60 protein-coding genes, 7 pseudogenes and 1 riboswitch (1 of these 68 cut by a window edge) are annotated in these 57,553 nt (G+C 42.5%); of the genes and pseudogenes, 59 read left to right on the forward strand and 8 right to left on the reverse strand.

Going from position 1 to position 57,553, the window contains the following annotated elements:
* From LI074_RS09165 to LI074_RS09200, 8 genes are all read left to right on the forward strand, one after another.
* The coding region (locus LI074_RS09165) for a zinc ribbon domain-containing protein (RefSeq protein ID WP_147348304.1) at positions 1–251 on the forward strand (251 nt) is incomplete at its 5' end.
* Positions 252–483: 232 nt separating this feature from the next.
* A riboswitch (PreQ1 riboswitch) is annotated at positions 484–528 on the forward strand.
* Between the two features lie 112 nt (positions 529–640).
* Complete coding sequence (locus LI074_RS09170) at positions 641–1,630, forward strand: nucleoside hydrolase (protein WP_055059817.1); 990 nt, start codon at positions 641–643, stop codon at positions 1,628–1,630.
* Positions 1,627–2,184 (forward strand): ECF transporter S component, encoded by a 558-nt coding sequence (locus tag LI074_RS09175; protein WP_008706068.1) that lies wholly within the window; start codon positions 1,627–1,629, stop codon positions 2,182–2,184. Before LI074_RS09170 ends, LI074_RS09175 begins: the two co-directional genes overlap by 4 nt.
* Positions 2,184–2,834 carry an SDR family NAD(P)-dependent oxidoreductase gene (locus LI074_RS09180; RefSeq protein WP_055059818.1) on the forward strand — a complete coding sequence of 217 codons (651 nt, stop codon included), beginning with the start codon at positions 2,184–2,186 and terminating at the stop codon, positions 2,832–2,834. The genes LI074_RS09175 and LI074_RS09180 overlap by 1 nt, the downstream gene beginning before the upstream one ends.
* Before the next feature lie 124 nt (positions 2,835–2,958).
* Positions 2,959–4,317, forward strand: coding sequence for a M20 family metallopeptidase (locus LI074_RS09185; protein WP_022379883.1), 1,359 nt, complete (start codon positions 2,959–2,961; stop codon positions 4,315–4,317).
* Between the two features lie 39 nt (positions 4,318–4,356).
* Positions 4,357–4,911, forward strand: coding sequence for a hypothetical protein (locus tag LI074_RS09190; protein WP_022379882.1), 555 nt, complete (start codon positions 4,357–4,359; stop codon positions 4,909–4,911).
* A gap of 154 nt (positions 4,912–5,065) precedes the next feature.
* The gene (locus tag LI074_RS09195) at positions 5,066–5,689 is read left to right on the forward strand and encodes a helix-turn-helix domain-containing protein (RefSeq protein WP_022379881.1); all 624 of its coding nucleotides are present in this window, start codon (positions 5,066–5,068) and stop codon (positions 5,687–5,689) included.
* Between the two features lie 6 nt (positions 5,690–5,695).
* Positions 5,696–6,517: a hypothetical protein gene (locus LI074_RS09200; RefSeq protein ID WP_022379880.1), complete on the forward strand. Its 822-nt coding sequence runs from the start codon at positions 5,696–5,698 to the stop codon at positions 6,515–6,517.
* Between the two features lie 107 nt (positions 6,518–6,624).
* Here LI074_RS09200 and LI074_RS09205 read toward each other — a convergent pair whose 3' ends face one another.
* Positions 6,625–6,798: a hypothetical protein gene (locus LI074_RS09205; RefSeq protein ID WP_019160770.1), complete on the reverse strand. Its 174-nt coding sequence runs from the start codon at positions 6,796–6,798 to the stop codon at positions 6,625–6,627.
* A gap of 157 nt (positions 6,799–6,955) precedes the next feature.
* Between LI074_RS09205 and LI074_RS09210 the strand changes: the two genes are divergently transcribed.
* From LI074_RS09210 to proC, 13 genes are all read left to right on the forward strand, one after another.
* Positions 6,956–7,171, forward strand: a complete 216-nt coding sequence (locus LI074_RS09210; protein WP_022379879.1) for a hypothetical protein — start codon at positions 6,956–6,958, stop codon at positions 7,169–7,171.
* Entirely contained in the window at positions 7,171–8,070 is a 900-nt protein-coding gene (locus tag LI074_RS09215; RefSeq protein ID WP_022379878.1) for a hypothetical protein, read from the forward strand. The genes LI074_RS09210 and LI074_RS09215 overlap by 1 nt, the downstream gene beginning before the upstream one ends.
* A gap of 201 nt (positions 8,071–8,271) precedes the next feature.
* Positions 8,272–8,601 carry a PadR family transcriptional regulator gene (locus tag LI074_RS09220; RefSeq protein WP_022379877.1) on the forward strand — a complete coding sequence of 110 codons (330 nt, stop codon included), beginning with the start codon at positions 8,272–8,274 and terminating at the stop codon, positions 8,599–8,601.
* A 3-nt stretch (positions 8,602–8,604) separates the two neighbouring features.
* Positions 8,605–10,137 (forward strand): FtsW/RodA/SpoVE family cell cycle protein, encoded by a 1,533-nt coding sequence (locus LI074_RS09225; protein WP_173698137.1) that lies wholly within the window; start codon positions 8,605–8,607, stop codon positions 10,135–10,137.
* 450 nt (positions 10,138–10,587) lie between these two features.
* Positions 10,588–11,154: an RNA polymerase sigma factor gene (locus LI074_RS09230; protein WP_055054333.1), complete on the forward strand. Its 567-nt coding sequence runs from the start codon at positions 10,588–10,590 to the stop codon at positions 11,152–11,154.
* Positions 11,138–12,268: a DUF4179 domain-containing protein gene (locus tag LI074_RS09235; protein ID WP_173698138.1), complete on the forward strand. Its 1,131-nt coding sequence runs from the start codon at positions 11,138–11,140 to the stop codon at positions 12,266–12,268. The genes LI074_RS09230 and LI074_RS09235 overlap by 17 nt, the downstream gene beginning before the upstream one ends.
* A 516-nt stretch (positions 12,269–12,784) precedes the next feature.
* A complete protein-coding gene (locus tag LI074_RS09240; RefSeq protein WP_025581106.1) occupies positions 12,785–13,444 on the forward strand; it encodes a response regulator transcription factor in 660 nt (219 codons plus the stop codon).
* Between the two features lie 5 nt (positions 13,445–13,449).
* Entirely contained in the window at positions 13,450–14,721 is a 1,272-nt protein-coding gene (locus LI074_RS09245) for a sensor histidine kinase (RefSeq protein WP_173679578.1), read from the forward strand.
* A 329-nt stretch (positions 14,722–15,050) separates the two neighbouring features.
* Positions 15,051–16,418, forward strand: coding sequence for a DUF6034 family protein (locus tag LI074_RS09250; RefSeq protein WP_243868811.1), 1,368 nt, complete (start codon positions 15,051–15,053; stop codon positions 16,416–16,418).
* A 148-nt stretch (positions 16,419–16,566) separates the two neighbouring features.
* A complete protein-coding gene (locus LI074_RS09255; RefSeq protein WP_118138016.1) occupies positions 16,567–17,193 on the forward strand; it encodes a lactate utilization protein in 627 nt (208 codons plus the stop codon).
* Between the two features lie 567 nt (positions 17,194–17,760).
* Positions 17,761–18,333, forward strand: a complete 573-nt coding sequence (locus LI074_RS09260; RefSeq protein ID WP_227567369.1) for an MATE family efflux transporter — start codon at positions 17,761–17,763, stop codon at positions 18,331–18,333.
* A 119-nt stretch (positions 18,334–18,452) separates the two neighbouring features.
* The gene (gene dtd, locus LI074_RS09265; RefSeq protein WP_173698139.1) at positions 18,453–18,899 is read left to right on the forward strand and encodes a D-aminoacyl-tRNA deacylase; all 447 of its coding nucleotides are present in this window, start codon (positions 18,453–18,455) and stop codon (positions 18,897–18,899) included.
* Between the two features lie 132 nt (positions 18,900–19,031).
* Positions 19,032–19,826 carry a pyrroline-5-carboxylate reductase gene (gene proC, locus LI074_RS09270; protein ID WP_022380867.1) on the forward strand — a complete coding sequence of 265 codons (795 nt, stop codon included), beginning with the start codon at positions 19,032–19,034 and terminating at the stop codon, positions 19,824–19,826.
* A 181-nt stretch (positions 19,827–20,007) separates the two neighbouring features.
* On the opposite strand, the gene LI074_RS09275 is transcribed toward proC, so the two are convergent.
* Positions 20,008–20,463, reverse strand: coding sequence for a CYTH domain-containing protein (locus LI074_RS09275; RefSeq protein ID WP_008706005.1), 456 nt, complete (start codon positions 20,461–20,463; stop codon positions 20,008–20,010).
* Positions 20,464–20,776: 313 nt separating this feature from the next.
* Between LI074_RS09275 and LI074_RS09280 the strand changes: the two genes are divergently transcribed.
* From LI074_RS09280 to LI074_RS09345, 14 genes and pseudogenes are all read left to right on the forward strand, one after another.
* A complete protein-coding gene (locus tag LI074_RS09280; protein WP_173698140.1) occupies positions 20,777–22,273 on the forward strand; it encodes a M20 family metallopeptidase in 1,497 nt (498 codons plus the stop codon).
* A 351-nt stretch (positions 22,274–22,624) separates the two neighbouring features.
* Complete coding sequence (locus tag LI074_RS09285) at positions 22,625–23,185, forward strand: DJ-1 family glyoxalase III (RefSeq protein ID WP_062807369.1); 561 nt, start codon at positions 22,625–22,627, stop codon at positions 23,183–23,185.
* A gap of 274 nt (positions 23,186–23,459) precedes the next feature.
* Complete coding sequence (gene tig, locus LI074_RS09290) at positions 23,460–24,746, forward strand: trigger factor (protein WP_008705993.1); 1,287 nt, start codon at positions 23,460–23,462, stop codon at positions 24,744–24,746.
* A 95-nt stretch (positions 24,747–24,841) separates the two neighbouring features.
* Positions 24,842–25,423 (forward strand): ATP-dependent Clp endopeptidase proteolytic subunit ClpP, encoded by a 582-nt coding sequence (clpP, locus tag LI074_RS09295; protein ID WP_008705991.1) that lies wholly within the window; start codon positions 24,842–24,844, stop codon positions 25,421–25,423.
* Between the two features lie 75 nt (positions 25,424–25,498).
* Positions 25,499–26,815, forward strand: a complete 1,317-nt coding sequence (gene clpX, locus LI074_RS09300) for an ATP-dependent Clp protease ATP-binding subunit ClpX (protein WP_008705989.1) — start codon at positions 25,499–25,501, stop codon at positions 26,813–26,815.
* Positions 26,816–26,835: 20 nt separating this feature from the next.
* Positions 26,836–29,148 carry an endopeptidase La gene (gene lon, locus LI074_RS09305; protein WP_008705987.1) on the forward strand — a complete coding sequence of 771 codons (2,313 nt, stop codon included), beginning with the start codon at positions 26,836–26,838 and terminating at the stop codon, positions 29,146–29,148.
* Positions 29,149–29,205: 57 nt separating this feature from the next.
* Positions 29,206–29,811, forward strand: coding sequence for a ribosome biogenesis GTP-binding protein YihA/YsxC (yihA, locus tag LI074_RS09310; protein ID WP_008705985.1), 606 nt, complete (start codon positions 29,206–29,208; stop codon positions 29,809–29,811).
* Between the two features lie 87 nt (positions 29,812–29,898).
* Positions 29,899–30,744: an energy-coupling factor transporter ATPase gene (locus LI074_RS09315; RefSeq protein WP_173698141.1), complete on the forward strand. Its 846-nt coding sequence runs from the start codon at positions 29,899–29,901 to the stop codon at positions 30,742–30,744.
* Positions 30,735–31,580, forward strand: a pseudogene (locus LI074_RS09320) (energy-coupling factor transporter ATPase); the annotation flags it as partial. The gene LI074_RS09315 and the pseudogene LI074_RS09320, both read left to right, overlap by 10 nt.
* Positions 31,581–31,807: 227 nt before the next feature.
* Positions 31,808–32,611 (forward strand): energy-coupling factor transporter transmembrane component T family protein, encoded by an 804-nt coding sequence (locus LI074_RS09325; protein ID WP_008705979.1) that lies wholly within the window; start codon positions 31,808–31,810, stop codon positions 32,609–32,611.
* Between the two features lie 118 nt (positions 32,612–32,729).
* Entirely contained in the window at positions 32,730–33,470 is a 741-nt protein-coding gene (gene truA / locus LI074_RS09330) for a tRNA pseudouridine(38-40) synthase TruA (RefSeq protein WP_055058354.1), read from the forward strand.
* Positions 33,471–33,797: 327 nt separating this feature from the next.
* A complete protein-coding gene (rplM, locus tag LI074_RS09335; RefSeq protein WP_008705976.1) occupies positions 33,798–34,226 on the forward strand; it encodes a 50S ribosomal protein L13 in 429 nt (142 codons plus the stop codon).
* Positions 34,227–34,243: 17 nt separating this feature from the next.
* Entirely contained in the window at positions 34,244–34,636 is a 393-nt protein-coding gene (gene rpsI, locus LI074_RS09340) for a 30S ribosomal protein S9 (RefSeq protein WP_008705974.1), read from the forward strand.
* 153 nt (positions 34,637–34,789) lie between these two features.
* Positions 34,790–34,897, forward strand: a pseudogene (locus tag LI074_RS09345) (CD1845 family protein); the annotation flags it as partial.
* 73 nt (positions 34,898–34,970) lie between these two features.
* Here the strand turns inward: LI074_RS09345 and LI074_RS09350 are convergent.
* Together LI074_RS09350 and LI074_RS09355 are read right to left on the reverse strand one after the other, a co-directional pair.
* Positions 34,971–35,414, reverse strand: a pseudogene (locus LI074_RS09350) (ATP-binding protein); the annotation flags it as partial.
* A 195-nt stretch (positions 35,415–35,609) separates the two neighbouring features.
* A pseudogene (locus LI074_RS09355) lies at positions 35,610–35,965 on the reverse strand (helix-turn-helix domain-containing protein).
* A gap of 164 nt (positions 35,966–36,129) precedes the next feature.
* Between LI074_RS09355 and LI074_RS09360 the strand changes: the two are divergent.
* The 5 genes from LI074_RS09360 to LI074_RS09380 all read left to right on the forward strand — a co-directional run bounded on the left by LI074_RS09360 (position 36,130) and on the right by LI074_RS09380 (position 41,169).
* Positions 36,130–36,318: a helix-turn-helix domain-containing protein gene (locus tag LI074_RS09360; RefSeq protein ID WP_008705968.1), complete on the forward strand. Its 189-nt coding sequence runs from the start codon at positions 36,130–36,132 to the stop codon at positions 36,316–36,318.
* Positions 36,311–36,997: a response regulator transcription factor gene (locus LI074_RS09365; RefSeq protein WP_118330994.1), complete on the forward strand. Its 687-nt coding sequence runs from the start codon at positions 36,311–36,313 to the stop codon at positions 36,995–36,997. Before LI074_RS09360 ends, LI074_RS09365 begins: the two co-directional genes overlap by 8 nt.
* An 8-nt stretch (positions 36,998–37,005) precedes the next feature.
* A complete protein-coding gene (locus LI074_RS09370) occupies positions 37,006–38,043 on the forward strand; it encodes a sensor histidine kinase (protein ID WP_118566995.1) in 1,038 nt (345 codons plus the stop codon).
* Between the two features lie 112 nt (positions 38,044–38,155).
* Positions 38,156–38,839, forward strand: a complete 684-nt coding sequence (locus tag LI074_RS09375) for an ABC transporter ATP-binding protein (RefSeq protein WP_008705963.1) — start codon at positions 38,156–38,158, stop codon at positions 38,837–38,839.
* The gene (locus LI074_RS09380; RefSeq protein WP_055153207.1) at positions 38,836–41,169 is read left to right on the forward strand and encodes an ABC transporter permease; all 2,334 of its coding nucleotides are present in this window, start codon (positions 38,836–38,838) and stop codon (positions 41,167–41,169) included. Before LI074_RS09375 ends, LI074_RS09380 begins: the two co-directional genes overlap by 4 nt.
* A 9-nt stretch (positions 41,170–41,178) precedes the next feature.
* On the opposite strand, the gene LI074_RS09385 is transcribed toward LI074_RS09380, so the two are convergent.
* The gene (locus LI074_RS09385) at positions 41,179–41,400 is read right to left on the reverse strand and encodes a hypothetical protein (RefSeq protein WP_055153209.1); all 222 of its coding nucleotides are present in this window, start codon (positions 41,398–41,400) and stop codon (positions 41,179–41,181) included.
* A gap of 218 nt (positions 41,401–41,618) precedes the next feature.
* On the opposite strand from LI074_RS09385, the pseudogene LI074_RS09390 reads away from it, so the two are divergent.
* The 9 genes and pseudogenes from LI074_RS09390 (at position 41,619) to LI074_RS09430 (ending at position 47,324) form a co-directional block, all read left to right on the forward strand.
* Positions 41,619–42,032 (forward strand): annotated as a pseudogene (locus LI074_RS09390) (sigma-70 family RNA polymerase sigma factor).
* 95 nt (positions 42,033–42,127) lie between these two features.
* Positions 42,128–42,250, forward strand: a pseudogene (locus LI074_RS17870) (tyrosine-type recombinase/integrase); the annotation flags it as partial.
* Positions 42,251–42,302: 52 nt separating this feature from the next.
* A complete protein-coding gene (locus LI074_RS09400) occupies positions 42,303–42,491 on the forward strand; it encodes a helix-turn-helix domain-containing protein (protein WP_002596317.1) in 189 nt (62 codons plus the stop codon).
* Entirely contained in the window at positions 42,484–43,176 is a 693-nt protein-coding gene (locus LI074_RS09405) for a response regulator transcription factor (protein WP_173698142.1), read from the forward strand. Before LI074_RS09400 ends, LI074_RS09405 begins: the two co-directional genes overlap by 8 nt.
* Before the next feature lie 5 nt (positions 43,177–43,181).
* Positions 43,182–44,099, forward strand: a complete 918-nt coding sequence (locus tag LI074_RS09410) for a sensor histidine kinase (RefSeq protein ID WP_173698143.1) — start codon at positions 43,182–43,184, stop codon at positions 44,097–44,099.
* Between the two features lie 216 nt (positions 44,100–44,315).
* Complete coding sequence (locus LI074_RS09415) at positions 44,316–45,242, forward strand: ABC transporter ATP-binding protein (RefSeq protein WP_007860248.1); 927 nt, start codon at positions 44,316–44,318, stop codon at positions 45,240–45,242.
* Positions 45,235–46,029 (forward strand): ABC transporter permease, encoded by a 795-nt coding sequence (locus tag LI074_RS09420; protein WP_173745134.1) that lies wholly within the window; start codon positions 45,235–45,237, stop codon positions 46,027–46,029. Before LI074_RS09415 ends, LI074_RS09420 begins: the two co-directional genes overlap by 8 nt.
* A gap of 12 nt (positions 46,030–46,041) precedes the next feature.
* Positions 46,042–46,857 (forward strand): ABC transporter permease, encoded by an 816-nt coding sequence (locus LI074_RS09425; RefSeq protein WP_173699687.1) that lies wholly within the window; start codon positions 46,042–46,044, stop codon positions 46,855–46,857.
* 5 nt (positions 46,858–46,862) lie between these two features.
* Positions 46,863–47,324, forward strand: coding sequence for a hypothetical protein (locus tag LI074_RS09430; protein WP_118521797.1), 462 nt, complete (start codon positions 46,863–46,865; stop codon positions 47,322–47,324).
* A 358-nt stretch (positions 47,325–47,682) separates the two neighbouring features.
* Here LI074_RS09430 and LI074_RS09435 read toward each other — a convergent pair whose 3' ends face one another.
* Both LI074_RS09435 and LI074_RS09440 read right to left on the reverse strand, forming a co-directional pair.
* Positions 47,683–49,047 carry a sensor histidine kinase gene (locus tag LI074_RS09435; RefSeq protein WP_118588201.1) on the reverse strand — a complete coding sequence of 455 codons (1,365 nt, stop codon included), beginning with the start codon at positions 49,045–49,047 and terminating at the stop codon, positions 47,683–47,685.
* 4 nt (positions 49,048–49,051) lie between these two features.
* Positions 49,052–49,753, reverse strand: coding sequence for a response regulator transcription factor (locus tag LI074_RS09440; RefSeq protein ID WP_025581231.1), 702 nt, complete (start codon positions 49,751–49,753; stop codon positions 49,052–49,054).
* A gap of 142 nt (positions 49,754–49,895) precedes the next feature.
* Here LI074_RS09440 and LI074_RS09445 point away from each other — a divergent pair, with 142 nt between their 5' ends.
* Genes LI074_RS09445 through LI074_RS09460 form a run of 4 tightly spaced genes read left to right on the forward strand, consistent with a single transcriptional unit; the run spans position 49,896 to position 52,464 of the window.
* Positions 49,896–50,660: an ABC transporter ATP-binding protein gene (locus LI074_RS09445; RefSeq protein WP_025581230.1), complete on the forward strand. Its 765-nt coding sequence runs from the start codon at positions 49,896–49,898 to the stop codon at positions 50,658–50,660.
* Positions 50,657–51,382: an ABC transporter permease gene (locus LI074_RS09450; RefSeq protein ID WP_025581229.1), complete on the forward strand. Its 726-nt coding sequence runs from the start codon at positions 50,657–50,659 to the stop codon at positions 51,380–51,382. Before LI074_RS09445 ends, LI074_RS09450 begins: the two co-directional genes overlap by 4 nt.
* Before the next feature lie 16 nt (positions 51,383–51,398).
* On the forward strand, positions 51,399–52,163 hold the full coding sequence (locus tag LI074_RS09455; RefSeq protein ID WP_025581228.1) for an ABC transporter permease: 765 nt from the start codon (positions 51,399–51,401) through the stop codon (positions 52,161–52,163).
* Positions 52,164–52,167: 4 nt separating this feature from the next.
* Positions 52,168–52,464: a hypothetical protein gene (locus tag LI074_RS09460; protein ID WP_025581226.1), complete on the forward strand. Its 297-nt coding sequence runs from the start codon at positions 52,168–52,170 to the stop codon at positions 52,462–52,464.
* A 164-nt stretch (positions 52,465–52,628) separates the two neighbouring features.
* Here the strand turns inward: LI074_RS09460 and LI074_RS09465 are convergent, their stop codons facing one another.
* On the reverse strand, positions 52,629–52,814 hold the full coding sequence (locus tag LI074_RS09465) for a hypothetical protein (protein WP_081018975.1): 186 nt from the start codon (positions 52,812–52,814) through the stop codon (positions 52,629–52,631).
* On the opposite strand from LI074_RS09465, the pseudogene LI074_RS09470 reads away from it, so the two are divergent.
* The 6 genes and pseudogenes from LI074_RS09470 to LI074_RS09495 all read left to right on the forward strand — a co-directional run.
* Positions 52,776–53,045, forward strand: a pseudogene (locus LI074_RS09470) (sigma-70 family RNA polymerase sigma factor); the annotation flags it as partial. The gene LI074_RS09465 and the pseudogene LI074_RS09470 overlap by 39 nt on opposite strands.
* 524 nt (positions 53,046–53,569) lie before the next feature.
* The gene (locus LI074_RS09475) at positions 53,570–54,955 is read left to right on the forward strand and encodes a sodium-dependent transporter (RefSeq protein ID WP_173698145.1); all 1,386 of its coding nucleotides are present in this window, start codon (positions 53,570–53,572) and stop codon (positions 54,953–54,955) included.
* 33 nt (positions 54,956–54,988) lie between these two features.
* Positions 54,989–55,174 (forward strand): hypothetical protein, encoded by a 186-nt coding sequence (locus tag LI074_RS09480; protein ID WP_044951901.1) that lies wholly within the window; start codon positions 54,989–54,991, stop codon positions 55,172–55,174.
* Between the two features lie 36 nt (positions 55,175–55,210).
* Entirely contained in the window at positions 55,211–55,849 is a 639-nt protein-coding gene (gene thiE, locus LI074_RS09485) for a thiamine phosphate synthase (protein WP_008705937.1), read from the forward strand.
* Positions 55,850–55,871: 22 nt separating this feature from the next.
* Positions 55,872–56,681 (forward strand): bifunctional hydroxymethylpyrimidine kinase/phosphomethylpyrimidine kinase, encoded by an 810-nt coding sequence (gene thiD / locus LI074_RS09490; RefSeq protein ID WP_008705936.1) that lies wholly within the window; start codon positions 55,872–55,874, stop codon positions 56,679–56,681.
* Positions 56,682–56,689: 8 nt separating this feature from the next.
* On the forward strand, positions 56,690–57,553 hold the 5' portion of the coding sequence (locus tag LI074_RS09495) for a patatin-like phospholipase family protein (protein ID WP_173698146.1). It continues 3 nt past the right edge of the window; only the first 864 of its 867 coding nucleotides appear in the window; it begins with the start codon at positions 56,690–56,692; its stop codon lies off the right edge, out of view.

Consider the following 57,553-nt stretch of genomic DNA (forward strand, 5'->3'; position numbering starts at 1 on the left):
AGGATAACGGATACGGTCAGTTCCTTTCCATGCTTGGATATAAGCTGGAAGAACGTGGAAAATATCTGATAAAAGTAGACAGATATTTTGCATCCAGCAAGATATGCAGTGTATGCGGGCATAAAAAGAAAGAACTGGCATTATCAGAACGGACATACCTGTGCGAATGTGGAAACCGGATGGACCGGGATGTGAATGCAGCGGTCAATATTCTGAAAGAAGGAAAAAGAATATATAAAAAATGTGCATAATAGCACAGAAAAGATCCGTAACCGGATAAAAAAGAACCGCGGGACACGCGGGGATAGCCTGTTTTAGCTTTGCCCTGAAGGGCAATCGAGCAGGAAGCCCCCACTTCAAAATCTGTAAGATTTAAGTGGCGGGAGCATGTCACGAGATTTCTGCTCTTAGAATATGCTGCAAATCTCAAATGGTGTATGCGCTAACTGTTGTCATGCATAAAAATATGTGTTAAAATAACCACCGAAACTGGTTCGAAACCCTCCCAGTATAAAAAACTAGGCAAAGTAAAAAATATTGCGGTCGCTTATGAGTTATCATAAGCGGTCTGTTTGCTGATGCTTTTGTTTATTGAGGGATAAACAAAAGTATTTTTTTTGCTTTGACAGAAAGGAATTAAATGAAAAAAAGAAAAGTAATTATTGATTGTGATCCGGGGATTGATGACAGTCTTGCGATTATGCTTGCACTGAAATCACCGGAGATCGAAGTGATCGGAATCACCATTGTGTGTGGAAATTCACCGGTGGAGATGGGATTTGGAAATGCAAAGAAAATCCTGAAGCAGATGAATCGTCTGGATGTTCCTGTGTACATTGGGGAAAGCACTCCCTTAAGGCGGGATTACGTGAATGCTCTGGATACTCACGGAGAAGACGGGCTTGGAGAGAGCTTTCTGCCTGAAGTAACCGGTTATCAGCAGCAGATCAGTGCTGTGGATTTTCTGGCTGATGTATTGAAAAAAGAGAAAGTATCCATAATCGAACTGGCACCTATGACCAATCTTGCCAGACTGATCCAGAAGGATAAAGAAGCATTTTCCTGTATTGAGGAAATTGTTTCCATGGGCGGCAGCTTTAAAAGTCATGGAAACTGTTCACCTGTTGCAGAATACAATTACTGGTGTGACCCGGACGGCGCTTCCCTGGTGTATGAGACACTCCATCAGAATGGTCAGAAAATCCATATGGTGGGGCTGGATGTGACGAGAAAGATTGTGCTCACGCCTGATCTGCTGGAGTATATGTGCCGTCTGAATAAAGAAACAGGGGAATTTGTAAAGAAGATTACGAAATTTTATTTTGATTTTCATTGGGAATGGGAGCATATCATTGGCTGTGTGATCAATGATCCCCTGGCAGTGGCATATTTTATCAATCCGGAACTCTGCAAAGGCTTTGATTCCTATGTACAGATTGAAACAGAGGGGATTTCTCTTGGACAGTCTGTTGTGGATTCTATGAATTTCTACCGGAAAACTTCAAATACAAGGGTGTTGACTGAGGTAGATGTGTATGGATTCTTTCAGATGTTTCTTTCAAGGATCCTAGATCAGGAACCGGAAGAACTGGATATTTTACAAGATTTAATACGAGGAGATTTAAAATGAAAACTGAAAAAATAAGTGTACAGAAGATCTGTATGATCGCTTTTGCTATTTGCATTAATTTTGTGGGAGGACAGATTGCTTTATTTCTGAAACTTCCTATTTATCTGGACAGTATTGGAACTGTATTTGTGGCTGCTGTTCTGGGACCCTTTTATGGAATGCTTCCTAATCTGCTCAGCGGCCTGCTGATGGGAATGACTGTAGATATTTATTCCCTGTATTATGCACCGGTAGGAATTCTTCTTGGTTTTGTGACAGGTCTTGTGTACAGAAAATTCCAGCCGAAAAAGTGGCAGATATTTCCGGCTGCTCTTGTGATCACACTTCCATCTACTATAATCAGTTCCTGTATTACGGCATTTTTATTTGGAGGAATCACTTCTTCCGGATCCACTGTTCTTGTACAGCTTCTGGCAAAAACACCTCTTGGAATGGTAGGAAGCTGTTTTGTAGTTCAGTTTATCACGGACTACATTGACAGGGTTCTGTGTATTGCAGTAGCAGCAGTTCTTATTACAGCGTTGCGTAAAAGTATGAAGGAGAATTTTGCTTGATGAAAGTCCTGATCACAGGCACAGCATCCGGGATCGGGAAGGGCTGTGCAGAATTTTTCCTGAAAGAAAATCATGAAGTCTATGGATTTGATAAAAATATATCCTCGATCCAACATCCGAAATATACTCATTTCTGTCTGGATATCAGAGACAAAAGCTCTTATCCGGAAATCGGACAGGTAGATATTCTGATCAATAATGCAGGGGTTCAGAATGGCGATGATATTGATGTAAATCTGAAAGGGACGATTTCTGTTACAGAACATTACGGCATTCATCCTAATATTTATTCTGTTATTATGATCGGATCAGCAAGCGGGCATACAGGTTCTGAATTTCCGGAGTATGCAGCAAGTAAAGGAGGGGTCCTTGCTTACACGAAAAACGTGGCTATGAGGATAGCTCCTTATCAGGCCACATGCAACAGTCTGGATTTCGGTGGGGTTATGACTGAACTGAACCGGCCGGTGATGGAGGATGAAAAGCTCTGGGATCAGATCATGGAACTCACACCTCTGAAACGATGGATGTCTGTGGAAGAGGCAGCAGAGTGGATTTACTTTATGGCGGTAAAAAACCGTTTCTGTACAGGCCAGAACATTCTAATTGACGGTCTGGAGGCCGGAAACTGCAATTTTATCTGGCCATAGAGTGGGTCTGAAAAATCATTCCTGCGATCTACTGTTATTTTGTGCCCGAATATGATAAAATGAGAAAATAGTGATAAAGATATTTCAAAGATAGAGAAAGTATTTAACAGGAGGCGCAAAAATTATGGATATCAAAGAACAGATTCATGGATTAACAGAGGAGATGCTTACCAATTTGGGAAGGCTGGTTGCCATTGATTCTCAGCTTGGCACTCCCGCAGAGGGGAAGCCTTTTGGAGAAGGACCTGCCAAAGCACTGGAAGAAGGTCTTAAGATTGCACAGGAGCTTGGATTTAAGACAGTCAATCTGGACAATTACTGTGGTTATGCAGAGATGGGTGAGGGTGATGAGATTGTTGGTATTGCCGGACATCTGGATATTGTACCTGTAGGCGGCGACTGGAGTTATGATCCTTTTAAACTGACACGCGAGGGTGATTATGTTTACGGTCGTGGAACAACAGATGACAAGGGACCTGTTCTGGAAGCTCTTTATGCAATGAAGCTTCTTCGCGATTCAGGTGTGAAGCTGAACAAGAGAGTACGTCTCATTATGGGATGTAATGAGGAAACAGGTTCCAAATGTATGGAACATTATAATGAAGTGGCAGAAGAATTATCCTGCGGCTTTACCCCGGATGCCAGTTTTCCATGTATTCATGGCGAAAAGGGGCTTCTGCGGATGATGGCTTATTCCAAGAACACGAAAATCATCTCTGCAGATGGAGGGTTTGTCTTTAACGCAGTATGCGATTCCTCCACAATAGTTGTTCCTGCCGAAGAAGGACTGAAGGAGAGACTGGAAGCTGTACTTGCAGAGACAAAGCTTCAGGAATATAAGGTAACAGAGGGAAATGGACAGATCAGTATTTATGCAAAGGGAGTTCCGGCACATGCCAGCACTCCGACTCTTGGGGTCAATGCAATAGGTGTTACTTTTGAATGTCTGGAGAAAGCAGGATTTAAGGACGATTTTGTGGAATTCTATAATACACATATCGGCACATCCTGCGATGGTGAAGGCATTGGACTGAAATTTGCAGATGAGTATGGCGAACTTACTCTTTGCAACGGTATGATCAAAACAGAGAATGATGTGATCTCCTGTACAATTGATATCAGAGTACCTGTAACATTGAAAGCAGATGAAGTCCGCAGGATGTGTGAGAGCAGACTTGAGGATGAGAATGGTCGTATAGAGATTCTGGGAATTGGTGATGCCTTATTCTTCCCAAGAGAATCCCCACTGGTAAATGCTTTATACAAAGCTTACACAGATGTAACAGGCGATACAGAGAACAAGCCGATGGTGATCGGCGGTGGAACTTATGCAAAATCTCTTAAGAATATCATTGCATTTGGACCTGAGAAGCCGGGAATTGATTATCGTATCCACAGCGCAGATGAATTTATTCTCGTATCCGGTATGGAAGAGGCAGTTCTGGTTTATATGGAAGCAATTAAGAATCTTCTGGCAATCTGATGAAAAATGATGGAGCAGCTATTAAATGGAGAGCAGAACATGAAGGCAGCAGTATTTTTCCCTGGTATTGGGTATCATTGTGACAAGCCACTTTTATATTATTCACGAAAGCTGGCGCAGGAATGTGGCTATGAAGAAACAATTGCATTAAGCTATACTTATGATGGCGGAAATATCCGGGGAAATGAAGAAAAAATGCAGCAGGCATTCGAAAGCCTTTATGAACAGGCAGAGAAAAGTCTTTCTGCCATTGACTTTGACAAATATGATGAAATATTATTTGTCGCAAAAAGCGTAGGCACGATCATAGCATCCGCATATGCAGAGAAACACAGCATCAGATGTCGGCAGATACTATACACACCATTGAAATACACATATAATTTTGTTCATAGAGATGCCATTGCCTTTATCGGAACTTCAGATCCATGGAGTATTGTTCCTGAAGTACAGGCTCTTTCACAAAAACAGCAGGTGCCAATGTATACTTATAAAAATGCAAACCATTCACTGGAAACAACAGATACACTGGAAAACCTGAAAATTCTCCAGGATGTTATGGGGAAAACCAAGGGATTTTTGGAGCGGAAATAAGAAAAAGCACATAATCATATTGAGTAGATATGGGTGAAGAAGTGTCAAGAAACTATTTCTTGACACTTCTTTTTGCTCCATGCTATACTCAATTAGACAAACTGTTATATGTGAAAGTGGTTTCCATAATGTCTTTTTAGGTGGTGATGTGAATATGAACTTTCAAGATCAGATACAGCAGATTTTTGGAACAACAGATATTCATGAACTGAAGCAGATATCCAGAGATGCCGACAATTACAGATGCTTGAATGCTGATATGAATAACAGCATTATTTCAGAAAAGAAAAAAAATACCGGAAGGAAAAATTCGTTTACAGAAGAACAGCTGGCACATATTTTGGCACTGCAGGACCGGGGAGAAAAAATTACAGATATTGCCAGACAGTATCACGTTTCCCGTCAGACGATTTACAGTCAGATAAAGCGAGCCTATAATTTTTCTGATGATCCGGATGTGAAAATGCGTATGAATTTCATGAATCATGATGATCTGTGTACAACGATAGATATTGATTTCAGGCATGAAAAAATTAAGATTAAAAACTATACAGATCAGATTATTTTCCGGGCATTTGGAGTTGTAACTGATCCGGATTGGGCTGATTTTGAATATTTTCTGGAAGAACGCTGTTTTCCCAGAACACGCGATCACAGGAAAGATATTCTGAGAGAGATGGGGCTTCCATTTTATGATCCGTTATTAATTATTGAAAAAACACAGGGGCGCATGTCAGATGATCATCAATGGATTATGATTCTAAAAAAGGAGGGCTGATCAAAAATGGAAATTCGCAATTTTGATGCATATTCTCCCTTGCATAAGAGCGGTCATACTTCCAAGGGAGATCAGCTCAAATGGAAAATTGATGACAGGTGGTATAAGGCTGATTATATGGGATATGAAGGTTTATCTGAAGTTCTTGTATCTGACCTTTTGCAGAAGAGTACCTGTCCTTTCCCTTTTGTTGAGTATGAAGCAGCTGTAATTGAGTATAATGGGAAAATATTTCAGGGCTGTTCCAGTTTGGATTTTCTGAAAGCAAATCAGGTTCTGATTCCGCTGGAAAAATTGTATCGTCGATATACAGGTGAAAGTCTGGCAGTAAAGCTCTCAGATTTTGCGGATGTTTCAGAACGCATTCAGTACCTGGTAACTCAGGTGGAAGAAATTACTAAAATAGATAATTTTGGAGCGTATCTGACTGCAATGCTGGAAATAGATGCGTTTTTCATGAATGAGGACAGACATACCAACAATATTGCGGTCATTTATAATGAAAAAACACAGAAATATGAACTGAGTCCTTTTTTTGATCAGGGACTTTGTATGTTTGCCGACATAAATCAGGATTATCCTATTGATCAGTCATTGGAATATTGTCTGGAAAAAATTGAGGCGAAGCCATTTAGCTCTGATTTTGATATACAGCTGGATGCAGCAGAAGAACTGTATGGCATTCAGATTGGTTTCCAATTTACCTTTAAAGATATTCAGATATACTTACAGAAGAATTCGGAAAATTATCCCAGGGAAGTAATAAGACGCGTGGAGCAGCTGTTAAGAGGGCAGATGCGTAAATATGGGTATCTGATGAAAAAATGATATTACAGAGAGTGTATGAAGTTACAGGCAGATAAAGGATAAAAAAGTCACTTATCTGCCTTTTCTGGTAAACTTTTTGTAACGGCTGTGAGGCGGAGACTGTCAAATCAGTCAATGATACTATACTGCATCATTTCATAATGTAATCTGCATCCTTCTGTAATCTCAAAGGGCAGAAGTGCCCGTGCTACGAGTTTTAACTCTTCTTCAGGCAGATCTGTTCTGCGAAGATGTGCATAGTCACCGTCAATAGATTCTACGATATAATCACAAACTAACATAAAAATCCTCCACTTTATATTTTGCGTAACGCAATGATCATATCTATAGAATACCACAGAGGAAAAGGGTATCACAAGTGCCTTCAGATTATATAGACATAAAAAGAGGGCAGTGTTATAATTTTTCCTAAAGAAAATGCATATGGGAGGTATCGCAATGTCTAAAGTTGTAAAGCTTTCATCCGTAATGGAAAGGGAAGAAAAATTAAAGGAAATCTATGAAGGTCTGGAAGAGATAAAAGATCAGCTGACAGCACTGATTGATGAGTATGAAGAAGAGGAGACACATACAGGAAAAGCAGATGAACTGATCGAAGCCCTGGATGCTCTTGAGGATGCTTCGGAAACCATAGAGGATGTGCTGGAAAATTAATGAAGGAGAAAGCATATTTTCACCTGCCCGGGCTGTTTGAGTTTTATGAGCTGTACCGGATGTTCCTGCCTTTATTCCGGGAACACAGGGAATATTTTTACGACTGGTGTGAAATTGGCTCCATATATGGTGCTCCGGCAGACTGTATCTGGGGTGGAGGCAGGGCTGGCTTCGGAGAGAATGACCCGGAGGAGGTTCTTGAACTGATGCAGGAATATGGGATTTCTGCCCGACTGACTTTCAGCAATTCCCTGCTTCGCCAGGAGCACCTTTCAGACAGAAAATGCAATGCACTGTGCCGGTTGTTTGAGAGAAACAGAGAACCGCAAAACGGCGTGATCATTTATTCAGAATTGCTCTTGGAATATATTAAGGAGCAGTATCCGGGACTCTATTTTGTTTCCTCCACTACCAAGGTTCTGACAGATTTTACACAGCTTGAGGAAGAAATCAGGAGAAAAGATTTCCATTATGTTGTGCCGGATTTCCGGCTAAACAAGGCTTTTGATAAGTTAAATACATTGTCTCAGGCTGAGAAGGACAAAGTAGAATTTCTCTGCAATGAATGCTGCTGGTTCGGCTGCAGGGACAGAAAAGCCTGCTATGAAACGGTCAGCCGCAAGAATCTGGGTGAAAACTGCCTGGAGCATTACTGCAAGGCACCGGAGAGAGAGAGGGGCTATCTTTTTTCAAAAGCTATAGAGAATCCAGGGTTTATTGGAATCAATGATATCCGGGATATCTATCTGCCAATGGGATTTTCAAATTTTAAAATAGAAGGAAGAGGACTCGGCAGTGCCCTGATACTGGAATTTCTGCTCTATTACATGACCAGACCGGAATACCAGATACATGTCAGAGAAAAAATATATCTGGACAGTATGCTGGATCTGTTTTGAGAGATTTATACCACCGCATTGTGTTACTATATGACAATGCGGTGGTTTTTCTGTCCGAAAAAGTATGTAGATACCTGAACTCGGTTGCCATAGCAGTGAAGTTTTCAAAATTATTCCGGAAACAGTTGACATAGCATATAGGTTCTTATATTATATAGATAACCGATATATAGACAATCTATACAATGGGAGGTGAATACTATGGCTATTGAAAAATCACTGGTTTCCGGGAGTATGACAATGCTTATACTGAAATTGCTGTCAGAAAAGGATATGTATGGATATGAGATGATCGATACCCTGCGACAGAAATCTCAGAACGTGTTTGAACTGAAAGCAGGAACTCTGTATCCGTTACTGCACAGTCTGGAGGATAAGGGATTTCTGACAGTATACGAACAGGAGGCAGCCGGAAAGACCAGAAAGTATTACAGTCTGACTGGACAGGGAAGGGGATTTCTGGAAAAAAAAGTAGAAGAATGGAAAGAGTATTCTGCAGCAGTGACCAACGTGCTTGTAATGGAGGTGTAATCTATGGACGAATATCTGAAAACATTACTGGAACAGATTCGCTGTAAGAAAGCGCGGCCTTATGTAAAACAGGAATTTCAGGATCATATAGAAGATCAGATCGAGGCAAATATGCATGCAGGTATGGATCGTGAACAGGCAGAGAGGGAAGCTGTCCGGGATATGGGAGATCCTGTGGAAACAGGAATCTCTCTTGACAGTGTCCACAGGCCTCAGGTTGCATGGAAACTTCTGGGAATAATCGTTCTTATCAGCATTGCAGGCGTTTTGATACATGCAGGGATTGCCGGAAAAATCAGTGAAAACGCTGCGGCCGGTTCGGACAGATATGTGTTCCATGTTGTGATCGGACTTGCAGTTATGATGATTTTATATCTTCTGGATTACACTGTACTGGCAAGATCTTCGAAAATAATTGCTGTCATTTTACTGTTTTCCTGTTTGGTTACCTTGTTGGGTGGCTATCAGTTAAATGGGGCAAGATGCTTCATTGTACTGCCGGGAGGAAGAGGAATATCCATGCAGACTCTGATGCTGTTTTATGTTCCCATATATGGAGCAATTTTGTATAAATATCATGGATGGGGATATAAGGGCTTGATGAGAGCAATCATATGGATGTTTGCACCGGTTATATTGGTCTATGCCATGCCTGCGCTTATGACAGCTTGTGTGATGTTGGTATCTATGCTGGTTATGCTGACAATCGCAATTCAAAAGAACTGGTTTACTGTGAGAAAAAGGAGAGCCATCTGTGGAATCTGGGCTGGTTTTCTGGCTATGCCTGTGGCAGCTTTTCTGATCAGGTATCTGAGAAGCAGCCTGACAGAATATCAGATTGCACGTATACAGGCCATTTTTTCAGGTGGTGGAGAAGAGGATTATTTCACCGGAATGCTGCATTCATTCTGGCAGCAGAATAAATGGATAGGGAAAAGTGAATCAGATGTAATGGGAAATCTGCCGGCTTTTAATGCGGATTATATTTTGACCTATCTGTCATCTGTATATGGAACAATTGCAGCCGTGCTTTTATGCTGTGTTCTGGCAGTTTTGATTTTCGCAGTTTTTAACACCGCCATGCGACAGAAAAATCAGCTGGGCATGATGATGGGATGCGGATGCGGAATCGTATTTCTTATAAACTTTTCCATAAATATCCTGGAAAATCTGGGTATATTTCCACAATCAGTAACATTTCTTCCCTTTTTATCAGCAGGAGGAAGCTGCATTATAGTTTCCTATGGACTGATGGGGATTGTACTGAGTACATACAGATATAAAAATATCTATCCACGACACTTGAAAATAGGTTTCAAATTCGATAAAACCAAAGCAAAAAAAGCTCTGTATGTCTCAAAAATGTCCATGTGCGTATTGACAGGAGGCACTGTTGCTGTTATGTGCGTTGCCATATATTGGGATTTGTGTAAGGGTTATATGAATATTCCGTTTAAAATCGTAACCATTGTACTGACATTGCTTCTGGTTGGAAATATGAGAAAGATTGTGCAGCACAATGAAATGAACAGATAGAAAATGTAAAAAACTGTATTAAGAAAAATACCGCCATATTGATTGTGATAAGTCAATATGGCGGTATCTTTATCCGTTAACTATTTGGAGTAATTGACTGACGGTATAATTTCCGGAATACTTCATCTGCATTTTTGTCTTTCAGATAAATCGGTTAGGTATTCCCGTATTCGTTAAGTATAGTCCTCATTCGTGCCTTGAAAATGTCTTCGGCTGCTCTTTTTGCTTTTATCATTTGTAAGGATTTCCGCTTGTCCTCCTTTATATGCCTATTTTATCAGAATACACTCCATTTCTCCAGTCAGAAATTGTGAAAAGACAGGTTGATTTTTCGACAGTGTATTATTTACTCTGGAAAAAGAAAATTATTTTTATTAAAACTGCAACTTTACCATTCAAAATCCGTCTTATCTTATGAAGGCAAAATAAAAGAAACGTGAGGTGAAAAAAGTGGAAGATACAGTAATTATCAATCTGTATTTTGACAGATCAGAAAAAGCCATACAGGCGACCGAAGAAAAATATAGCAGGTACTGTTTTAGTATTGCTTGGAATGTTCTGTATGATAAAGAAGACTCCGATGAATGTGTCAATGATACATGGCTAGCCACATGGAACTCCATACCACCCAGAAAACCGGCAATTCTGTCTGCTTTTCTTGGAAAAATAACCCGAAACCTGGCAATTGACTGTTTTCGCAGGAAAAAAGCTGCAAAACGGTCAACAGAGCACATATTAGAATTATGCAAAGAACTGGAAGAGATAGAGGATGTAACAGCATATTCTTTGAATGATGAAATCCAGAGAAAAGAGATTCTGGAAATCCTTGAAAAATTTCTGGAATCCCTGAAAAAAGGTGATTGTGACATTTTTATACGACGCTACTGGTATATGGACAGCATCAGTGAAATTTCAGCCCGGCATGGAATTTCGGAAAGCAGAATCAAATCCAGTCTCTATCGAAGCAGAAAGAAACTATGGGAAAGGGTGAAACATTTATATGGAAAAAGGATTTAAGACATTAGAACTGATTGGTGATCTGGATGATAAATATATTTACGAAGCTTCCAGACCATGGAAAAAACAGCATCGTTTTTTCCATATACAAAGGAGTTGGAAAACAGCAGTCGCCGGGATCATATTGCTTATTATGGTTGGATGCACATTAAGATATCAGGAAGATGTAAAAGCAGCATTACAGAGAGTAACTTCATGGATCGGACAGGCATTGGGAATTAAGAACGGTGATACCGATTCTTATACAAATGTTGTAGGAAAAAGCATTTCAAGAGATGGAATCACCATAACATTAAATGAGATTGTGATGGACAGCAAAAATTTATGGATTGCGTATTACGACAGCGAAGATTCAGACGCAGATATGAAGGATGCGGTGGAAGACAAACTTTTATATACAGAAGTATGCATTAACGGTCAGGAAATTCAGCAGGGCTTAGGCCAAAGAACAGTTAATGCTTTCTCAGAAAATCCAATAACAGTGGAAGATTTCACAATCGGAGAAGAAGTTAACACTGAGGGAACTGTAAACATAGAGTTCAAAGTCTGGCCGATTGCAATGGACGATGCTGATACATGGGAAAATGTTCAGAAAATACAGGCTGATACAGAACCTTATACATTTAAACTTGCGACATCAAAAGAAGAGCTGGAGAAAAACACTGTGGATTTAAATCTGAATCAGAATATTAAAATGGATTCCAATGTCCTGAACCTCACAGAATTCAGATGGAATCCATTCGAAAGTACAATTTACGGAATGTATCATGGAACAGTATATATTGACAGTGATTATTATCTGATTGGAACAGACGATCAGGGAAACAAAATCTGCTATCAGGAAACAGGAAGAAATGGTCAGGAAACTATGTTCCGGCAAACGATAGGTCTATATCCCGGATATGAAGAAATCTCCCCGGAAGCAAACACAATCACATTACAGTTATATGAAGTAAAAAACGACACAGCGCATCAGGTGTCTGAAGAAAAAATGGATAAGGATCCCTCTGATGATATCTACGAAGAATCCACAGTCTATGTATATAATGAGGGAGAAAGCCCCACAGATGACGCAATACCAATAGGAGACAAGTTTACAGTACAGATAAGATGAAAATGAAGAAGACATATTATTTAAACAAAGATGTTCTGCCGACAATCCCGGTACCACATGATTGTATAATTAAAAAAATCCGTATAGAGCACAAATGGCTAATATTTACCTTTGACAATGATACATCTTATTATGATTCTGTCAGAAAACTTAGCCCAAACATCAGGAATTTGATTTTGAAATATCATCTAAGTAATCCAGAAGACTTTTCTGTATATAAGTGTAGTAAAACTTTAAAACGAATCTTAAATAAAGAATGCTATATACGCCAGAATACCAGGAAAATTACAAAATTACCCCGCAAACGTCTGGAATATTTGTACCATAATGTAGGATACTGTTCGATTATAACTAAGTTGCATTCAGATGCTCCTGTTATGATAGATGCAGGGGTTGATTATCTGGTATATGAGTGGATAGAATAGTATGACTAATGAAGTAAAATATATATCTTTGTAGACGTTACATCTTCGAAACGTTATACTATTTCCATAAACTAATCGAGGTGATCCCAAAATGAAAAACAAAATCCTGGTAATCGAAGATGACAGAGCAATTTCCGAATTATTATGTATGAACCTAACCATAGCTGGATACGAAACAGTAGCCGCCTACGACGGAATAGAAGCCCAGCGCCTATTGCTATGGAATGAAGATGCAGACCTTGCAGTTGTCGATATTATGCTTCCCGGCAAAGATGGCTTTGCTCTGATGGAAGATTTCCGCGCAAAGAATCTCCCGGTGATCTACCTTACTGCAAAAGATGACGTAGCATCCAAAGTAAAAGGCCTGAAACTCGGTGCAGAAGATTATATGGTAAAGCCTTTCGAAATGTTGGAACTTCTTGTACGGATTGAAAAAATCCTTGAAAGAACCGGCCGTGCAAAGAGAATTCTCACAATCAAAAATATTCAGGCAGATCTCCAGAGCCATCAGATTCTGAAAGATGGGATTCCCGTAAACCTGAAACCACTGGAATACGATCTCTTTATCCTGCTCTTACAGAACAAAAACATCGCACTTGGAAGAGAAGAACTATTAAAACGTGTCTGGGGCGAAGAATATCTGGGAGAGAGCAGAACTGTAGACGTGCATATCGGCCAGCTCCGCAAGAAACTGGAGTTGTACGATGAAATAAAAACAATCCCAAAACTTGGCTATCGACTGGAGGACTAACCGCTATGAAGTTGTGGAAACGGACAGTAGCACTTATGCTGATAACACTTTTGTGCTCTCTGATACCGGTCGGTGTCCTGAGCCTGTATGTCACAGGAAAAAGAAGCCTGAATAATGCTGCTGAAACCTATGGACGACAGCTTGCAAATGGAAAAAATCTCCTGGAACAATTCTGGGACAACAGTAAATATGAGCAGATGTCAGAAACAGGAAAAAAATCTTATCTGGAATTCCAGTTTCTGAGATGCTGCGGTGAGAAAATGCTCCTCATTAATTCCGAAAGTAAAGAAGCCGTAGTAAACCGCACAGATTATGAGATTGTCAGCATGGATAATCTCGGTTTAAACAACAAAACGGATTCCTATGAGTACAAAATCCAGAAACTGAATCACAAATACTTACTTTTACAGCATGCGCTGCTTACAAATCCAGAGGGTTACGAAATACTTTCAGTCCGTGATGTTACTTCTATGTTTACGGAACTGAGACAGACGGCAGCCTGGTTCCTGGGAATCTATCTGGCAGTATTTTGCATTGCTGGTCTGTTTATCTATCTAATGATGAAGCGGACCGTACAGCAAATGGAAAAACTGCAGGAAGTAGCCGGAAAACAGGAAATGCTTATGGGAGCACTTGCCCACGAAATGAAAACACCTCTTACTTCTATTATTGGATATTCAGACACTCTGCGGCATGTAAAACTAAACGATGAACAAAAAGACCGTGCCTTGGAACATATCAGCCGTGAGGGAAAAAGACTTGAAAAACTTTCCGGAAAAATGCTCCAGATGCTGGGGCTCCATCAGAATGATTCAATAAAAATGGAGTCACACTATATAGGAGAACTGCTGGAACATGTAGTTCAGCTAGAGGCAGAACAGGCAGCGCAGAGACAGATACAATTGCAGACAGAATACGAAGATTTTTCTATGAAAATGGATGATGAATTAATGGAAAGTCTTCTTGTAAATTTGATAGATAACGCTCTCCGTGCTACAGAAGCAGGAGGTCGTATTACCGTAAAAGCATATAAAGAATCGGGTAGGAAAATTCTGGAAGTTGCAGACAACGGTCGGGGAATCCCACAGGAAGAACTGGGAAAAATTACGGAAGCTTTTTACATGGTAGACAAATCCAGAAGCCGCCAGGAGGGCGGAGCAGGACTTGGACTTGCGTTATGTGTAAAAATCGCAGAAGTTCATGGAGGCAGACTGGACATCACAAGCCAGCTTGGAACAGGAACGAAAGTAAGAGTAATATTTGATAAAAAAAGATAAGGATTTAACCTGATCAAACAAATATTCTGCTTCAATTATGAATAACTGACCGATCCAGACGGATTCACTCGTTATTACATGGACAATATTAAACAGATGAAATTTACAACTTGTTTACATCTTGATGAATACATTAGAAGTACAGTATGGTACTCTTTTCTTATAAGAAGAGGGTACCTTTTTTAACTAAACTGCGAAGCAGATGATTTTATCCGCTTGACTGAATCAGGAATGTAAAGAATGCGGATAATTTTATCTGACTGACCAAATTAAGCAGCAAAGAAAATATTTTATCTGCTCAGCTACATATGCGAAAGGAGGAGAAAGAAATGAAGAAAATAAAAATATTTGTGGGAGTTTTTTTATGTATGAATCTTTTTACAATATCAGGATGTGATAAGGTCATTCATTCTGCTGTTGTAGAAGAAAAGGATAAGACTGCTGCAAAGAAAGAGGAAAACAAAGAGAAAGAAACAGTTCAGAAAACAGTCACTGAACAGGTGCAGGCTCCGAAAACCTACCAGACAACCATCCAGTCCGATCTAAGATCCGCAGAACGAACAGATCAGGAAAATCCTATGAAATTTACCCTGACAGCCGATGCTCCGATAGAAGTGCCGGATGTGGGTGCCATATGCCTGAAAAATGTAAAAAAAGTGACAATTTCTGAAGAAGAGCCACAGAAAGTACTGGATACTTTTGCCAAAGGGCAATTGTTGAAACAAGACTATGATGGATTGGCAGAAACATATGAGGTGGATGGACTGACGTACCAGTATACAGGTACATTCCCCGATTTAGAAGCATTTAGTTTTTTGGAAAAATATGCTGCATTTGATGATGTGAACGAAGAAAATATGTCTCAGGATGAGAAAAAACAAAGAGCAGAACGATTTCAGAATTATATAAAAGCAGGAAATCAGAATATGACTGATGACGGCGCAGAAAATTATGTAAAGGATATTGTTTCTGGAGAATGGCACCTGTTTGACAGTGCATCAAAAGAACTCACAGAAGAAAACTGCACTTTGGAAAAGACCTCTTTTTTCTTTGAAAGAATGGTCGATGGTGTACCTGTTAATTATATACGGAATTCTTATCTGCCATATGATGAATTATCCCGTCCCTGGATAGATGAAGACGATAATTTTCATGAAGCGCAGTGCGATGTGTGGGATAATGAATCGCTGACAATGATTTTCTGCAGCGGAACACTTCAGAGTTTCCAACACAGTGATCCAATTGAGGTATCAGATGCTTCGGACGAAGCATTGTTTCTTCTGCCATTTGATGAAATCAAAGATATTTTTGAAAAAACAATCACCATGCAGATTATGACAGAGCAGGAAAACCGTCTGCCGGCAGTAGATGGCATAAGTTTCACCCGCTATCCATCCATTGATGCACAGACAGTTGAGATGACGATAACAAAAGTTCAGCTTGGATATATGCGTGTGCGGAATGGCAGCAGCAGTACAGAGGGAAGCCTGATACCGGTATGGGATTTCTACGGAACCTGGAATTCTCAGGAACCGGCCTATGCAGATGGCGGTGATGAAATGGTTATAGACAGCGTTACTATGGATCGCATCGGTGTACCGCTTCTCACAATCGATGCACGAGATGGCAGTGTCGTACAAAGAGTACAGAGCGGACCATCTACTACGTTTCCTGGTGGTATTGGAGAATGTGAATAAACCGTAATAAAAAAAGTGCAGTGTTTATCTGGTTAAAATAGAAATGAAACCGGAAATATGGTATGATTGGGACAACAATAAAAACCAGAGCGTGTTTGAAAATAATTTCTACAATCTGCATGCTCCAGACATTAAGGAGGACACCACAATGGATGCAAACATGAAAAAAAGAAACGAACTTTTGGCAAAAACAGTGATTAAGGGACTGGAATCCCGCAATATGTCCGGGTATTATGCACAAGATAAAGAAGCAGCATTAAAGCAGGCCCTGGAACTGATCCCAAACGGAAGCACGATCGCCATGGGCGGATGCATGAGTGCACATGAGATCGGTCTGGTCAAAGCTTTGCAGGATGGAGATTATAATTATATTGACCGCGCAAAGCTTGAACCTCGTGAGGGACTTATGGCAGCCTATGATGCAGATTTCTTTTTATCCAGTGCCAATGCAGTCACAGATGATGGCGTCCTTGTCAATATTGATGGCAATTCCAACCGTGTATCCTGCATTGCCCAGGGCCCGAAAAAAGTAATCTTTATTGTAGGTATAAACAAAGTCTGTCCGGATCTTGACAGTGCAATGAAGCGTGCCAGAAATGTGGCAGCTACAGCTAATGCGCAGAGATTTGATATCAAAACTCCATGTAAGGAAACCGGAAAATGCTTTGACTGCAAATCCCCGGATACCATCTGCTGTCAGTTCCTGATCACCAGATATTCCAGACATAAAGACAGAATCCATGTTATTCTGGTAAATGACACACTTGGGATGTAACCAAATCAAGTAAGTCCCTGGCTTCGATTGAACACAAATAATAAAAAAGAACAGTCTCATTGACGCATAATAAGTCAAAGGGGCTGTCCTTTTTTGGAAAACAATAGGTCTGAAAAAGTCAATATCTGTATCATGTAAATCAATACCGGAATGGTTTCTGACACAGAATCCTAATATAATATCCATGCGGCAGCAGACCTCTCTGGACAGATGAACCTGGTCTGCCAGTTCCTGCAGAGAGATGATGGATTCAAAATGCGTATTAAGATAGTTCAGCATCTGTTCCAGCCTTTCCAGTTCCAGCTAGTTGGCCGGAATAAATTTTGCAAAATCATTCTGGTGTTCGCAGAGAATCATACCGAAAATTTCACAGAGAAGCCCCTTAATCTTCAACTCATAACATAAGGTCTTCTGATCAAAGAGTGCTTCTGTTTCATTGAGCTTTTGAATTACAGTCCGGGTACATGAACTTTCGGAAGTAAGAAGGATGCAGGGGACAGCTGAATTCTGGAGAAAAGGGCGAAAACATCTGCGTTCCACATCACTTCCGTATTCGCCGCATATGAAATCCGGACGTGCCAGAAAGGTACTGCAGCAGTTGCAGGATATACCGCAGCATCGAAAGCAGACCAGCTTTCTGTACTGGTAAACAATGCAATGATGACCGCAATTTCCAACTATGTGGCTCAGAATTTTGGTGCAGGCAGATGGGACCGTATTCGTCAGGGCGTGCGCGCCTGTCTGATCCAGACAGAAGCATTTAACCTGATCATGTGTATTGGAATTCTGCTGCTGAGACATCCGATTGTAAGAATGTTTCTCTCAGATCCCACAAAAGAAATCTATCACTATTCAGATATGTATCTGACGATTGTAGCTCCCTTTTACTTTGTGCTTGGGCTGTTGGCAGTATATCGTACATCCATCCAGAGCATGCAGAATGGCAAAGCACCTTTTGCTGCCTGTATGATTGAACTGGTTATGCGAATTGCTGCAACAGTAGGTCTTTCCGGAATTATCGGATATACATCTGTATGTATTGCCAGTCCAATGGCATGGATCGGAGCCTGTGCACTTCTGATCCCGGTTTATTATAAGATGATGAAAGGAAATTGTGCAGCATTACTGAGAATGGAGTGACGAGTAACAAGATTTTGAGATAACAGCCGCAAGGTGACACTTTACAATGGAAAAACGGATAAAAATGTGCTATGCTATCTATCAATAGACAGAAATCCGTTGATTAAGGAGAGTGAATTATGCGTTTTGTAATTCAGAGAGTAATGCATTCAAAAGTGACAATTAATGGTGAAGTACGAGGCCAGATAGGCAAGGGCTTTATGGTTCTTATCGGAGTAGGAGAAGAAGATACCGTTGAAATCGCAGATAAAATGATTCATAAAATGGTTAATATGCGTATTTTCGAAGATGAAAACGGTAAGACAAACCTTGGCCTGAAGGAGGTGGGCGGAAGTCTTCTGCTTATTTCTCAGTTCACATTATATGCTGACTGTAAAAGAGGAAACAGACCTTCCTTTATAAGAGCAGAGGCCCCTGATATGGCTGAAAATCTGTACAAATACATAATTGCCAGATGCAAAGAACACATTGATATTGTCGAGCAGGGAGAATTTGGGGCAGATATGAAAGTGGAGCTTGTGAATGACGGTCCCTTTACAGTCATATTGGACAGTAATGAATTATAATTATCTGTAATTGTTCAATATTTTACGGCAGATTGCTGGATGATTATCATTATCTATAACAAGAAAAAGATATGAAAAAGGCAGTTATAAATTATCAGAAAACAACAGGAATTGCAAGAGAGGAGCAGATTTATGAAAATCGGATTTATCGGATGCGGAAATATGGCTTCTGCCATGATCAGTGGTATGCTGAAAAAAGGACTTTATAAAAAAGATGAGATTATTGTTTCCAATCTTACAGAAGAAGGAAGCAAACGAAGCAGAGAAAAACTGGGAGTGGTTACAACTCTGGATAACCATGAAGTGGTAAAAAACACAAAACTGGTTTTCCTGGCCGTGAAACCGCAGTTTTATGAAGAAGTGCTGAATGAAGTAAAAGATGAACTGACACCGGAACACACAGTTGTAGGCATTGCGCCGGGGAAAACTCTTGCCTGGTTAGAAGAAAAATGTGGACAGCCTCTGAAAGTGGTAAGAATGATGCCGAATACTCCTGCTCAGGTTGGGGAGGGTATGACTGGTGTATGTGCCAATGAGAAAGTATCGGCAGAAGAACTGGCTCAGATCTGTGAGATCACAGACAGCTTTGGACGTACAGAAGTAGTTCCGGAGCGTCTGATGGACGCAGTAAGTGCTGTAAGCGGATGTTCACCTGCATATGTTTTTATGTTCATAGAAGCAATGGCAGATGCTGCGGTAGCCCAGGGAATGCCAAGAAAACAGGCTTATCAGTTTGCTGCACAGGCTTTACTTGGAAGCGCAAAAATGGTACTGGAAACAGGCATGCATCCGGGAGAACTGAAGGATATGGTATGTTCACCGGCCGGAAGTACCATCGAGGGAGTAAGAATCCTGGAACAGAAGGGATTCAGAAGTGCTGTCTTTGAAGCTCTGAATGGAGCTGCTGAAAAAGGTAAAAAGATGTAATCTCAGTAACTCTAAGGCTCTGAAAATCCGCTAAAACCATAAAAAATCCGCTCAAACTCGCCGCAAAGCGGCTCAGACAGTGAGCGGATTTTTTATAACGCGAATTTCCAGAACCTAAGAGTTACTACAATTCCTGCAAATACATATTAACAGAACAATATTTCGGAGCTGTTTTATTTTATTATAAATTTCCCTGACTCAGACGACTGTTATGATATTTACCGGAGTTCGTAACATCTTCGCCAAACCATACGGGTGGATTATAACTGAGCGCCTGTTCTTCAGAAGAAAATTCTACTTCTGCGAGATAGAGTCCTTCATAAGGAGCATCAAATACATCCAGTTCAATGGTGAGTCCATCTTTTTCCGGGATAAGATAGCGGGTTTTGGAAATGAGGATTCCGTCAGCTTTTGGACGCATATGTTCATAGGATTCTTTGGTAAGTGGAAGATTATATTCCTCGCGGGTCATAAGACCTTTGGATTTATAGGTAAGATAGTAGTTATCATCCTCTTTGCGGATACGGACTACCGGTGCGGTGGATAAGTAACCCTGTTCCAGTCTGTGATGTGGATAAGAATTAAGATCTGCAGGCAGATTTTCTTTGGATATTAAAAATTTACGTTCGATTTCCATTTAAATTTCCTCCATAGAGTTAAAATGTGTCAATCCTTTAGTTTGTGCTATAATGATAATAGCATAGATGAAAAATAATGAAAACGCATATTTTACTTAAATCAAACGGTGATATCGTTACTGTTCACTCCGTTCTCAGTAACGTAGCCAAAATTCATTCCAGATTGCCTGCGGCAATGGAATTTTGGCTTGTATGTCTCGGGATAGTGGTGTGTGAACAGTAACATGATATCTGCTTAATGTAAAATAGATAAAAATGTTGTGAGGAATAAAGAAGAAAGTAGGAAACAGCATGGGACAAGAGGAAAAATATATGGATGAATACATAAAAGAAATATCAGAAAAAATTGAAGATAAAAAAGAATATTATGCCGAAATCAGCGATAAAATCTGGAAGTTTGCAGAGCCCAGATTTCAGGAATATAAATCTTCTGAATTACTTCAGCAGTCATTAAAGAAAGAGGGATTTTCCATAAAATCAAATCTGGCAGGAGAGGAAACAGCATTTATTGCAGAATACGGTTCCGGAAAACCGGTTATAGGATTTCTTGGCGAATTTGATGCCCTGCCGGGACTTTCGCAGAAAGCAGATACTACCGAGAGAATCCCGGAAGAAAAAACATCAGATTCAAAATATGAAAGCGTGCAGGAAAGAGAAAGGAAACAAAATCCAGATTCAGGACATACTGATAATTGTGGTCATGGCTGCGGTCATCAGCTTATCGGAACAGGCACCCTTGCTTCCGTCATCGCATTAAAAGACTTCATGAAAGAACACAACCTGAAAGGAACAATCCGCTACTACGGCTGCCCAGCCGAAGAAAACGCAGGCGGCAAAGCGTTTCTCGTACGCGACGGCTATTTCGATGACTGTGACCTCGCCCTCTGCTGGCACCCGGAGCAGGGACGACGCGCATGCTACGGAAGCACCAAAGCAAACTTCAGAGTCTTCTTCACATTCTACGGAACCCCGGCACACGCCTCCATGTGCCCGGAATTAGGCCGTTCCGCACTGGATGCAGTAGAATTAATGGACGTAGGCGTAAACTACATGCGTGAACACATGATAGACGAAGCCAGAATCCACTATGCCATCACCGACACAGGCGGAGATGCCCCAAACGTAGTCCAGTCCAGAGCCCAGGTACTCTACGCCATCCGCGCCCCGAAGATCACTCAGGTAAAAGAACTCTACAACCGCGTATGTAATATAGCCAAAGGCGCCGCCCTCATGACCGAAACTACCGTAGAAATCCGTCAGGTGGCTGCCTATTCCAATTTAATCTCCAGTAAAATCCTTGCAGACCATATGAACACCTACCTGGAAAAACTTGGCCCGATTCCATATACAGAGCAGGAATATGCCTACGCACAAAAATTCCAGCAGTCCCTCTCGGATCAGGATAAAAACCAACTCCCTACAATCGCCCGGGACTACTTTGGATCAAACGCCGCCGAAGCCATGAAAAAACCAATCTTCCAGCCAATAGCCAGCCAAAACCTGTACAGCGACCTCAAATACTCCACCGATGTAGGCGATGTAAGCTGGATTGTCCCAACCGTCCACCTCAACATCCCCACATTCGCCGCAGGAACCGCCCTCCACTCCTGGCAGGCAGTAGCCCAGGGCAAATCCTCAATCGCTCACAAAGGAATGCTCTACGCCGCCAAAATCATGTCCCTCACAGCTCTGGATTTTTTACAAAATCCAGAACTGGCAAATCAAGCCAGAAAAGAACTGACAGAAACATTAGACGGAGAAACATATCCCAATCCATTGCCGAAAGACTTGAAACCAGAGCTATGGTAAAAATAACATTTTGCCAGTTCCCAGCGCGAAGCCATCTGTCTCCTGGGGTGAATTTGACGAGTCTTAGTAACTCTTAGGTTTGGGAAATCTGCGTTATGGAAAAGAATCGCAACGTGTCTGAGCGAAGTTTGCAACGGAGCGAGTTTTGCATTCTTTTTCATGTTTTTAGCAGATTTACCAAACCTTAGAGTTACTTAGGCTCACGAAACTGAACCCCAGGAGACAGATGGCTTCGCGCGTCCCTACCCAATCCAAACAAACATTGTAACTATCCATAAAAAATGCTATAATCCATTTCAGAAAAACAAGATAAAAATCTTAAAAAATACAACAATCAGGAGGCACAAAAAAATGAGTAAAAAAGTATACATCTTCCTCGCCGACGGATTCGAAGACATTGAAGGCTTAACCGTAGTAGACCTTCTTCGCCGCGCCGGAATCGACATCAAAACCATATCTATCAAAGAAACCACCCGGATCCAGACATCCCACGGCATCACCATGCTCACCGACGCCATATTCGCTGAAACCGACTTCGCCGACGCCGACATGCTCGTTCTTCCTGGAGGAATGCCGGGAACAAAATACCTTGCCGGTTACAAACCACTCATCGACCTCCTGACAGACTTCAACAATAAAGGCAAAAAAATCGCAGCCATCTGCGCAGCTCCAAGCGTATTTTCCGGACTGGGATTCCTCAAAGGTCGCAAAGCAACTTCCTATCCGTCATTCATGGAAGTTCTCTCCAAAGATGGCGCAGTAACAAGTGAAGACAGCGTAGTAGTAGACGGAAACATAACCACCAGCCGCGGCCTGGGAACAGCTGTAGACTTCGCACTCTCCCTGATTTCACAGCTCGAAAATGAAGAAAAAGCAAAAGAAATCGCAGAATCTGTAGTTTACACACGTTAAAACATCCCAAAACCCTTATTTTTATGCGAAAAAACACTAGCACTTTTGGATTTTTTGTGCTATACTGCTACAATGACTGTAAATATATAATTGAGTTATAAACAGACTTCTTGCGTTACTGACACAGAGTGAACAGTAACTCTCCCGCTTCTGCAATGGTGGGAGCGGAGCTCAGACTTGAATATATAGAAATAGGTAAAAACTGTGAATGATATAACGCAGCTGAAAAACCAGTCGCAAAATATAACCTGAATTTAAGGAGGAACATTGTAACATGAGTTTACAGGTGGAAAAAATGGAAAAAAACATGGCTAAACTTACTATCGAAGTTGCCGCTGAAGATTTAGAAAAAGCAATGCAGAATGCATACCAGAAAGCAAAAGGAAGAATTTCCATCCCTGGATTCCGTAAAGGAAAAGCTCCAAGAAAAATGATCGAGCAGATGTATGGCAAAGGAGTATTCCTTGAAGATGCTGTTAACGCTCTGATTCCGGAACACTACAGCAAAGCATTAGCTGAATGCGAACTTGAGATCGTTTCCCAGCCGACAATCGACATCACACAGGCTGAGCCTGGAAAAGCATTCATCTTCACAGCAGAAGTTGCTGTTAAACCGGAAGTTACATTAGGTGATTACAAAGGTGTAGAAGTACCGAAAACTGAAATCACAGTAACAGACGAAGACGTAGAAGCTGAACTCAAGAAAGAGCAGGAGAAAAACTCCAGAACAATCAGCGTAGAAGACCGCGCAGCTCAGTTAAATGATATCGTAACAATCGACTTCGAAGGATCTGTAGACGGAGTACCTTTCGATGGCGGACAGGCTACAGAGTATCCTCTGACACTTGGTTCCAACACATTTATCCCGGGATTCGAGGAACAGCTTGTTGGTGCTAAAGTTGGCGATGATGTAGACGTAAAAGTTACATTCCCTGAAGAATATCAGGCAAAAGAACTTGCAGGTAAAGAAGCAATCTTCAAATGCGCAGTTAAGAAGATCGAAGCAAAAGAACTTCCTGAACTGGATGATGATTTTGCAAAAGATGTCTCTGAATTCGATACACTTGCAGAGTACAAAGAGCATGTAAAAACAAATCTTGAAGATAAGAAAGCAGACGAAGCAAAACGTGCAAAAGAAGATGCAGCAGTAGATAAAGCAATCGAAAATGCACAGATGGATATTCCGGAAGCTATGCTTATGACACAGTGCCGTCAGATGCTTGATGATTTCAGCAGAAGAATGCAGTCCCAGGGATTATCCATGGATCAGTACTTCCAGTTCACTGGCATGACAGCTGACAAGATGATGGAAGACATGAAACCACAGGCATTAAAGAGAATCCAGACAAGACTGGTTCTTGAGAAAGTAGCAGAAGTTGAGAACATTCAGCCAACAGAGGAAGAAGTAAATGAAGAGATCTCCAAGATGGCTGAAGCATACAAAATGGAAGCTGACAAGTTAAAAGAATTACTTGGAGAGCGTGAACTTGAGCAGATGAAGAAAGACATGGCTGTACAGAAAGCAGTTACTGTTATCGCTGACGCTGCTAAGGAAGTTTAATTTTAAAGTAATCGAATTTTAAGAACCGGAAAGAGACAGGCTCAGATGTCTGCCTCTTTCGGAAAAAAGTCAGCCGCGTAAATGGAGGCGTTTATATGAGTTTAGTACCTTATGTCATTGAACAGACAAGCAGGGGAGAGAGAAGCTATGATATCTATTCAAGGCTTCTGAAGGACAGAATCATTTTTCTTGGTGAGGAAGTAAATGATGTGAGTGCAGGACTGATCGTATCACAGCTTCTTTTCCTGGAAGCAGAAGATCCTGGTAAAGATATTCAGCTGTATATCAACAGCCCGGGCGGTTCCGTAACAGCCGGCATGGCGATCTATGATACCATGCAGTATATTAAATGCGATGTTTCTACCATTTGTCTTGGAATGGCTGCCAGCATGGGTGCCTTTCTTCTGGCAGGCGGTGCAAAAGGAAAGAGATTTGCTCTTCCGCATTCCACTATCATGATCCATCAGCCATCCGGCGGTGCGCAGGGGCAGGCAACAGAGATCCAGATCGTGGCAGATCATATCGCACAGACAAAGAGAACTTTAAATGAGTTATTGGCTGCAAATACCGGTCAGCCGATAGAAGTTGTTGAGCGTGATACAGACCGGGACAACTATATGACTGCTGAAGAAGCAAAGGCATATGGACTGATTGACGGTGTAGTCATGCATAAATAATGCGAAAGATAAGACTCCTGTGAATCGTCACAGGAGTCTTATTAGTTAGTATAGAGAAAGGACAGACATAAATTCATGGCAGAAAAAATGAGAGAAGGAAAAGTAAGATGCTCCTTTTGCCAGAAGACAGAAGATCAGGTAAGAAAACTGATCGCAGGTCCGGATGGCAAAGTATTTATATGTGATGAGTGCATTGGCATCTGCTCAGAGATCATGGAGGAAGAATTAAATCCTTATGATGACGAGGTTTTGAATTCTGATATTAATCTGTTAAAACCGGAAGAGATCCATGCAGTTCTGGATGATTATGTAATTGGTCAGGATGCAGCAAAAAAGGCTCTTTCCGTTGCTGTTTATAATCACTATAAAAGAATCCTTGCATCAAAAAATTCTGATGTAGAGCTTCAGAAGAGTAATATTCTGATGCTTGGACCTACAGGTTCAGGTAAAACTCTGCTGGCTCAGACACTTGCCAGACTTCTGAATGTACCGTTTGCTATTGCAGATGCTACCACACTGACAGAAGCCGGATATGTAGGAGAGGATGTTGAGAATATTCTTCTCAAGATCATTCAGGCAGCAGATTATGATATTGAACGTGCACAGTACGGAATTATCTATATTGATGAGATTGATAAGATCACAAGAAAATCTGAGAATCCATCCATAACCCGCGATGTTTCCGGTGAAGGCGTACAGCAGGCACTTCTGAAGATTCTGGAAGGTACAGTGGCAAGTGTTCCGCCTCAGGGTGGCCGCAAGCATCCTCATCAGGAGTTTCTTCAGATTGATACAACAAATATTCTGTTTATCTGCGGCGGTGCTTTTGACGGAATCGAGAAGATTATCGAGTCCAGACAGGATACCAAGTCCATCGGTTTCGGTGCAGAGGTTTCTGTTAAGGAAGACAGAAATGTGGGTGAGATCCTGAAGGATGTAATGCCGGAAGACTTTATCAAATTCGGCCTGATTCCTGAGTTTATCGGTCGTGTGCCGGTAGTTGTAACTCTGGATGCGCTGGATGAGAATGCGCTGATCAGTATTCTGAAAGAGCCGAAGAACTCACTTACCAAACAGTATCACAGATTATTTGAACTGGATGGTGTTGAACTTGATTTTGAAGATGATGCACTTGAACTGGTCGCAAAGAAATCTCTGGAACGTAAGACAGGAGCCAGAGGTTTGCGTGCGATCATGGAAGGTTCACTGATGGATCTGATGTATAAGATTCCGTCAGATGACACGATTCGCAAGTGTACAATTACCAAAGATGTAGTAGATGGCACCGGTGAGCCGGAGATCGTCCGCGGAGAAACTCCTGCACAGGCGAAGACAGCCGGAAGCAGAAGAACGTCCCGGACACACAAGAAGGATAAACCGGAAACAGCCTGATGAAAGGGACTGAACAATAAATGACAAATCAGAATATAGTGCTGCCTGCGATCGCTCTCAGGGGGACTACCATCCTTCCCGGGATGATCGTTCATTTTGATGTGAGCAGGGAGCGTTCTGTCAAGGCGATTGAAGCTGCCATGCTTCATGACCAGAAGATTTTTCTGGTTACTCAGATTGATCCTGAGGTGGAATCACCGGATCTGGCAGGTGTATATCATGTAGGAACCATTGCCTATATCAAACAGGTTGTGAAACTTCCGCAGAACCTTTTGCGGGTACTTGTAGAGGGAACGGGAAGAGCTACACTTGTGAAATTTGAGCAGGAGTTTCCGTTTATCAGAAGTGAGATCACACCTGTTGATGAAGAAGAAATGCAGATGCCGGAACCAGTGATGGAAGCCATGCACAGAAGCCTTAAGGAATTATTCCACAGATACTGCATGGAAAATGGAAAAGTCAGCAAAGAGCTGGTAGCACAGATTTTAAATATAGATAATGTTGAGGAACTGGTTGAGCAGATTGCTGTAAATATTCCTTTATCTTATCAGAATAAGCAGAAGATTCTGGAGGCACTTACACTGGAGGAACGTTATGAAGTTCTGGGTGCAATCCTTGGAAATGAGATTGAGATCATGCAGATTGGCAGAGATCTCCAGAAAAAAGTGAAGGCCAGAATTGATAAGAATCAGAGAGAATATATTCTCAGAGAGCAGCTGAAACTGATACGTGAGGAACTGGGTGAGGATAATACTGCGGATGACGCAGAGGAGTTTAAGAAGAAACTCCAGGAACTTCAGGCCGGCGATGAGGTAAAAGAGAAGATCAGCAAAGAAATCGAGAGATTTAAGAATACCAACAGCAATGTATCCGAGAATGCAGTACTGCGTGGTTATATTGAGACCATGCTGGCACTTCCGTGGGAGAAGAAATCCACAGATTCTGATGATCTGAAAGAAGCATGGAAAGTACTTCAGGAAGGTCATTACGGTCTGAAAGATGTGAAGGAGCGTGTGATGGAGTTCCTTTCCGTCCGCAAACTGACACATAAGGGAAAAAGTCCGATCCTTTGTCTGGTAGGACCTCCCGGAACAGGTAAAACCTCCATTGCCCGATCGATTGCAGAAGCAATGCATAAGAAATATGTACGTATCTGTCTGGGCGGTGTGAGAGATGAGGCTGAGATCCGGGGCCACAGAAAGACTTATGTAGGAGCAATGCCGGGAAGGATCACTGCAGCATTACAGCAGGCAGGAGTGAGCAATCCTCTGATGCTTCTGGATGAGATTGACAAGACCAGCAGTGATTATAAAGGAGATACTTCTGCGGCACTTCTTGAGGTGCTTGATCCGGAGCAGAACAGCAGATTTATGGATCATTATATAGAGGTTCCACAGGATCTTTCAGAAGTACTGTTTATTGCAACTGCAAACGATGTTCAGGGCATTCCGAGACCACTTCTTGACCGTATGGAACTGATCGAGATCGCAGGTTATACTGAGAATGAGAAGGAACATATTGCAAAGGAGCATCTGATTCCGAAGCAGATGGAAGAGAACGGTATCGAGAAAGGTAAACTGACAATCCAGTCAGCGGCTCTTAAGAAGATCATCAACAATTATACAAAAGAAGCCGGAGTTCGAAACCTGGAGAGAACCATAGGACAGATATGCAGAAAAACTGCACGTCTGATCATGGAAGAAGATAAAAAGAAAGTTACAGTGACTTCAAAGAATCTGTCAGATTTTCTTGGAAAAGAGCATTTTAACTATCTTATGGCAAATAAGAAAGATGAGATTGGTATTTCCCGCGGGCTTGCCTGGACACAGGTGGGCGGTGATACACTGCAGATTGAAGTCAATGTAATGCCCGGCAAGGGTGAGCTGATGCTTACCGGACAGTTGGGAGATGTTATGAAAGAGTCTGCACAGGCAGGTATTACTTACATTCGTTCCATTGCTTCTGACTATAAAGTTGAGCCGGAATTTTTCCAGGAAAATGATATTCATGTGCATATTCCGGAAGGGGCAGTACCAAAAGACGGACCATCCGCAGGTATTACCATGGCAACTGCAATCCTTTCCGCAATTATTAAGAAGCCGGTAAGGGCAGACCTTGCAATGACCGGTGAGATCACACTGAGAGGAAGAGTTCTTCCGATCGGCGGTTTGAAAGAAAAACTTCTTGCGGCAAAATATGCTAAGATCAAAGAGGTGTTAGTGCCGGCAGAAAACAAACCGGATATTCAGGAATTAGATAAGGAAATCACAGACGGACTTACCATTACCTTTGTAAGTTCGATGAAGGAAGTGCTTAATAAGGCACTGGTATAAAATAAATGGTCAGTCAGTAAAGATTGACCATTTGTTGTGAAAAAAGAGAGGAAATCAATGGTTATTAAGAATGTATCATTAGATATCGTATGCGGCATTACCAGCAAACTCCCGGACACCAACAGACCGGAGGTTGCATTTGCAGGAAAATCAAATGTGGGAAAATCATCGCTGATCAACGGGCTGATGAACCGGAAATCTCTTGCCAGAACAAGTGCACAGCCGGGAAAAACACAGACCATTAACTTTTATAATATCAATGAAGCCATGTATCTGGTAGACCTTCCTGGTTACGGATACGCAAAGGTTTCACAGTCTGAGAAGGAAAAATGGGGCAAGATGATCGAAAGATATCTTCATACATCCAAAAACCTGAAGGCGGTTTTCCTTCTTATTGATATCCGTCATGATCCGTCTGCAAATGACAAGATGATGTATGACTGGATTCTGAACAATGGCTATGAGCCGATCATTATTGCAACGAAGCTTGACAAGCTCAAACGAAGCCAGGTTCAGAAAAATATCAAAGCAATCAAAGAAGGGCTGAAGCTGAGCAAAGATGGCATTATTATTCCTTTCTCTGCTGAGACGAAGCAGGGAAGAGATGAGATCTGGGCTCTGATTGACGAGTTGACCGGACTGGCAGCTACTGAAGAAGCCTGAAAAAATAAATATTCGCTGTTTACTGACGGGATTCTTTTCCTGTGAAAATAAGCAGCAGACAGACAAAATACGAGGACAAAAAATATTATGGGAATTATCAAGGCATTCAAGCTGGGATTTGACTATCTCAAGTATGATGAAGATGGTAACGTGCAGGATACGCAGCGTGCTGTCAATGATGTAAACCTGGACATTGAAGCCGGACAATTCGTGGCTGTTCTGGGACATAATGGTTCCGGAAAATCTACTCTTGCAAAGCACCTGAATGCGTTGTTGCTTCCGACGGAAGGAACTTTGTGGGTAGATGGGATTGACACGTCTAAAGAGCCGGAATTATGGAAAGTCCGACAGAAAGCGGGCATGGTTTTTCAGAATCCTGACAATCAGATCATAGGAACTGTAGTAGAAGAAGACGTAGGGTTCGGACCGGAGAATATGGGTGTGCCCACAGAGAAAATCTGGGAGCGTGTAGATGAGAGCCTGAAAAAAACAGGAATGATATCCTATCGTTATCATTCTCCGAATAAACTTTCCGGTGGACAGAAGCAGAGAGTTGCAATTGCCGGTGTCATGGCAATGCGTCCGAAATGCATTATTCTGGATGAACCAACTGCAATGCTGGATCCTAACGGACGAAAGGAAGTTCTGGAGGCAGTCAGTGACCTTAACAGACAGGAAGGAGTGACAGTCATTCTGATCACCCATTATATGGAAGAAGTTGTTCATGCGGACAAGGTATACGTTATGGATAACGGAGAAGTGGTGATGCAGGGAACACCCAGAGAGATTTTCTCACAGGTGGAAACTCTGAAAGAATACAGACTGGATGTGCCACAGGTAACACTTCTGGCACACGAACTTCATAAAGCCGGAGTGGATGTTCCGGAGGGAATACTGACTACAGAGGAGCTGGTGAATGCCTTATGTCAATAGAATTAAAAAATGTAACTTATACCTACAGTCCGGGAACTGCCTATGAGATCCATGCGCTGAAAGATATCAATCTTTCTATTCCGGACGGACAGTTTATCGGAATTATCGGACATACAGGAAGTGGAAAATCTACACTGATCCAGCATTTCAATGCTCTGATCCGTCCGACTTCCGGTACGATCACTTATAATGGAGAGGATATCTGGGGAGAGAAATATGATCGTCGTGCCCTGCGAAGCGAGGTTGGTCTTGTATTTCAGTATCCGGAGCATCAGCTCTTTGAGAATGATGTGCTTTCTGATGTATGCTTTGGTCCCATGAATCAGGGATTATCCAGGGAAGAGGCAGAAGTAGAAGCAAAGAAAGCGCTGCAGCACGTAGGTTTCAAGGAGAAAAATTTCAGTAAATCCCCTTTTGAGCTTTCCGGCGGACAGAAGAAAAGAGTTGCTATTGCCGGTGTACTGGCAATGAATCCGAAAATTCTTATTCTGGATGAGCCAACTGCAGGTCTGGATCCGAAAGGACGAGATGATATCCTTGACCAGATCGCAGAGCTTCATAAAGTAAGAGGGATTACTATTATCCTTGTATCCCACAGCATGGAGGATATTGCAAAATATGCGGAGAGACTGATCGTAGTCAATGACGGAGAAATCGCATATGACGATGCTCCCAAAGCAGTATTTGCTCATTACAGAGAGCTGGAAGCCATGGGACTTGCAGCACCGCAGATTACTTATATCATGCATGCGTTGAAGGAAAAAGGCCTGGATGTAGATGTAACTGCTACAACGGTGGATGAGGCAAAAGAGAATATCCTTGCAGTTTTAAGAAAATGTAATCCCGGGAAGTTGTCCGGTGACAGACAATCTGTTTCAGACAGTCAGTCGAAAAAAGAAAATGCCAAAGCAGAAACCTTAATTAGTGAGATGGAAGCTGATCTGACTAAGGATGGGACGAAAGAGTCTCATTCAGATGTGCCTGATGAAGATTTAAGCATTCAGAAGGAAACAATGGATAAAAAGTCTGCAGAACAAGAAGAGAATGAGGGAGGGCAGGAAGTATGATCCGAGACATTACAATAGGACAGTATTATCCTGCAGATTCCGTTCTGCACAAAATGGATCCGAGAGCAAAGCTGGTGGGTACGCTGGTGTTCATCATCTCTGTCTTTGTATTCCATACATTTCCGGGATATGCAGTGGCAACTATATTTCTGGCAGCGATGATCATTCTTTCCAAAGTTCCTGTGAAATTTATGTTCAAGGGACTGAAGGCAATCGTGATGCTTCTTATGATCACAGTGGTATTTAATATATTTCTGACACCCGGAAAGGTTCTCTGGCAGTGGGGAATCCTGCATGTGACAGAGGAGGGCCTGAAGCTGGCCGGAAGAATGGCCATCCGCCTGACGTATCTGGTGATCGGTTCTTCTCTTATGACGCTGACTACCACACCCAATCAACTTACAGATGGTCTGGAACGACTTCTCAGGCCGTTAAATAAACTTCATGTGCCAATCCACGAGATTGCCATGATGATGTCTATTGCGCTGCGTTTTATCCCAATCCTTATGGAGGAAACCGATAAGATCATGAAAGCACAGATTGCACGTGGCGCAGATTTTGAAACCGGAAATATAATTCAGAAGGCAAAAAATATGATTCCGCTTCTGGTTCCGCTGTTTATTTCTGCGTTCAGAAGAGCAAATGATCTGGCCATGGCCATGGAAGCAAGGTGCTATCATGGAGGGGATAACAGAACCCAGATGAAGCCATTGCGTTATGAGTCCAGAGACTACATTTCCTATGTGGTGATGTGGGCTTATCTGGGAATCGCCATTGTTTTCAGAATTGTGGGAATCTGAGAAAGTACTGATATAATTTATAAAGATATTTTATATGCTGTAATCCGGTAGGAAAGGATTACAGCATATTGTTTATTTTGTTATAACAAAAGTTTTCAATTTTTATGGAGGAAAACAGATGAAAAGAATTGGTCTTGTAGTTGCATATGACGGCACCAACTACTGTGGCTGGCAGACACAGCCAAACGGGATTACCGTGCAGGGGGTTTTAAATGAAACACTGTCCGAGCTTCTTGGCGAGAAGATAGAAACGATCGGTGCAAGCCGTACAGACGCAGGGGTTCATGCCATGGGAAATGTGGCAGTATTTGACACCAACACACGCATTCCCGGAGAAAAGATTTCCTATGCACTGAACCAGCGTCTTCCGGAAGATATCCGCATTCAGCTCTCAGAAGAAGTAGAACCGGATTTCCATCCCCGTTACTGCGACAGTGAGAAAACATACGAATACCGCATCCTGAATCGCAAATTCCCGGTTCCGACAGAGCGCTTATACACCTATTTCTACCACTACAAACTGGATGTAGATAAGATGAAAGCAGCAACCTCATACCTGATTGGACAGCATGATTTTGCTTCTTTCTGCGGTGCAAAAGCGCAGGTAAAAACAACTATCCGTACAGTGACGGGAATTGATGTATGGCGTGACGGAGATATCGTAACCATACGTGTAACAGGAACAGGATTCCTCTACAACATGGTACGAATCATCTCCGGAACTCTGATTGAAGTAGGAAACGGACAGTATCCGCCTGAGAGAGTAAAGACAATTCTGGAAGCCTGCAACCGTGAAATGGCAGGTCCGACTGCACCGGCGCAGGGACTGACACTGATGGGGATTGAATTTTTTGATTGATAGTCAGGAGGAGAAAATCATCCGTTTCGATAATTGCCGGTGGGATAACTGATCAACAGTTTTTTTTGATGAAAAACAAAAAACGGGGGAGTAACGAAAAAAGTTGAAAAAACGACACAAAACCTATTGACAGAACAGAACCCTTATAATATAATAACCAAATGTGACGTAGTGCGAGATGCTTAAGCCAAATAGCCCAGGCGAAAGTATTTATCAGCGGTTTCGGACATTTCCGCATTTTTAGCACCGGCGTTTCCAATAACTTATATTCGCGGGAAATTCCGCGGTTAATTAAACTATCGTTGATAAATAACAGGAGGTAAAACCATGCAGACTTATATGGCTAATCCAGATAAAATCGAAAGAAAATGGTATGTAGTTGACGCTGATGGATGTACTCTTGGCCGTCTGGCATCCGGAGTAGCAAGCGTTTTAAGAGGAAAAAATAAACCACAGTTTACACCACACGTAGACACAGGTGATTATGTAATCATCGTAAACGCTGACAAGATCAAAGTTACAGGTAAGAAATTAGAGCAGAAAATCTACTACAATCACTCCGATTATGTAGGTGGAATGAGAGAAACCACATTAAAAGAAATGTTAGCAAAGAAACCTGAGAGAGTTATCGAGCTCGCAGTTAAAGGTATGCTTCCAAAAGGACCTTTAGGAAGAAGCATGTACACAAAACTTTTCGTATATGCAGGACCGGAACACAAACATGAAGCTCAGAAACCAGAAGCTTTAACATTTTAATTAGGAGGTAGAAAACATTGGCTAGCGCAAAATTCTACGGAACAGGAAGAAGAAAAAAATCAATCGCAAGAGTTTATCTTGTACCTGGAACCGGTAAGATCACAATCAATAAAAGAGATATCGATGAATATTTTGGATTAGATACACTGAAAGTTATCGTTCGTCAGCCTTTAGCTGCAACAGAAACAGAAGGCAAATTTGACGTATTAGTTAACGTTCATGGCGGTGGATACACAGGACAGGCTGGTGCCATCAGACATGGTGTTGCAAGAGCCCTTCTTCAGGCAGACAACGACTACAGACCAGTTCTGAAAGCTGCTGGATTCTTAACTCGTGACCCACGTATGAAAGAACGTAAGAAGTACGGTCTCAAAGCAGCTCGTCGCGCTCCGCAGTTCAGCAAGCGATAATCGACTGCTCAGACTATATCAAAATGGTTCAAACACCCCGGAAAATCAAGGTTTTCCGGGGTTTTCTTATACCTAAACGGGCTGATATAGTTTGACTTGATTTGACCAAACGAGAGCAGTTTTCACCCAATTTTTAGTGGTTAAATATAGGAGGTTATGGCATTTTTGATTAGCCCGATGGGATTGCCGCTGGCTGCAATCTGGCTGTTGGGCAAGGTGCAGAGTTTGAAATTTGCGATCCAGGATTGGGCGTATGGGTAAATGATGTGAATATAATTTGGAATGAAAAGAAGCAGGACAATGGGAGATGAGACCCAATACCCTGCTTCTCTGTTTATTCGGAACGAACTGTAATATATTTTTGATTGCGACTTTTAGGTTTATCGGGAATAGTCATTTCTAATTGCCCGGATTCTAAAAGCGGATTGATATGCTTCAAAGTGAAGTTTCTTAAATCTTTGAAGCCGCAAAATACTGCAAGCTCTTTCTTGGATTTTGGTGTTGTGCAAAAAGCCAAAATCTGTTTGGACATCGTTGATAGTTCAATATCTTGGTGGGTAACTTGGTGGGTATCACCCTCTAAGTTGTAGTTTACATTTTTCAAAATAACTCTGAAATCTGTCGCTGTTGAGGAAAATTCGGGCTTATATGCCTCTGTGTATCCAGGCAGCTTTTCAGTTTCACTGACGATTTTGCGCAGACCACTTCCACGGCGTTCCATGTACTTCATGCGGTGGAACAGGTCAGCAATCACAGGGTTTCGTCGCATGGAACGGATACCGCGCAGCCACAGAATGAAATTCTGTGTTCAAAGGGGCTTGGGGGCGCTGCCCTCAACAGGCAAGCGGAGAGGAAAATCACGGAGGGATTTTCTTCTCTGCGGGCCTGTGTGTATTAACACAGGCATTGCTTGCCTCTTTTCTCCGAAATTGAAAAGAACCAGTGAGAGAATCGTTAAATTTCACTAACTGGCTCAATTCGTTTCAAATTTTTCGGACAACTCTGTCAGTTCTTTCACCGTTTCCTGGGTGTGATGCAGCAGGGTGTCACGCATTTCTGGCGGACAGCTGGAATAAAGCATTTTCATCTGATTGACACCCTCATCCTCCAGAGAAACATCTGGATTTATAAGTGTATCTAAAGAGATGTGCAGGACCTTTGCCAATGCTCTTAAAATTAAATAAGAAGGATTCATTTTCCCCTTTTCGATATTGGCGATTTGCTTTACAGAAACATGGCTCAGATCCGCAAGCTCCTGTTGTGTCAGTTCTTTATTCTTTCGGGCTTCCCGCATTTTTGCCCTAAAGCAGTTAAATCATCAATCGGCATAATCGTTCACCTTAATAATATTGTATCGTTCCGGTTTATGTGATGGAATGACCTTATTATGCCTGAAAAACTGTACGATTATGCCGATTTTATAAAGCTGCGATTGGTGATAAGCTTGTATTGTTCGAGGCAAAGAACTATAATGTACGCTGTGGAGGTGCAGAATGGATTATATGACACTAAAAGAGGCCGCCGAAAAATGGGGCGTGACACCTCGTAGAGTAAATTACTATTGTGCCGCCGGGCGCATATCTGGAGCTGTAAAGATGGCAACTATCTGGCTAATTCCAAAGGATGCGGAAAAGCCGATTGATGGTCGAACAAAACAAGGAAAGGTAAAAAAGTATGAGTAATATATTACTTCTTGAAGATGATCTAAGCCTGATTAACGGGCTTTCTTTTGCTTTCAAAAAGCAGGGATTTGAATTAAATATCGCCAGAACGCTCAAAGAAGCGGAGGAATTGTGGACAGACGGAAAATACGATTTGTTGGTGTTGGACGTATCTCTGCCAGATGGGTCTGGCTTTGAATTTTGCAAAAGAGTTCGACTTAAATCAAAGGTGCCAATTATTTTTCTGACGGCTTCGGATGAGGAAACAAGTATTATTATGGGGCTGGATATTGGAGGTGATGACTATATCACAAAACCGTTCAAACTGGGGGTTCTCGTTTCAAGGATTAACGCCTTACTTCGACGTGCAAATTCTTTTCAAGCAGCAGATACAGAATTGCAGTCGAATGGCATCAAAGTTCTTTTGCTGCAAGGACAGGTTTTCAAAAATGGGGAGCTGTTGGATTTGACTGCCGCGGAATACAAGCTACTGTGCTTGTTTATGAGAAACCCAAGCATGGTGCTGACAAAGGGACAAATTTTAGATAAGCTATGGGATTGCGACGGGAATTATATCGACAGTAGTACCCTTACGGTCTATATGCGTCGGCTTCGTATGAAGATCGAGGATAATCCAAGTGAACCACAAATGCTCCTGACTGTTCGAGGTATGGGATATAAATGGAATATTATCGGGTGAGGTGCAGAATGAAGATACTGGCAAATAAAGAAATCAAAAATCTATTTCTTTCGCTTTCACTGGTTTTGGGGGTTACATTTCTCTTAGCCGAGGTTTTTCTATGGCTGTCATATCGTCGGCTTTCTCTGTTATTGCTAATCCTTTTTCTATTGGCTGGCGGTGCTGTATGGGCAGTCTGCTTTGTATATTTTAATCGGCAAAATCAGATCATGGAGCAGGCGATATTACAAATCAATGCGTATCTTGATGGTGATTGCAATGCCCGTATTGAATGTGACAATGAGGGCGAATTGTACCGACTGTTTCATTCCATCAATTCTTTAGCGGCAGTGTTAAATGCCCATGCAGATAACGAGTTACGAGAGAAAGAGTTTTTGAAAAATACAATCTCCGACATTTCACACCAACTGAAAACACCGCTGGCAGCACTCAATATTTATAACGGACTCCTTCAAGACGAGGATATAGAAGTGTCCTCCGTGAAAGAATTTGCGTGTTTGTCTGAGCAGGAACTTGACCGTATCGAAACACTGGTGCAAAGTCTGCTCAAGATTACAAGATTGGATGCCGGAGCCATTGTCTTGGAAAAGAACGCAGAAAATGTTGCAGATATGATGCGGGATATTGAACTGCATTTTGCATATAGAGCCAGACAGGAAAAGAAAGAAATCATTCTGTCTGGCTCGGATCATCTTTCTCTTTTTTGTGATCGTGATTGGTTGAATGAGGCAATCGACAATATTGTGAAAAATGCGTTTGACCATACAGAAAGTGGTGCAACAATTCGTGTTGCGTGGAAGGAGTTGCCGTCTGGTGTCCAAATTGTGATAACGGATAATGGATGCGGCATCCACCCAGAGGATATACATCACATCTTCAAGCGGTTTTATCGCAGTCGTTTTTCTAAGGACAAGCAAGGGATTGGACTGGGATTACCTTTGGCAAAGGCAATCGTTGAAGCACATAACGGCACCATTGAGGTTGACAGCGAATTAGGTATCGGGACAACTTTCACAATGAATTTTTTGATTCCTACAAAATTGTAGGCTGGCTGTAGGCTTACAGTAAGATTCAGGTGCTATTCTCTCACACATAGGCAGGACAAACAAAGACAGCCTGCCTATATCGCAAAATCATTCAGAAAGAGGTGTTTACACTATGAACTTATTAGAAGTCAAAAATATCAGTAAGACCTATGGCAACGGAGAAACCGCTGTCAAGGCATTAAAGGATGTCAGCTTTTCTGTTCCAAAGGGCGAGTATGTGGCAATCGTCGGGGAATCCGGTTCTGGTAAAAGTACACTGCTGAATATGATCGGTGCTTTGGACACGCCAACATCTGGCAAGGTTCTGATTGACGGCAAGGACATTTTTGCCATGAACGATCGAAAGCTGACCGTTTTCCGCCGGAGGAATATCGGCTTTATCTTTCAGGCGTTTAACCTTATCCCGGAGTTGACGGTGGAACAAAATATTATTTTTCCGCTGTTGTTGGATTATCAAAAGCCGGATAAGAGATATTTGGAGGAACTGCTGACGGTTTTGAATTTGAAAGATCGTCGTAATCATTTACCCAGTCAGCTTTCCGGCGGTCAACAGCAGAGAGTGGCGATTGGCCGCGCATTGATTACCCGTCCTTCTCTGATTCTGGCAGACGAGCCAACAGGAAATTTGGACTCACAAAACAGCAGTGAGGTCATAGCATTGCTCAAAGAAACATCGAAAAAATACGAGCAGACCATCATTATGATTACCCACAACCGCAGTATTGCGCAAACGGCAGACCGGGTATTACAGGTATCAGATGGCACTTTGACTGATTTTGGGAGGTGCCGTGAATGAAAAGCTATCTTAGTCTCATTCCCATCTCCGCAAAGGTGCGCAAGCGGCAAAATCGTATGACTGTCTTGTGTATTATCATTTCGGTGTTTCTTGTCACAGCTATTTTCAGTGTTGCTGACATGATGATACGAACAGAAAGCGATTTTATGATAAGTAACCATGGAAACTGGCACATTGCAATAAAAAATATTTCACAGAACAATGCGGATGAAATCAGTAATCGTTCAGATGTTACAGCAGTTGGTGTAGCTTCTCAATTTAATTTTGAAGGAGAACAACCGTACCGAGTCAACGAAAAACGAACTGTTTTGTATGGCACCGATGAAGTCTATATTACTCAGATTTCAAATGGAATTGTAGAAGGAACATTTCCGGCAAATGATGAGGAAGTTATGCTTACACCTAATTCTGTAACTGCTTTAGGAGTACAGCTTGGGGATAGTGTAACCTTACATACCCCTGCTGGAGATCGGACATTTACAATCTCTGGCTTTGGCACAGATGATGAAAGCTATTATAACAATCAGACTTATTTGATAGGCTCTTATCTGACACAAAGTGCATTTACTTCTGTTATGGCACAAAACGGAGTAACAAACAATGAGTTGACTTATTATGTGCAGTTTGAAAGTGCAGCGAAAGCGGCAAATGCAATAACAGAACTACAGACACAGTACCAATTATCCGATGGGAGTATTTCTGAAAATACCGGCGTTATGGGCATGGCTGGGCAAAGCAACAATACAGCGATGCAGAGTATGTACGGATTGGCAGCAATTCTATTTGTTTTAGTGTTGTTGGCAGGAATATTGATGATTTCTGGCAGTATGAATAGCATCATTGCGCAACGAACTCAATTTTTTGGAATGTTGCGTTGCATTGGTGCAAGTCGTCAACAAATTATCCGCTTTGTCCGTTTGGAGGCATTGAACTGGTGTAAAACCGCGGTACCTATTGGAGTGGTTTTTGGAACAATAATTAGTTGGATTATTTGTGCCACACTTCATTATGGAATTGGTGGAGAATTTTCTACAACGCCAGTCTTTCAGATCAGCCCTGTTGGACTTATCAGTGGTGTAGTTGTTGGAGTGGTAACAGTATTTTTAGCAGCACAATCCCCAGCAAAGCGGGCTGCTAAAGTTTCACCCATATCTGCGGTTTCTGGCAATGTAGATAATAAATCTTCTGTTAAACACGCTATCAAGTTTAGCTTAGGAAAAATTGATAATTCACTTGGCATACATCATGCGGTTGAAAAAAAGAAAAACTGGTTTCTGATGACGGCTTCCTTTGCACTGACTATTATGCTGGTTTTTTCTTTTTCTGTAATTTTAGATTTTGCAAAGCAACTTGTTCCATCGTTGAGTGTCACATCAGCCGATATAGCATTATCCAGTTATGCAAATAAAATGGATATTGAGCGCAGCCTGGTCGATGAAATCAAAAAAATAGATGGGGTTGCAAATGCTTATGGAAGTAGCTATGTAGAAAACATTCCTGCAACATCTTCAAGAGCAGGAATAGACCATATCAATATTGTTTCTTATGATGATACACTTCTAGATTACTCAAAAGGTAGTATTGCTCAGGGATCATTAGATACAGTTTACGGGAACAGTAACAAAGTGGCAACCGTATTTAATAGAAACAATTCCTTGCACATCGGTGATACCATCCAGTTTGCAGGCGAAGAAGTTGAGATTACTTGCGCTCTATCACAAGGGTTATTCGGAGATGATTTGATTATTATTTGCTCACAGGAAACATTTGACCGTATCATGGGCGATACAAAGTATGGGCTTATTGGAATTCAGTTAGATTCAAACGCTACTGAAGAAACAATAGCAGAAATTAGAAGTCTTGAAAACGATGATATTATCATTACAGATCAGCGTGAAGGCAATAAACAAAATAATGCTACATATTGGGCTGCACGAATTGTTTGTTATGGCTTCTTAGCTATTATCGGAGTTATTTCGCTGTTTAATATCGTCAATAGTATCTCTATGAGTGTATCTGCACGAATTAAGCAGTATGGTGCAATGCGAGCTGTTGGTATGGATAATAGGCAGCTTAAACGAATGATTTCTGCGGAAGCGTACACCTATGCAATTTCTGGTTTGATAGTTGGATGTGGCATTGGACTCCCGCTTAGTCGATTTTTATATAATCGTCTAATTACACATTATTTTGGAATTGAGTGGAGATTTCCTATCCTGTGGTTTGGAATTGTCGTTGCCTTTATCTTCATATCTGCTATTGTGTCTGTTTATGCTCCTGCAAAGAGAATTCGCAATATGCCAATTACTGCAACCATCAATGAATTATAGTTTCATATGTTAATCTGCCGGACGACGGCAAAAGAAAAAAAGCCGTCGTACAGCAGACATATTTTCACGCGCCTTATGAAACGGCGGCTTTGATTTCAGAGCCGCCGTTTCTTTGCGTTTGTACAAACCTATGACGACTTGCAGGGACACGGTAGCCGATTGGAGGTTATTTTGCCGTGCCCCTTTTACTTTTTCAAAGCTCACATGATCTACATCAGTTAAAAAAAGCATTGCTCCTCCTCCGGGCAAGTATAACATTGCATCGGCATTATCGTTCCATGTGATTCAGTATAATAATGGCTGTTCTTGGCGCGCCAGTTTTCCCTCATGGAAATCTGGCGTTTTTTGTTGCCATTTTTTCGGAGATGACCCGGTTGTCTGCCGGTGTCGGTCTCCGCCTCCATTCGATTCACCCGTCAATCACCCGTGAATCGAAATGGAGGTACATAATGAAGAAAATTAACCTTCGGGAACTTTATCCTGATGTTTATACAACAGACTTTTTTGTAGATGTGACAGAGGAAGTAATGGAGACTATTCGGGCAGCTGAACGTGCGGAGGCTGCGTATGAGCGAAAGATGTATCGTTATAAAGCACAGTATTCTCTGGATTGCGAGAATGGCATTGAAAATGCGGTGCTGTTGAAGCCGCAAACACCGGAGATGCTTCTGGAGGAAAAACAGTTTCAGGAGTAGGTCTATGCCGCTGTGATGAAACTGCCAGAGAAACAGGCAAAGCGAATTTATGCCCGATACTATCTGGGAATGAAGGTAAATGAAATTGCCGAAGTAGAAGGTGTAGACCCAAGCCGTGTCCGAGACAGTATCCGCCGTGGATTAAAGCAGCTTGTAAAATATTTTTGATAAAATTTCATTTGATGCGCCTGTTTTTTGCCTTTTTTGTCAGTGTTAATAAGAAGGACAAGTTTTCCTCCTTCATCAGTACATATGGCACAGTTATGAAAAGAGGTGTCCTATATTATAGGACCAGAATCAAAGACGCGAATGGTAAGCTCGTAGCTATCTACGCAAAAACACCTGAAGAACTATACAACAAAGAAACGCTTGCGTTGGAACAGATAAACTTGTATTGTTCGAGGCAAAGAACTATAATGTACTCTGTGGAGGTGCAGAATGGATTATATGACACTAAAAGAGGCCGCCGAAAAATGGGGCGTGACACCTCGTAGAGTAAATTACTATTGCGCTGCTGGGCGTATCCCCGGCGCTGTAAAGATGGCTGGTGTTTGGCTGATCCCAAAGAACGCAGAAAAGCCGATTGACGGAAGGACAAAACAAGGGAAGGGGTTGCACCATGAATAAAATCCTGATTATAGATGATGACAGAGAACTGTGCGCTTTGATTAAACGTAGCGTACAAGCAGAAAACATAGAAGCTGATTTTTGTAATACCGGAAAAGAGGGCTTACAAAAATTAAGAGAGCAGGAGTATCAGCTTGTGGTGCTGGATGTGATGATGCCTGGTATGGATGGCTTTGAAACGCTGGAAGAAATCCGCAAAGAGAACAGTCTGCCGATTTTGATGTTCACATCTAAAAATGACAGCATTTCTAAAGTACGGGGCTTACGGGCCGGAGCGGACGATTATCTTACAAAACCGTTTGATATGGATGAACTGATTGCCCGTATTGTGTCTCTTATTCGCCGCTACACTCGCTTTAATCAGCAAGCTGGAGCCATACAAAAGCTAAATTTTGACGGATTGCAGATTGACCTTGAAAATCGTTCTGTTACTACATCAAACGGCACTTTTGAACTGCCCCCAAAGGAATTTGATTTGCTCCTGTACTGTGCAAAGCATCAAGGGAAAATTTTGACCAAACAGCAGATTTATGAGGAAGTATGGGGCGAAGAATATTTCTATGATGACAGTAACATTATGGCGATTATCAGCCGACTTCGTAAAAAATTAGAAGTCAATCCTTCAAGCCCAAAGTATATACAAACGGTCAAAGGGATTGGCTACCGGTTTAATAAGGAGGTGTAGTCAGCATGGAAATTATCGTATTCTTGTCCTTTGTGATTGCTGTTGTGGCTGTATTGACTTCCATCGTTCTCGTTCGGCGTGTAAAAAAACAAATAGCAGAAATGACCGATGTGCTGGTTGATGTGAAAAACGGAAATGGCAACCGGCGTATTCTATCTGCAACAAATGAACTAACAGCACCTCTTGCCTATGAAATCAATGAGATCGTTGTGGCCTATGAAAGCAGACTTTCAACTGTACGGCAGACAGAAGAAACCAACCGCCAACTTATGACGAGCCTTTCCCATGACGTGCGAACGCCCCTTACTACTCTGCTTGGGTATCTTGACGCTACACACAAAGGACTGGTCACAGGAAAAGACCGGGATGATTATATTGAAACCGCCCGTCGGAAAGCCCATGATCTGAAAGAATATATTGATGTACTCTTTGACTGGTTCAAGTTAAATTCAAACGAGTTTGCTTTGGAGATCCAGAGCGTTGAGGTCGCAGAGCTGACAAGAAATATTCTGATCGACTGGATACCGATTTTTGAGGATAAACAGGTTGAGTATGACATTGATATTCCCGAACATCCTGTCAGGGTAAGATTGGATATGGACAGCTATATGAGGATTGTCAATAATCTCATTCAAAATGTAATCGCTCACAGCCATGCAGACAAAATTAAAATTTCCCTGTCGAAGAAGGAAAACAGTATGGAGCTGTTGCTGGCGGATAATGGAGTGGGAATTGAGAAGGAAGATTTGAAACACATTTTTGAACGGCTCTATAAGTGTGACAAAGGACGGTCTGAAAAAGGAAGCGGTCTTGGTCTTTCTATTGTCCATCAGCTTGTAGAAAAGATGGGTGGGAGCATAACAGTTGAAAGTGTACCGGGAAAAGGAACGGAATTTACTTTGCTTTTTCCTTTGGAAATTTAAGAGGGTTCCCGTCTTTATGGCGGGAGCCTTACTTATTTTCAGAAGTCTTTTAGAAAATGGCATGGGAACCTTCTCAATCCCCAAACGAATTGAGAAGTAGCGGAATAGGATTTGCATTGCAATTCATTCCTTAATTGCAAGGTTAATGCAAGGTTGCGGCAAGGTTAATGCAAGGTTGGCATGATAGAATACCTTACAGAACAGGAGGTTTTGAATATGGATACAAATTATATCATTGAAACAAAAAATCTGACGAAGCAATACGGCTCACAAAAGAGTGTGGCTGACTTAAATATCCATGTGAAGCGTGGGAGAATTTACGGTCTGCTGGGCAGAAACGGAGCCGGAAAAACCACAACTATGAAAATGCTGTTGGGTTTAACGAAGCCTACTTCCGGTGAGGTCAAAATCTGGGGAAAGTCTTTGCAAGGAAATGAAAAGAAGTTGCTGCCCCGCATTGGCAGTTTGATTGAGTCCCCTGGTTTTTATCCCAATCTGACCGGTACGGAGAACCTGCGTATCTTTGCTACCCTGCGTGGAGTACCAAACAATCATGCCATCAAAGACGCTCTGGATCTGGTAGGACTGCCCTACAAAGATAAAAAGCTCTTTTCACAGTATTCTCTTGGTATGAAGCAGCGGCTTGCCATCGCCCTTGCCGTTATGCACGATCCGGAGCTTTTGATTTTGGATGAGCCGATCAACGGCCTCGATCCCATCGGTATTGCAGAAGTACGCTCCTTTATTCGGGAGCTTTGCGACGCAAGAGGAAAAACTATTTTGATTTCCAGTCACATTCTTTCGGAGATTTCTTTGCTGGCTGACGATATTGGAATTATCGACCACGGCGCGTTGCTGGAAGAAGAAAGCCTTGCTGAGCTGGAGCAAAAAAGCAGTAAGCATATCCGTTTTACGCTCTCTGATACTGCACAGGCGGCAAGAATTTTGGAACGCAATTTCCATGAAAACCATTTCTCCATACAGGACGACCACAATCTGCGTCTGCACAACCTTGATCTACCTGTGGGGAAAATTGTAACTGCCTTTGTAGAAAATGGATTGGAGGTATCGGAGGCGCATACTTGTGAAGAAAGTCTTGAAGATTACTTCAAGCGTGTGACAGGGGGAGAAGGAATTGCTTAAACTAATCAAATGCGAATTTTTGAAATTGAAACGGAAGCCATTGGTATTTATTTCCCTACTGCTTTCTGTTTTCATGCCATTGGCTTATGCTTTCTTTCTGGCAGATGTAAACACTGATGTGGATGCTGTAAATGGAGTGATGTCCAGCCTATTCCAGTTTAGTGCATATTTGCTTTTGATGCCGCTTCTTGTGATACTGGCTTCGAATCTATTGTTTGAGGAACTTGATAATGACACACTGAAAAACCTTGTTACCGTACCGGTAAATAGAACCAAGCTGGTGCTGTCCAAGATGCTGGTTTTACTGTTGTTTGCCGTTGGCTTTATGGCAGTTGGAGGATTGGTAAATCTTGCGGTTTTGTTGTTTCAGGGTTGGGAACCGGTTGGGTTTTGGACCTTGTTTGGCGTTGGGATTGAAGAAGGGTTGATTATGTGGGTTGGCGCACTTCCCTGCATTCTGCTCGTTATTCTTCTTAATAAAAACTATATCGTGTCTGTTGTGATTACCTTTTTCTATACGATTGCGAATTATATCCTTTCCATGAACGATATGTTTCTTACACAGCCTTTTGGTTTGAACATAGGAACCCTGTTCCCGGGACCGCTGGCCTTCCGCTGGACATTTCAATTTTATGACCAAAGCCAGACCAGTGCGGAGTTGGCAGATTTGTTGGAACGGGTCAGTCCGTATTTTCTGAATAGTGTTCAGGTATTTGGTGTGATTATTGTAGAAGCCATTGTATTTCTTGCGCTGATTGCATTTGTTTATCGGCGTCAGGAAATCTAAGGGGGTGTGACTATGTGGAACTTATTAAAATCGGAATTATTGAAACTGCGCCGGTGCCAAATCCTTTTGGTAGGGTTGGTAGCGCTTGCACTTTGTCCTTTGGTGCAATATGGAAGCCAGTTGATTATGGAGGCGGAGTACCGAAATCCAAACTATGATTTTTCTGCACTATTTGAAAATGTTGTTTGGGGAAACACTCAGATATTCCTTCCAATTTCACTGGTAATGATCGGAGGATGGCTTATAGACAGAGAATCCACTCATGATACACTGAAAAACATCATGACAATTCCTGTTTCTATGCCGAAAATGTTGGGAGCTAAGTTACTTTTAGTCGGTATGCTTGCAGTTCTGCTGGGAATATACAGCGTTGGCATTACCTTGATTACTGGTTTGACGGTTGGATTATCGGGATTGACAGCGGAAGTGTTTTTTCATGGAGGTACGCAGATCGTGTTAGCAGCTCTGACGACCTATTTGGTCTGTATGCCGCTGATTCTGATTTTTGGGCAGATCCGAGGGGCATATCTGGGCGGTTCCATTCTGGCGTTCTTTCTTGGATACAGCATGTTGTTTTTCAAAAGTGGTATCCTTGCCAGCATCTATCCGTTCTCTGCTGCGCTGATTTTAGTGGGATTTGACATGAGTGAATATGCCGGAACAACCATATCCTCAACCCCTTTGTTGGCGGTCATTGGGGTTGGCATCATGGTTCTCTGGGCGGTGCTGTTGTTACTGATGTCCAGTAACAAAAAAGAAATGAAATCCCGTAAACAGGCAAATGCCAAGGGAAAAGGAAAGCGTGCTGTACGCAGGAAAGGAAGGTGATAGCTGTGAAGAAAATAGTTTTATCATTATACCTGATACTATTGGGTGCTTCTGTGCTTTCAGGTTGTACAAAAGACGAATTTCTCGATCAGTATAACAATATTGTTCAGTCTGCTGGTTCCATAGCGCTTACCGGAAATTCATCCTTACAAGGTACGAAAGAAAAAGGAATTGATGATTATACAGGAAACTATACAGCCAACTATGAGGATTTTTCAGATACAGAGTATTTGTTCGGAGGAACTTCCATAAAGCGTGAAGCTGGTAAGGATCTGTCTATTGACTGCGCGCTGGAGGTTACGGAGGGAACTGCAAAAGTATTTTGGATTTCTGGAGCTGATGAAGCAGTCACTTTGTTTGAAACAACCGGAACATATAGTGATACAATTACACTCCCTGAAGGTGGAAACTATATCGGCATTGAATGTGAGAATTTCACTGGAAACATTGAATTAAATATTGAATAATACTCTGCCGGACGACGGCAAAAGAAAAAAAGCCGTCGTAGAGCTGACATATTTTCATGCCCATTTGAAACGGCGGCTTTGATTTTCAGAGCCGCCGTTTCTTTGCGCCTACACAAACCTATGACGACTTGCAGGGACACGGTAGCCGATTGGAGGTTATTTTGCCGTGTCTCGTTTGCTTTTTCAAAGCCCACATGATCTACATCAGTTAAAAAAAGCATTGCTCCTCCTCCGGGCAAGTATAACATTGCATCGGCATTATCGTTCCATGTAATTCAGTATAATAATGGCTGTTCTTGGCGCGCCAGTTTTTCCTCACGGAAATCTGGCGTTTTCTTATAGATTTGTACTTGCCTGTTTATCCAATATACGGGAATATTAAAGCAGCTTCACACCCTTTCGGGAAAACATTAGTAAGTTTGAAATTGCCGTTATGAGCTATGGCGACTTGTTGGACAATCAGCAATCCAAGCCCATGTCTTAAATCAAGCCGTTCATCTGTGCTTTCCATATAATGCGGTTTTTCTTCCAGCTCTTGCAGCTTTTCAGCAGGCAGACCCATTCCGTTATCCGTAACCGCCAAGATAAGATGGTTTTGCGATGCTGTAAGAGAAATGCAGACTTCACAGCCCTGTGGGTTATGTTTCATGCTGTTCTGGACAAGGTTGTTTACGGCTCGCGAAATCAATCTGGCATCACATTCCAACACAGCATTTTCGGCGTCAGGAGTGATCTTAATTCCGATGTTGTAGCTATCGGAAATTCCTGTATTCAACAGGTCTGCTACATAGGATCGCAGTAGTTTGGATAAGCGAACCATCTCTTTATGAAGCGGCTGCATCTCATATTCCAACTGCGATACTAAATTCAAATCCTGCACGAGTTCTTTGATTTTGGCGCTTTGCTTTTGCACGATCACAGCCTGCTCTTTTACCCCCTCACTGGCTGTTTTGTCTGCGGCGATCCGGTCTGCATAGCCCATAATCATAGAAAGCGGAGTTCGGATGTCATGAGAGACCCCGCTGATCCAGTTGGCTCTGGCTTCGTTTTGCCTGCTTAATATCAGAGAGGCTTTATTTACGCTGTTCGCAATTTCGGATAACTCTCTATCAATATGGAGAGAAACGGGTTTGCCATCGGCCAATGTTTCAATGGCATCTACAATCGGTTCCGTGTTCTGGATGATCCTGCGTTTTGAAAAATAGTAGGCCAAAAACAGGCACAGCACATCCATGCCCAACATTCCTATCACATAGAGGGGAATTTTCTGAATAGTCTCCATGGAATAGTAGTTGCTGGTGAGCTTCATATAGCTATTCTTTGGATACCCTAGAACTAACAATCCATCCTCTGTACTCCAGACAAAAACAGGATAATCCTCCAGATAGCCTTTGGAAAATAAAGCTACCTCTTGAATGCTGTAATGTTGCGGCACTTCTTGTGGCACATCGAGCCGCCAGAAGCATTCGCCCGTTGACGTTAGATACATGGCCCAGATATTGTACTGGCGCAATTTCTGCTCTGCGTAATCGGGCAAACCTTCTGTGGTAGCCGCAGTAGAGGTCAGCTCAAGCATGGCGCGCGGGGACGCTTCTCCGTAATCCTCTGAAACTGTGTGATAGAAAGTCACGCCATACAGAACGACATTGACAATTACCAGGATCAAAAGAAACGCAGCGAAAGACGCCAAGTGCTTTGAAATATAGGTTCCAAAAGATTTCATGGCGTCACTTCCTTGTAATCAGTTTATAACCCAGCCCCTTGATCGTAATCAGGGAAACGGGCTTTGAGGGATCGGCTTCAATTTTTTCCCGAATCCGCCGTACATGGGCATTCAGGCTATTTTCATAGCCGAAAGGATTGTCGCCCCATAATGCTTCGCAAAGAGCGTCAACCGTAACGATCTTTCCCTCGTTGCGGGCCAGCGTTTCCAGCAGGGTATGCTCTTTTGCGGTCAGGGGGATAATCTCGCCGCCCTTGTTGACCTCTGCCCGGCTAAAATCAATCGTACATCCATCCAGGAAAACCCGCGGGCTGTCCTCTTTATAAGTTCGGCGCAAAACCGCATAGACACGCAGTAATAGCTCCTGCGGCATAAACGGCTTTGAAATATAATCGTCTGCTCCAAGGCCAAGACCGGCCAACTTGTCTGCTGCTTCGTCTTTTGCGGTCAGAAAGATGATTGGCACATTTGTAAAAGTGCGGAGCTGCTTCATCAGGGAAAAGCCGTCCCCATCTGGCAGCATGACATCCAAAACCATCAAGTCGGGTTTTTCTTTTTCTGCCGTTATTATAGCCTCTTTTACCGTTGCGGCAGTAAGTACCGTTTCAAAACCAGCATCGCTTAAAATATCGGATACCATTTTCAGCAAATCTGGCTCATCGTCTACAAGCAAGAGCTTCTTCCGATGCAGAAAAGAGTTGTCCATAGCGTCACCTCCCGAAAGTATTATAACATAGGATTTCAAGTCTGCGGAGGGCATCCTCAAAAAGTAAGGTAAAAGTAAGGACGGGAGAATGTAGATGTCAGGTTGAAGTTGTACCATAGAAGCATCGAAAGGAGATGTTTCTATGGACTATATCATTACAACGGAACATTTGACCAAGAAATATAAGAACTTCACTTCAGTCAATCATGTTTCGCTTCATATTCGCAAGGGCAGCATTTATGGTTTTCTTGGCCCGAACGGGGCAGGCAAATCCACTACCATGAAAATGCTGTTGGGGTTGACCGCTCCCACAAAAGGCAGCTTTACCATTGATGGGAAACAGTTTCCGCAGGATCGGATTGCCATTCTCAAAGAGATCGGCTCTTTCATCGAAGCGCCATCTTTCTACGCAAATCTCACCGGGCGGGAAAATCTTGACATTATCCGCCGCATTTTGGGACTGTCGAAAGCTGATGTGGAAGATGCTCTGGAACTGGTAGGGCTGACCGAGTTTGGCGACCGGCTGGCAAAACAGTATTCGCTGGGAATGAAGCAACGCTTGGGCCTTGCCGGGGCGCTCTTGGGGCGTCCGCCGATTCTGATTCTGGACGAACCCACAAACGGTCTTGACCCGTCTGGTATCCACGAAATCCGCAATCTGGTAAAATCCTTGCCCAGCCTTTACGACTGCACGGTGCTGATCTCGTCCCATATGCTGTCTGAAATCGAATTGATTGCAGATGACATTGGGATTCTCAACCACGGGCGGCTGCTGTTTGAGGGAAGCATGAATGATCTGCGTCAATACGCCCTGCAATCCGGCTTCGCTGCGGACAATCTGGAAGATGTGTTTCTTTCTATGGTTGAGAAAGATAACATGGACAGAAAGCAGAGGGCAAAATTATGAAAACGCTGGCAATCGAACTTCGGAAAGGAAAGCGAACCGGCGTGATTCCCGTGCTGCTGGCCGTTGGTGTCTTGGGAGCTGCCTACGCATTTGTCAATTTCATTGTGCGGAAAGACACACTCCTGAATTTGCCGCTGGCCCCGATGGATGTCTTGTTGACCCAGCTCTACGGCATGATTATGGTGCTGAATCTGTTCGGTATCGTGGTTGCTGCCTGCATGATCTACAACATGGAATTTAAGGGAAGTGCTGTAAAGAAGATGTATATGCTTCCCGTCAGCGTCCCGGCCATGTATCTGTGCAAATTTCTGATTCTGACGGTCATGTTTTTGGTTGCAATCGTGCTGCAAAACCTGGCACTTGCACAGATTGGAATGACGGACTTGCCGGACGGAGCATTTGAGATGGGTACGCTGGTACGCTTTGCCGGATACTCTTTTCTCACATCCATGCCGGTACTGTCGTTTATGCTGTTGATTTCCGCGCGCTTTGAAAATATGTGGGTGCCGCTTGGAATTGGTGTTGCCGGTTTTCTGAGTGGTATGGCCCTTGCAAATTCGGGGCTGACGCTTTTGCTGGTGCATCCTTTTGTGATTATTCTGAAACCAGCAGTAGCCATGAGCGCCCAGCCTGATTCGACGGTTGCCCTTGTCGCTTTGGTGGAAACACTGTTGTTCCTTGCTGTGGGCTTGTGGCTGGCGAAGTACAGACGCTACGAGTAAGGAGGGATAATAAGAAATGAGTTTTTTGGATTTACTCAAAATCGAGTTTATGAAAGTAAAACGCTCCAAAATCGTACCCCTGATTTTCATTGCACCTTTATTGGTGGTGGTTTCCGGGGTTGCGAATTTGAGCAACTACTTTACACCGGAATACACCAATGCGTGGCCTGCCATGTTTATTCAAAGTGCGCTTGTTTACGCCTACTATCTGCTTCCATTCAGCATGATCGTGGTTTGCGTGATGATCGCAGGACGAGAAACAGGAAATAACGGGATTCTGAAAATGCTGGCGCTGCCAGTCAGCCGCTGCGCATTATCCATTGCCAAATTCTGTGTGCTTACCTTTTATCTGTTTATGGAGATGGTGGTGTTTCTTGTCGTATTTGTAATCGCTGGGTTGATTGCGACACAGACAATGGAAGTAACAGAAACCCTGCCGATCCTGTATCTTCTGAAATGGTGCTTGGGGCTGTTTCTGACTATGCTGCCGTGCATTGCGGCTATGTGGGCCATCACTGTGCTGTTTGAAAAGCCGCTTCTTTCTGTGGGATTAAATCTGCTGCTTGTGATTCCCGGTGTATTGGTTGCGAATACGCCGCTGTGGATCGCCTACCCGTACTGTTACAGCGGTTATCTCGTTTCCTGCTCTCTTCATGACTTTACAGCAGAAACTTCCGACGCCGCTTTTTCGGTGTTTCCGTTCCTGCCGTGCGCGATTGTAGTGTTTGGCCTGTTTTTCGCGCTGGCTGTCACCCAATTTGGGAAAAAAGAAATGAGGTAAAACTATGGAAAAGAAAAAATTTCAATCAGTTAGTATCGCTGCGCTCATTGTGAGCATCCTACCGCTGGCGGCTCTTGCCCCATCGCTTCTGCACCTTTCGCTGTCGGATGGAGTCCGAACCGCTTGGGCCGGAGCCAATATCGTTTTTGTCCTGCTGGGTCTGATCCTTTCGGTGGTATGTGTGCGGAGCAGGGAAAGCCGCAGCATAATCAATATTGTATCAACTGCAATCAGCGTTTTTTGTCTGCTGCTGATGGTGGGAATTGTTGCGCTTGCCATGTTCCTTACTTTCGTTCAGTGAGGAAACAGTTATGCGTAGAGTTGGGAAATTTATTGGATGCTGCCTGATCGCGGTTTCTTTGCGTTTACACAAACCAATGACGACTTGCAGGGACACGGTAGCCGATTGGAGGTTAATTTACCGTGTCCTGTTTGCTTTTTCAAAGTTCGCATGATTTACATCAGTTAAAAAAAGCATTGCTCCTCCTCCGGGCAAGTACAACATTGCATCGGCATTATTGTTCCATGTAATTCAGTATAATAGTGGCTGTTTTTGGCGCGCCAGTTTTCCATCGCGGAAATCTGGCGTTTTTTGTTGCCGTTTTTTCGGAGATGATCCGGTTGTTTGCCGGTGCCGTTCCCCGCCTCCATTCGATTCACTTGTCAATCACCCGTGAATCGAAATGGAGGTACATAATGAAGAAAATTAACCTTCGGGAACTTTATCCTGATGTTTATACAACAGACTTTTTTGTAGATGTGACAGAGGAAGTAATGGAGACTATTCGAGCAGCTGAACGTGCGGAGACTGCGTATGAGCGAAAGATGTATCGCTACAAGGCTCAGTATTCTCTGGATTGCGAGAATGGCATTGAAAATTCGAAAAAGTATATTGAGTATATTGCAAACAAAAAATGCATATGATATAATGCCAGTAGGCAAAATGATAAGGTTAAATTCATTTATAACACAGCAAAAGCCCCAGAGTTGCGACCTCTGAGGCTTTTTTATTCCGTTTGGGCAGGGTGGCTTATTCCCCCAGGCTGGCTACCAGCTGCTATTTTCTATCCAACCATTTGCAAATGTAGTAGGCGATTACACTTGCCAAGACAGAAAGCATAAATGATAAGATCATATCCATTTACAACACCCCCCCCTTTCTGCACCTGTCTAGGGGTGGTAGCTCAACTATTATATCATAGAACAATGTGTACAGAAAGACTATACTTGAAATATATACTGGGATAGTGGTGTGTGAACAGTAACTATGTTACAATTAAGTCTGTAATTATTATTAGTCTTTGACATTCCCGCATCTTTTTGATACTATAGAATCAGTAAAAAACTAGCAGACCTCCCATGGGAGAAATCCTATGGGAGGTTTTTGTAACGAGGTGAGGTGTATAATGAAAAAAGAAAACAATTCTGCACATAACCATAACAGAGGAAGCTTTTCCGGAAGGATTGGTTATGTGCTGGCAGTTGCAGGTTCTGCAGTAGGACTGGGAAATATCTGGAGATTTCCATATCTTGCAGCGAAATATGGAGGCGGAATTTTCCTGCTGATCTATATTCTTCTGACAGCGTCATTTGGTTATGTACTGATCATGTCAGAAACAGCCCTTGGACGAATGACCAGAAAGAGTCCGGTAGGTGCATTTGAGCATTTTGGAAAAACGAAATCCTTCAAAATCGGCGGATGGTTAAATGCAGTGATTCCAATGCTGATCGTTCCTTACTACAGTACGATTGGCGGATGGGTAATTAAGTATCTTGTGGAATATTTCAAAGGAAATGTCCAGGCAGTAGCGGAAGACGGATATTTTGGAAACTTTATTTCCGATTCCTGGCAGGTGGAACTCTGGTTTCTGGTATTTGCGGCGCTTGTATTCATCATCATTCTCGGTGGTGTACAGAACGGTGTAGAGAGAATGTCAAAGATCATGATGCCGGTTCTGGTAGTTCTGGCAGTCGTAGTTACAATCTATTCTGTCACACGTCCGGGTGCTGTTGAAGGTGTGAAATATTTCCTGATTCCGAATGTGAAAAATTTCTCCTGGATGACAGTAGTAGCAGCAATGGGACAGATGTTTTATTCTTTATCCATTGCAATGGGAATCCTGTATACTTACGGTTCCTATGTCCGTAAAGATATGGATATCGAGAGATCTACCACACAGGTTGAGGTTTTCGATACAGGTATCGCAATCCTTGCAGGTCTGATGATCATCCCGGCGGTATTTTCATTCTCCGGTGGAAATCCTGAAACACTTCAGGCAGGACCATCTCTGATGTTTATCACATTGCCAAAAGTATTTGCAAGTATGGGATTTGGTACTGCAACAGGAATCGTATTCTTCATACTTGTATTACTTGCAGCTCTGACAAGTGCAGTTTCCCTGATGGAAACCAGTGTTTCCACATTCATGGACGAACTTCATTGGAGCCGTAAGAAATGCTGCGGTCTGATGGTCGTGATCATGATTGTACTTGGAACCGCATCTTCCATGGGATATGGACTTCTGGATTTCATTCGTATCTTTGGAATGAACTTCCTTGATTTCTTCGATTTTATAACAAACTCAGTAATGATGCCGCTGGCAGCACTTGCAACCTGTATTCTGATTCTTCGTGTTGTTGGTATTGATGGAATGGTAAAAGAAATTGAACAGTCTTCTCCATTCCGCAGAAAGAAACTGTACAGAGTATTTATCAAATACTTTGCACCGATTTGCCTGATCATTATTTTGCTGAGTTCTATTGCAAACGTTTTGGGAATTATCAGTATGTAAAAAATATATGACTCTTTTTACAAAGAATGCAGCATGGATCAACTGCAAGACAAGAGAAGAAGCAACTGCACAGTTCACCAGGAAGAATGGCTGGCAGGCAAACATGGCAGGAAATCTGCCAATGAATGTGTGAAATGTGGTAAGTGGGAAGAAGTATGTCCGCAGCATATTAAGATCAGAGATGAGCTGGAGAAAGTTGCAGCAGAACTTTTGGGATAAATTGCTATAGATAAGAGTAGAAAAGAGGAGTGAAACATGAAATTCGATAAAGAGAAAATGCGCTTATACGCAATAACGGATCGTCACTGGCTTAATGGGCGGAGCCTTAAGGAAGTGGTAAAGGAGAGTCTGGATGGAGGCGTAACCTTTCTGCAGCTCAGAGATAAAAATTCAGATGATGAAACTTTCCTGCAGGAAGCAGCTGAACTTCAGGAATTATGCAGAGATTATAAGGTACCTCTGATCATAAATGACAATGTGGAAATTGCTTTGAAGATGAATGCAGATGGTGTTCATGTAGGGCAGAGTGATATGGAAGCAGGTGCTGTGCGTGAGAAACTTGGACCGGATAAAATCCTGGGAGTTTCGGCACGAACGGTAGAGCAGGCATTGCTTGCACAGGAGCGTGGTGCAGATTATCTGGGGGTGGGAGCAGTATTTGCAACCGGTTCAAAAGCAGATGCGGCAGAACTTCCCCATGAAACACTGAAGGCAATCTGTGAAGCGGTATCTATCCCTGTGGTGGCAATCGGGGGGATCACAGCAGAAAATATATCTCAGCTAAAGGGAACAGGGATTTGCGGTGTGGCAGTGATCAGTGCCATTTATGCTCAGAATAACATTAAAGAAGCAGCAGAAGAACTGAAAGAGGCAGTAGATAAGATTGTATTATAGCAGAAATGAGAGGAAGACAATTATGAGAACTGCACTGACGATCGCAGGAAGTGATTCCAGCGGAGGCGCCGGAATCCAGGCAGATATTAAGACAATGATCACAAATGGTGTATATGCAATGAGTGCCATTACCGCATTAACTGCACAGAATACAACCGGTGTACAGGCAATATTAAATGTAACACCGGAATTTCTGGGGCAGGAACTGGATTCTGTTTTTCAGGATATTTATCCGGATGCGGTAAAAATCGGAATGGTATCAGATAAAGATCTGATTCATGTAATAGCAGAGAAACTGAAACAATATAAAGCGGAAAACATTGTTGTGGATCCTGTTATGGTTGCAACAAGCGGTGCCAAGCTGATCAGTGATGATGCAGTGGAGATATTGAAGCAGGAACTGTTTCCACTGGCTGATGTGCTTACTCCGAATATTCCGGAGGCAGAGGTTCTGGTTGAAATGTCAGTGACCAATGCAGAGGAAATGATAGAGGCTGCCGGAAAGATTTCTGAGACATATCATTGTGCAGTACTTTGCAAAGGCGGACACAGCATTAATGATGCAAATGATCTGCTTTACTATGATGGAAAATATTGCTGGTTTGAAGGAAAGCGTATCGATAATCCAAACACACATGGAACAGGCTGTACGTTGAGCAGTGCCATTGCTTCCAATCTTGCAAAGGGATATGACCTGCAGACTGCTGTAAAACGTTCCAAACAGTATATTTCAGGAGCACTGGCGGCAATGCTTGACCTGGGAAAGGGAAGTGGCCCTATGGATCATGGATTTGCAATCCGAAATGAATATGTGAAAGAAAGTGAAAAGTGAGAATAGCTATGGAAGACAATAAAAAGAAAGGCCTCGGAATGGTTCTGGAAGGTGGAGGTATGCGGGGACTGTATACAGCCGGAGTTCTGGATGAGCTGATGGAGCAGGGGATTTATGCAGATTCTACAGTTGGCGTTTCCGCCGGTGCAATTTTTGGATGTAATTATAAGTCCCGCCAGATTGGACGAACCCTTCGTTATAATACCAGATTCTGCAAGGATAAACGATATATGGGATTGAAAAGCTGGATCACTACCGGCGATCTTTACAGCAAAGATTTTGCATATGGGGAGGTGCCCTGGAAGCTGGATGTTTTTGACACAGAGACATTTGCCAGATCACCCATGAAGTTTACGGTTGTATGCACAGATATTGAAACAGGGAAACCCTGCTATCAGGAATGCAGAATGGGAGACAGGCTGGATGTGGAATGGATGCGCGCATCAGCTTCCCTGCCACTGGCTGCCAGACCGGTAAATCTGAATGGAAGAATGTATCTGGACGGAGGCATCTCAGATCCGATACCTGTAAACTGGATGCTTTCACAGGGTTATGAGAAAAATGTGGTAGTATGTACCCGTCATCCGGGATACAGAAAAGAACATAATAAGCTGATGCCGCTGCTCAGACTGAAGTTCAGGGAGTATCCGGAGCTTGTAAAGCTTCTGGATGAACGTCATATTCAGTATAATCGTATGCTTGATAAAATCGCATATCTGGAAAAAGAGGGCAGGATCCATGTTATCCGCCCGGACAGAGACATCAGTGCAAAACCGGTTGAGCGTGATCCGGCCCATTTAAAGGAGATTTATGAGGTGGGACGGAGAGTGATGAAAGCTGATATGGAGAAACTGAAGGCGTATTTGACAGAG

Source organism: Blautia sp. MSK18_10 (assembly GCF_020553185.1).
GTDB classification, from domain to species: Bacteria; Bacillota; Clostridia; order Lachnospirales; family Lachnospiraceae; genus Blautia_A; species Blautia_A wexlerae.

Bases quoted from the DNA above. Each gene is read 5' to 3' on its own strand.
- thiD (WP_008705936.1), top strand. From the start codon at position 55,872: ATGAGAACTGCACTGACGATCGCAGGAAGTGATTCCAGCGGAGGCGCC.
- LI074_RS09360 (WP_008705968.1), top strand. From the start codon at position 36,130: ATGGATTATATGACACTAAAAGAGGCCGCCGAAAAATGGGGCGTGACA.
- LI074_RS09325 (WP_008705979.1), top strand. From the start codon at position 31,808: ATGATCCGAGACATTACAATAGGACAGTATTATCCTGCAGATTCCGTT.
- LI074_RS09185 (WP_022379883.1), top strand. From the start codon at position 2,959: ATGGATATCAAAGAACAGATTCATGGATTAACAGAGGAGATGCTTACC.
- LI074_RS09480 (WP_044951901.1), top strand. From the start codon at position 54,989: ATGGATCAACTGCAAGACAAGAGAAGAAGCAACTGCACAGTTCACCAG.
- LI074_RS09450 (WP_025581229.1), top strand. From the start codon at position 50,657: ATGAAAACGCTGGCAATCGAACTTCGGAAAGGAAAGCGAACCGGCGTG.
- lon (WP_008705987.1), top strand. From the start codon at position 26,836: ATGACAAATCAGAATATAGTGCTGCCTGCGATCGCTCTCAGGGGGACT.
- LI074_RS09475 (WP_173698145.1), top strand. From the start codon at position 53,570: ATGAAAAAAGAAAACAATTCTGCACATAACCATAACAGAGGAAGCTTT.
- proC (WP_022380867.1), top strand. From the start codon at position 19,032: ATGAAAATCGGATTTATCGGATGCGGAAATATGGCTTCTGCCATGATC.
- clpX (WP_008705989.1), top strand. From the start codon at position 25,499: ATGGCAGAAAAAATGAGAGAAGGAAAAGTAAGATGCTCCTTTTGCCAG.
- LI074_RS09375 (WP_008705963.1), top strand. From the start codon at position 38,156: ATGAACTTATTAGAAGTCAAAAATATCAGTAAGACCTATGGCAACGGA.
- LI074_RS09220 (WP_022379877.1), top strand. From the start codon at position 8,272: ATGGCTATTGAAAAATCACTGGTTTCCGGGAGTATGACAATGCTTATA.
- LI074_RS09380 (WP_055153207.1), top strand. From the start codon at position 38,836: ATGAAAAGCTATCTTAGTCTCATTCCCATCTCCGCAAAGGTGCGCAAG.
- LI074_RS09255 (WP_118138016.1), top strand. From the start codon at position 16,567: ATGGATGCAAACATGAAAAAAAGAAACGAACTTTTGGCAAAAACAGTG.
- LI074_RS09250 (WP_243868811.1), top strand. From the start codon at position 15,051: ATGAAGAAAATAAAAATATTTGTGGGAGTTTTTTTATGTATGAATCTT.
- LI074_RS09285 (WP_062807369.1), top strand. From the start codon at position 22,625: ATGAGTAAAAAAGTATACATCTTCCTCGCCGACGGATTCGAAGACATT.
- clpP (WP_008705991.1), top strand. From the start codon at position 24,842: ATGAGTTTAGTACCTTATGTCATTGAACAGACAAGCAGGGGAGAGAGA.
- tig (WP_008705993.1), top strand. From the start codon at position 23,460: ATGAGTTTACAGGTGGAAAAAATGGAAAAAAACATGGCTAAACTTACT.
- LI074_RS09410 (WP_173698143.1), top strand. From the start codon at position 43,182: ATGGAAATTATCGTATTCTTGTCCTTTGTGATTGCTGTTGTGGCTGTA.
- LI074_RS09210 (WP_022379879.1), top strand. From the start codon at position 6,956: ATGTCTAAAGTTGTAAAGCTTTCATCCGTAATGGAAAGGGAAGAAAAA.
- LI074_RS09235 (WP_173698138.1), top strand. From the start codon at position 11,138: ATGGAAAAAGGATTTAAGACATTAGAACTGATTGGTGATCTGGATGAT.
- dtd (WP_173698139.1), top strand. From the start codon at position 18,453: ATGCGTTTTGTAATTCAGAGAGTAATGCATTCAAAAGTGACAATTAAT.
- LI074_RS09445 (WP_025581230.1), top strand. From the start codon at position 49,896: ATGGACTATATCATTACAACGGAACATTTGACCAAGAAATATAAGAAC.
- LI074_RS09385 (WP_055153209.1), bottom strand. From the start codon at position 41,400: ATGCTTTTTTTAACTGATGTAGATCATGTGAGCTTTGAAAAAGTAAAA.
- yihA (WP_008705985.1), top strand. From the start codon at position 29,206: ATGGTTATTAAGAATGTATCATTAGATATCGTATGCGGCATTACCAGC.
- LI074_RS09435 (WP_118588201.1), bottom strand. From the start codon at position 49,047: ATGAAATCTTTTGGAACCTATATTTCAAAGCACTTGGCGTCTTTCGCT.
- LI074_RS09245 (WP_173679578.1), top strand. From the start codon at position 13,450: ATGAAGTTGTGGAAACGGACAGTAGCACTTATGCTGATAACACTTTTG.
- truA (WP_055058354.1), top strand. From the start codon at position 32,730: ATGAAAAGAATTGGTCTTGTAGTTGCATATGACGGCACCAACTACTGT.
- LI074_RS09240 (WP_025581106.1), top strand. From the start codon at position 12,785: ATGAAAAACAAAATCCTGGTAATCGAAGATGACAGAGCAATTTCCGAA.
- LI074_RS09190 (WP_022379882.1), top strand. From the start codon at position 4,357: ATGAAGGCAGCAGTATTTTTCCCTGGTATTGGGTATCATTGTGACAAG.
- LI074_RS09200 (WP_022379880.1), top strand. From the start codon at position 5,696: ATGGAAATTCGCAATTTTGATGCATATTCTCCCTTGCATAAGAGCGGT.
- LI074_RS09455 (WP_025581228.1), top strand. From the start codon at position 51,399: ATGAGTTTTTTGGATTTACTCAAAATCGAGTTTATGAAAGTAAAACGC.
- thiE (WP_008705937.1), top strand. From the start codon at position 55,211: ATGAAATTCGATAAAGAGAAAATGCGCTTATACGCAATAACGGATCGT.
- LI074_RS09405 (WP_173698142.1), top strand. From the start codon at position 42,484: ATGAATAAAATCCTGATTATAGATGATGACAGAGAACTGTGCGCTTTG.
- LI074_RS09280 (WP_173698140.1), top strand. From the start codon at position 20,777: ATGGATGAATACATAAAAGAAATATCAGAAAAAATTGAAGATAAAAAA.
- LI074_RS09175 (WP_008706068.1), top strand. From the start codon at position 1,627: ATGAAAACTGAAAAAATAAGTGTACAGAAGATCTGTATGATCGCTTTT.
- LI074_RS09215 (WP_022379878.1), top strand. From the start codon at position 7,171: ATGAAGGAGAAAGCATATTTTCACCTGCCCGGGCTGTTTGAGTTTTAT.
- rplM (WP_008705976.1), top strand. From the start codon at position 33,798: ATGCAGACTTATATGGCTAATCCAGATAAAATCGAAAGAAAATGGTAT.
- LI074_RS09415 (WP_007860248.1), top strand. From the start codon at position 44,316: ATGGATACAAATTATATCATTGAAACAAAAAATCTGACGAAGCAATAC.
- LI074_RS09440 (WP_025581231.1), bottom strand. From the start codon at position 49,753: ATGGACAACTCTTTTCTGCATCGGAAGAAGCTCTTGCTTGTAGACGAT.
- LI074_RS09365 (WP_118330994.1), top strand. From the start codon at position 36,311: ATGAGTAATATATTACTTCTTGAAGATGATCTAAGCCTGATTAACGGG.
- LI074_RS09460 (WP_025581226.1), top strand. From the start codon at position 52,168: ATGGAAAAGAAAAAATTTCAATCAGTTAGTATCGCTGCGCTCATTGTG.
- LI074_RS09225 (WP_173698137.1), top strand. From the start codon at position 8,605: ATGGACGAATATCTGAAAACATTACTGGAACAGATTCGCTGTAAGAAA.
- LI074_RS09315 (WP_173698141.1), top strand. From the start codon at position 29,899: ATGGGAATTATCAAGGCATTCAAGCTGGGATTTGACTATCTCAAGTAT.
- LI074_RS09180 (WP_055059818.1), top strand. From the start codon at position 2,184: ATGAAAGTCCTGATCACAGGCACAGCATCCGGGATCGGGAAGGGCTGT.
- LI074_RS09425 (WP_173699687.1), top strand. From the start codon at position 46,042: ATGTGGAACTTATTAAAATCGGAATTATTGAAACTGCGCCGGTGCCAA.
- LI074_RS09170 (WP_055059817.1), top strand. From the start codon at position 641: ATGAAAAAAAGAAAAGTAATTATTGATTGTGATCCGGGGATTGATGAC.
- LI074_RS09195 (WP_022379881.1), top strand. From the start codon at position 5,066: ATGAACTTTCAAGATCAGATACAGCAGATTTTTGGAACAACAGATATT.
- LI074_RS09465 (WP_081018975.1), bottom strand. From the start codon at position 52,814: ATGGAGGCGGGGAACGGCACCGGCAAACAACCGGATCATCTCCGAAAA.
- LI074_RS09275 (WP_008706005.1), bottom strand. From the start codon at position 20,463: ATGGAAATCGAACGTAAATTTTTAATATCCAAAGAAAATCTGCCTGCA.
- LI074_RS09205 (WP_019160770.1), bottom strand. From the start codon at position 6,798: ATGTTAGTTTGTGATTATATCGTAGAATCTATTGACGGTGACTATGCA.
- LI074_RS09370 (WP_118566995.1), top strand. From the start codon at position 37,006: ATGAAGATACTGGCAAATAAAGAAATCAAAAATCTATTTCTTTCGCTT.
- LI074_RS09400 (WP_002596317.1), top strand. From the start codon at position 42,303: ATGGATTATATGACACTAAAAGAGGCCGCCGAAAAATGGGGCGTGACA.